Origin of the sequence: Nocardia sp. GTS18 (genome assembly GCF_013839555.1) — a bacterium.
Lineage (GTDB): Bacteria > Actinomycetota > Actinomycetes > Mycobacteriales > Mycobacteriaceae > Nocardia > Nocardia rosealba.
In genome coordinates this window covers 1-57671 of sequence record NZ_JACBIU010000027.1, presented here as the reverse complement: position 1 = coordinate 57671, position 57671 = coordinate 1, and the positions used below count along the sequence as shown (strand labels likewise).

Sequence of the window (57671 nt, the reverse complement as noted above, 5' to 3'; positions counted from 1 at the left end):
AGCCACGGCTTCCGCCGGTTGCAGCGTGCCCGTGGCGTGCCCGGTCCACGGCAGTTCTTGGGCCGATGTCGTTCGAGGACGAGAGGAAACGGTGAGCGTCCGATGCCCGGACTGCTCCGCCGGTCCGACCTGCACTTGCACGTCCACCGCCCCGGTATCGGGAATCACGAGCGGGGATTCGAGGGCGAGTTCACCGACCACCGGGCATTGCACCGATCGGCCCGCGTACCAGGCGAGTTCGATGAACGCGGTACCCGGAAGCAGCACCGATCCGGCGATCCGGTGCCCGGACAACCACGGGTGTGTGCGCAAGGACAGCTGGCCGGTGAGCAGCAGCCCGCCGTCGGCGGCGAGACCGACCTGCGCCCCGAGCAGCGGATGCTCGGCGTCGTCGAGCCCGGCGCCGCGGACATTCCCGCGCTCGCCCACCTCGAGCCAGAACCGGTCGCGTTGGAAGGCGTAGGTGGGCAGATCCACCGGGCGGGCGCCTGCGCCGTCGAACAGTGTGGTCAGGTCCAGTGCTTCGCCCTGGCAGTGCAGCGCGGCCAACCCCACCACGAACGCGAGATCACCGGCGATACCCGGGCGCTGCAACGCGACCGCCGTGAGCGCCGTGTCGTCGTCGGCGATCTCGTGCACCATCGCCGTCAGCGCGGCGACCGGTCCCATCTCGGCGAAACAACTCACGCCGCCCTGCTCCCGGGCCCACCGCACCGCGTCCAGATAGCGGACCGGTTCGCGGAGATGGCTCACCCAGTACTCGGGGGAGCACAACTGTGCCGCCTCGGCCACCTTGCCGGTGAGCGCCGAGATCACCGGGACAGTCGGTGGGTGATAGGTCAACCCTCGGCAGACCGCGGCGAATTCGGGGAGGACGGCATCCATGTGTGGCGAGTGGAATGCGTGGCTCACCCGCAGCCGGGTGGTGCGGATTCCGTCGGCGGCCAACTGTTCCGCGAGAGCGGACACCGTAGCCTCCGCGCCCGAAACCACTACGGATGCAGGCCCGTTTACCGCCGCAACACCGACATCGTCGTAGCGGCGAACCAGATCGGCGACGGTCTCCGGATCCGCGGCGACCGCCACCATCGCACCGCCCACGGGAGCGGACTGCATGAGCCTGCCCCGCGCGGCCACCAAGGCGCAGGCATCGGCCAGGGACCAGACCCCGGCGACATAGGCCGCAGTGATCTCGCCGATGGAGTGCCCCATGACGAAAGCCGTTCGTAGCCCCCATGATTCGGCCAGCCGGTACATCGCCACCTCGGTGGCGAACAGTGCCATCTGCGCGACCTCGGTGCTGTCGAGCGCCGCACCGGAGTCCTCGGTGAGCACCAGTTCGCGCACCGGAATCGCGCAATGGTTGCCGAATTCGACGCAAACGGCGTCGAACGCCGCGCGATAGGCCGCATAGCCCTCGTACAGCTCCCGCCCCATCCCCGTCCGCTGGGTGCCCTGCCCAGGGAACATCACCGCAGACACGGCCGCATGGGCACTGCCGCGCACCACATTCCGCGCGTCGCCGCCCCGCGCGACCGCCCGCAGCCCCTCGATCAATTCCTCATGGTTCCGCCCGGCGATGACGGCTCGGTGCTCGAACCGAGCGCGCGTATCGAGCAACGACAACCCGATATCGACGGGCTCGACCGCAGGGTCCGTCGCGAGCTGGTCGAGCAGGGCAGCGGCTTGGGCGGCAACGGCATCCGCGGACCGGGCGGTGACCACCCACGGAATTACCGGTGGCGGGACGACATCCCGTTCCGGCTGGACCGGGTACTCACCCCGTTCGATCACCACATGGGCGTTGGTGCCGCTGATGCCGAACGACGACACCGCGGCGCGCGGCGGACGACCCGTCGCAGGCCACGGCCGGACCTCGGTCACCAACCGGACTGCCCCCGACGACCAGTCCGCGTGTGGGGTCGGTTCGTCGACATTCAACGTCGGCGGCACCGTGCCGTGCCGCATCGCCATCACCATCTTGATCAACCCGCCTACTCCCGCGGCGGCCTGCGTGTGCCCCATATTCGACTTGAGCGACCCCAGCAGCAGCGCCTGCTCGTCGTCGCGTTCCGCCCCGTAGGTCGCGAGCAACGCCTCCGCCTCGATCGGATCACCGAGGCGCGTGCCGGTTCCGTGCGCCTCGACCACATCCACCTCGTCGGTGCGTAGACCCGCGTCCGCCAGCGCGGCGCGGATCACCCGCTGCTGCGATCGTCCGTTCGGTGCGGTGAGACCGTTGGACGCACCGTCGGAGTTCACCGCCGTACCGCGGACCAGCCCCAGGATCCGGTGTCCGTTCCTGCGGGCCTCGGATGCCCGCTCGAGCAGCAGCATCCCGACACCCTCGCCCCACGCTGTGCCGTCCGCCCCCGCCGCGAAGGATTTGCATCGACCGTCGGCCGCCAGCGCCCGCTGGGCGGAGAACGCGACGAACGCCGCGGGGGTGGTCATCACGGTGACACCGCCGGCCAGCGCCAGCGTCGTCTCACCGGCGCGCAGCGACCGCACGGCCTGATGGATCGCGACCAGCGACGACGAGCAGGCTGTATCGACCGTGACAGCGGGACCCTCCAAACCGAGGACATAGGCCACCCGCCCCGAGGCGATGCTCGAGGCCTGCCCGGTCATCAGGAAGTTCTCGATGCGCTCGCGCACCCGATCGTCGAGATCGCGCGAAGACGGGCCCTGCACATCCGGCATGAGGCCGACATACACACCGGTGTCGCTTCCGCGCACCGTGGTCGGGTCGATGCCCGCCCGTTCGAAGGTCTCCCACGCGGTCTCGAGTATCAATCGTTGCTGCGGGTCCATCGCCAGTGCTTCGCGCGGGCTGATACCGAAGAAGTTCGCGTCGAACGCGGTGGCGCCCGCGACGAAGCCACCCGTGCGCACATACGATCTGCCCGCGACCCCTGGTTCGGGATCGAACAGCCCTGCCACATCCCAGCCCCGATCGGTCGGCCATTCGGTCACCAGGTCACGCCCATCCAGCACCGCCTGCCACAGCTGCTCGGGCGAACTGATCCCACCCGGATACCGGCACGCCATTCCGACAATGGCAATCGGTTCACACGCCTGCGCTTCGAGCTCGTCGAGGCGCGTCCGGGTGGTCTGCAATTCCCGGATCGCCTTCTTCATGTATGTGCGCAGTTCGTCTTCGCGGGCCATTGAGCAGGACTCCTCGGTGGGCGGAATGTGACAGAAACGAGTAGTGCAGCGGGATCGGGCATTCTGCCGGCGATCTACTCGGCAACACTCACGGCCTCACGCTACGACAACTGGGCCCGAATCAGCCGCGCCGCGAACGGCTTTGGGAAACGACCAACGGTCCGGCCGTGGTCCCTGACATTTTCCAAACGTATTGCCACGGCTTTGTCGGGATTCGTAAGGTCATGCGCCATGGTCAGAACTCCCGAACCGGTACCGGATCAACACGGCAGGCGATTCGTTGTCACCGGCGCCAATGGTGGCCTCGGTGCGATCGTGACGCGCACCCTCGCCGACCGTGGTGCAACGGTGGTCATGGTGTGTCGCGACCCGGAAAGCGGGCGTGCGGTCGCCGACCGGATAGCGGGCGATGTCACCGTGGCCACCCTCGACCTGGCCGATCTGGCCGATGTGCGGCGGTTCGCACAGGAATGCGGCGAATTCGACGTTCTCGTCAACAATGCCGGGTTGATGAACGTACCGTTCGCCCGCACCGTCGATGGATTCGAAATGCAGTTCGGAGTCAACCACCTCGGACATTTCGCACTCACCGGCCTTCTGCTGGACAAGGTGCGGGACCGGATCGTGTCCTTGTCGAGTATTTCGCACGGCTGGACGAAATCACTCCCACTCGATGATCTGCGTTTCGAACGGCGCCGATACCATCGTTCGACTGCCTATGCCGAATCGAAACTGTCGACGCTGATATTCGGCCGTGAATTGCAGCGCAGACTTCGCGAAACCGGGTCGACGCTGCGCTCCTACGCCGTGCACCCCGGCGTGGCCCCGACCGGGCTCGTCGCCAGGACCCAGACTCCGCTCGACTACGTCGCCGAGCCCTTCATCCGGCTGGTCGGCCAATCCCGCACCGCCGCCGCGCAATCCACGCTCTACGCTGCCACCGCACCGGCGGCCGACCCCGACATCTACTGGGGTCCGACCAGGTTGTTCAACACCCGCGGACCGGTCGGTGCGTGCCCGTCGAGCGCGCTGTCGCGAGATCGCACCCTGTGGCAGCAGTTGTGGACGGCGTCCGAACAAGCGACCGGAGTTCGTTACCCCACAGCGGCGGTGACGCATGGGGATTAGCGTTCGCGCCCTTGCCTTTGCGGCGGTGATCGGTGTGTGCGCGGCGTCGGGAACACATTCCGCGGCCGGATTGCCGCCGGTGTATCCGATCCCGGACCCCGACCCGTTCTACGCCGCACCCGCCGACATCGCCGCCGCCGACCCTGGTGCGGTGCTCGCGGTCCGCGTGCAGGAACCGCTGCCGTATTTCCCCACGGCCACCGTCACATTGGTGAAGTTCCGTTCCGCCGACTCACACGGCCGCCCGATCGCGGCGACCACCACGATCCTCACACCCCGCGACCATCGCCCAGGCGCCCCGCTGCTGTCCTATCAGCACATCATCAACGGCCTCGGCACCCAGTGCGCGGTCTCGCGCGCGCTCTACGCCTACGATCCCAATCTGCTCTATCGTGCTGTGCCGCTGCTGAACACGATGCTGTTGCGTGGCTGGAGCATCGCTCTACCCGATCATCTCGGTCCGAATGCCGCCTACGGCGCGGCCAGGCTCGGCGGACAGCTCACCCTCGACGGCATCCGCGCCGCGACCAGGGTCCCCGAGCTCGGACTCGCGGACAGCCCGGCCGCCCTGCTCGGCTACTCCGGCGGTGGGATGGCCACCGGCTGGGCAGCCGCGCTCGCCCCGCGGTACGCACCCGAACTCCGCTTGGTCGGTGCCGCGCAGGGCGGTGTGCCGATGAACATCACCACCATGGCCCGCACGCTCGGCCTCGCACCGCATCCCATGTTCGGACTGGCGATGGCCGCTGCGCTCGGGCTCGAACGCGAATATCCCGACCGCCTCCCGATCAGCGCGCAACTCAACGACACCGGATTGGCTGTCCGCGACGCGATGGCCAACGGCTGCACCGTCGAACTGATCGCCGCCGGTGCCATGCACAGCGCCGCCGACCTCGCGTCCACTGTCTCGCTGATCGACGACCCGCGCGTCTGGGAAGTGAGCGACGCGAACAGCCTCGAATTGTTCGACGGCGTGCCGACGATGCCCGTGTTCGAATGGCACACCCCGATCGACCCGCTGATCCCCGTCGACGCCATCGATCGCACCACCCGGCGCTACTGCGCTGCCGGCACACCCGTGCGATCGGAGCTCTATCCGAGCCCCGACCACCTGGCCACCGCGGTGCTCGGCTTCCCGTCCGCGGTCGACTGGCTCGACGCTCGGTTCCGCGGTGAGCCCGCGCCGAGCAACTGCTGACCCAACTCTCCCAGAGATCGAGGATCGACCATGCGCCGCATCTGGCCGGCCGTACTGGCTGTGCTGTTCTATGCCGTCACCGCGAGCGTCTTCGCCCCGGTAGCGACCTCCGAGCCGCGATATCCCACCCCGGAAGCCGACCCGTTCTTCACAGCACCGCCCGATATCGGCGATTTCGCTCCCGGTGATGTGGTGCGGCAACGGAAATTCGACCTGGGCCCGTACCAGGGCACCGACATCTGGCACGTCGCCTTCCGCTCGACCAACTCCTCGGGCGACCCGATCATGGGCGTCACCACGGTACTGATCCCGACGGGCGTGCCGAATCCGCCGCTGGTCTCGTATCAGGCACTGATCAATTCGCTCGGCACCAAGTGCAATCCTTCTCACTCGCTCGTTAACGACGAAACTCCGGACGCGTTCGGCGCGGCGCTGCCGCTGGCACGCGGCTGGGCTGTCGCCCTGCCGGACTACCTCGGCCCGAATGTCGCCTATGGGGCCGCCAAACTCAGCGGCATGGTGACCCTCGACAGCGTGCGCGCACTCCAGCGCGCCCCTGAACTCGGCCTGGGCCAGTCCCCGATCGCCCTGGCCGGCTACTCGGGCGGAGGACTGGCGACGGCTTGGGCCGCCGCCATGCAGCCGACCTACGCACCCGAGCTCACCCTTGCCGGCGTCGCTGCGGGCGGTATTCCCGCCGACCTCGAACAGATGGCCCTGGGGATCGGTTTCGGGAACCATCCCGGCTTCGGCCTAGCCTGGGCAGCGGCGATGGGCTTGGAACGCGAATACCCGCAGCGGCTGCCCATTTCCGACCAGCTCAATGCCGAGGGCCGGTGGTTCCGCGACTTCACCGCCGACGAATGCCGCCGTTTCCTGCTGTTCCACGGTGTGCTCCGCAGTGCCGAACAACTCGCGGCGACGAGGTCCCTGATGGACGATCCCGAAGCGCGAGCGGTACTGCGGGAGAACAGTTTGCGGCACTATCCGGGCCTGCCCCAGACACCTACGATGCTCTGGCAAGGCGAATTCGACGCACTCACCCCCTTCGACGCCGTCGCCGACGTCGCCGGGCGCTACTGCGCGGCAGGGGTAGCGCTCACGTTCTCCCGGTACCAGATCGCCGAGCACATGACGACCGCGGTGGCGGGTCTGCCCGAAGCCTGGAACTTCATCGAGGCCCGATTCCGCGGCGAACCCGCACCGACCCGCTGTCGATCATGATCGGCTGCAAACAGCAGGCGTCTTAGGGAAGAGCAACACACACGCCTGGTGTCCAACCGTGACGTTCTCCAACCATCGCCGCGTAGACACACCGTGACCGTGCAGGTTTGGCTATACCTACAGATCTGATCTCCACCGCTTGGCCGAACGAATTCGTCGCCGTGCAACCGCAGAGAACCAGCGGGCTTGCTCTGGCTGCAGAGCCGCACAGTTGAGCCGAGCCCGGGCGAAGGGAACAACAGATGTCCGTCGAGAATCTCGCCAGAGAATCGCTGACCATCTCCGGCAAACCGGCATCGTCTCCACTCAAGGATGTCCGCAATCTTTCCCGGCAGATGGTCGGACATTTCGTCGCCAACGTCATCCCGTGCGGCACCCTGCCCGGCGAGGCGATCGCGGGTGATGTCACCACCATCACCCGCATTTGCCTGGAATTCGCCGTCGGAATGCTCGACGGCCGTGATATTCCGGGCCAATTGCAGCGGTTGCAGGACGCGGCAGGCGGCTGGGCCCGCGAAGGAGTCCCGATCGACACGATCCACCACTCGATCGCCGAAGGCTTCAAGATGGGCCTGGATCTCGTGGTGTCGAGCGCATCGGTGAAGGATTACGACAGCCTCATCGACGGGGCGAAAATGGTGGTCGAGATGCTCGACACGATCACCGCCCAGGTGTCCCTCGCCTACGTGCGTGAATTGCGCAGTGTCATCAGCGAACATCACACCGCCGTGCACACACTCACCTCGGCGTTGCTCGGCGGCCACAGCACCTCGACCATGGCCCGGGAATGCGGCATCGCCATCGCCGAGCAATACGCCGTGCTCGCCTTGTCATTCCCGCCGCACGCTCAAGAAAGCATTCCCGCTCTCGACCAGAAGGTCGTGGCCCGGCGCAAATTGCGTCGCGTGCAAGCCGAATTGGCGAAACGCTGCGGCGATTCGGCGCTGTCGCTGCTCAGCGTCGACGGCGGCACCGTGCTCATCCCGGCCGACACCTTCGACCGCGACGGCTGGGCCGCCCTCGTCGCCCAACTCTCCCATGCCGCGCAGGTCGGAATCACCGCCGCCCTCGTCGAAACCACCACCGTCGGCATCCCCGACGCCGCCGACCAAGCCCACGAACTCCTCGACATGGTCCAGCGCCTCGACGTCACCTCCGGGCTCTACCGCTTCGACGAACTCGCCCTCGAATACCAGCTCACCCGCCCCGGACCCGGCCGCGAATTCCTCGGCTCGTTGCTCGACCCCCTCGACCCGTTCCCCGAACTCCTCGAAACCCTGCAACGCCATATCGCCAACAACCTCAACCGCCAACGCACCGCCCGCCTCCTGCACGTGCACACCAACACCGTCGACTACCGGCTCAAGCGCATCGGCCAACTCACCGGCTTCGACCCCACCCAACCGGTCGGCCTGTGGTACATGCGTTCTGCCCTCGTCGCCCGCAGCTACCGCGCCACGACGTCGGGTCAACTGTGACCGGAAGGCTGGTCCGCCGGCCGCGTTCGGGTCCTCATCGGCGTGCGTTTCCTTTGTCGATCCGCGGGTGAGCCCGGCCGCGACGCACTGTCCTCGGGGCCGCTCCAGTCGCTCACGTCTTGTCCTGCCTGCGGCCGGGATGCAAGGAATACCTCGACAAAATCCCCGTTGCGGGAAGCCGACATCCGCGCCGTCGTAACGGCGACGATGCACCGTCTGCGCGGCGCCTATCCGGTCTCCGAACAAGCCGGGTAGCGTGCCGCGCGACGGCGCGGACGAGTCTTCGCTGTCACCCGGAACGGGTGAGCCGGACTCGCCGTCGCTCACCTACGGTTCACTCGTACCGAATTCGACAGCCCAGCCGGCGGGACGAGGAGCGATGGACGACCACGCGGTGCCCACGGCGATTCCCTTGCTGGTGCTGGGTACTGTGCTCATGTACTCCCTGGTGGCAACCCGGCTCGGTCGCGCGAATGTCACCGCGCCGATGGTGTTCGTAGCCGTGGGAGTGCTCGCCGGGGGCACCGGGCTCGGGCTGGTCCACGCCACACCGGATGCGGATTGGTTACTGAATGTCGCGGAGATCACTTTGGCGTTGTTGCTCTTCTCCGACGCCTCACATCTTCGGCTGCGAGATGTCAGCGGCGATCGCGGACCTGCGTTGCGCCTGTTGCTGATCGGATTGCCGCTGACACTGGTGGCGGGCACCGTGCTCGCCTACGTGGTGTTCCCCGAAGACGGCCTCGCGGCGGCCGCCCTGATCGCGGCCCTGATCGCACCTACCGACGCTGCTCTCGGCGCCGCCGTCGTCACCGATGCGCGGGTTCCGTCGCGAGTTCGTCGCCTCCTGACTGTGGAAAGCGGCCTCAACGACGGCCTGGTGACACCGGTGGTGGCTGTGCTGATGGTGGTTGTCGCCTCCGAATCAGGACAGCTGGGCCAACAGCGCTGGGTCGTCGACCTGGTCTGGTCCTTGGCGATCGCCGCCGTGGTGGCGGTGTGCGTCGGCGGTTCGGGCGGCGCGGTGTTGCGTCGGTGCCGCGCCCACGCGTGGACCTCACGGCTGTCGGAGCAGTCGGCGGTTCTGGCACTGGCGCTGTTGTGCTACTTCGTGGCGGTGGCCGTCGACGGAAACGGTTTCGTCGCCGCGTTCCTCGGTGGTGTGTGCTTCGGTCATCTCGTCGACGACGAGCTGCGCACGCAGACCGAGTTCACCGAAACGACCGGGCTGCTGGCGTCTTCGGTCGTGTGGATCGCCTTCGGTGCGGCACTGGTAGGACCGGCACTCGCCGACGCGACCATTCGCACGTATGTCGTCGCGATCGGCGCCCTGACCGTGGTGCGGATCGTCCCCGTGGTTGTGTCGATGGCCGGCTACGGCTGGGGGATGCCGACGATGCTGTTCGTCGGCTGGTTCGGACCGCGCGGGCTGGCCACCGTGATCTTCGCGCTGATCGCCCTCGAGGAACTGGGTACGGTCGCACTCGTCGACCAGGTGGTCGACATCGCCGCGGTGACGGTGGTGCTGTCGATCGTGGTCCACGGCCTCAGTGCAGCACCACTGGCCGCTCGTTACGGGCGATGGACGACCGGCCTTCCCGACGACGCACCCGAGAAGGTGTCGGTGGCGCCACCATCGACACGGCGAATCGCCCTGCATGCCCCCGCGAGCATCAACGACGTTCCCGGCGGCCACGACCCCGGCACGAAGGGCGACGAAAACCCTCCGCCATCCGGCGCGTAAACCCTCGGATCGCAGCCGTGGCACCCTTGCGTGCACGAATCGTTCTGGCAGGCTGGCGTGATGACCGGAGCGATTCTCGCGGTGTCGTCGGCGCTGCTGCTGTGGGCGATGCTGGCCGGTTGGCTCGAACGTCACCGCATTACCGCGCCGATGGTCGTGGTCGCCGCGGGGATCGCCGCCGGTGTGGCGGCCCACGGCCGAGTCGGCGACGTCCTGGACGCGCACGCGGCGCTCGAGGTCGCCGAGATCATCCTCGCGGTGCTGCTTTTCGTCGATTCCTCCGAGGCACGAGGACGGTTGCTCGGAGGCAGCCCCGGACTCGTCATCCGGATGATGGTCGTCGCGTTGCCGTTGAGCGTTCTCGCGGCCATGCTTGTCGGCTCCTGGCTGTTTCCCATGGCCGGGTGGGCGCTGCTGCTCGTCATCGCGTGCGTGGTGGTCCCCACCGATTTCTCGCCCGCCTCGACGATCTTGCGTGACCAGCGAGTGCCCCGCCGAGTTCGCGATGTGCTCAATATCGAAGCAGGCTACAAAGACGGCGTCCTGGCACCGGTCTTGTTCTTCGGTATCACTCTTGCCGCGGGTACCGACCGTTCGAGGTCCGTGCTCGGGGCGCTCGCCGACGTGGCATGGGCCGTTGCCCTGGCGATCATGGTCGGGGCGGCGCTCGGGCTTCTTTTCGGAGCAGGGGTCAACGCGGCGGAAGAGCGTGGGTGGATGACCGCGCAGTCTGAACGCATGGCCGTCGTGGCCGTCCCCCTGTTGGTGTTCGCGGTGGCACACGCCGTGGGCGCCAACGAGTTCGTCGCCCCGTTCGTGTGCGGCGTGCTGTTCCATCACCTGCGTCGCCGGTCCGAGAGTTTCGCCGAAGGTCGCCGGCTGATCGACGACGTGGGTTTTCTGCTGACCACCCAGATGTGGTTCGTCTTCGGGGCCGCCGCCGTCCTTGCTCTGGCCGGCGATGTCACCTGGCGATCGGTGGTGTTCTGCGCGGCCGCGCTCACTGTTGTCCGCATGGTCCCCGTCGCTGTTTCCCTTCTGGGGACCGATGTTTCGTGGCATGAAACGCTGCTTCTGGGCTGGATGGCGCCGCGTGGTACACCGTCCATCATCTTCGGATTGCTTGCCTTCAACCTGCTGCCCGAAGCGTACGGCGAGCACGTTTTGACGATCATGGTCATGACGGTGCTGGGAAGCATCGTCGTACACGGTGCCGGGTCGACTCTTGCCGCGCACCTGTCGAGTCGACACCAGGAACGAGTGGCTTCGTCTCGGTGATCGAGGTTCAGACTCGGTCAGGATTCCAGGTCGAGATCGCCCAGATGATGACGAGGTCGATGCCCACCATGATCATCGACCACCATGGGTAGTACGGAAGGGACAGGAAGTTGGCGATGATCGACAATGCGGCCAAGCAGTAGGCGAAGATTCGGGCCCAGGTCGCTGTGAGCATCATTCCGATGGCGACCGCTACGAAAAGCAATCCGAGCGCGAGGTGGATCCAGCCCCAGGTGCTGACGTCGAACTGGTAGGTGTATTCGCTCGGGATCAGGAACAGCTCGTCCTTGGTGATGCCGGCGATCCCGCGCAATATGCCGAGGGTGCCTGCCACCAGGAGCATGATCGCGGCGAGCATGGTGATACTCGCGGCCAAGCCTTGGCGGACCGGGTGTGAGGTGGTGGTCATGGTTTCGACGCTATGGCCACCGATGGAAACTCGGTTCCCCCGTTTCGGGTGAAGCGGGGGAGGTGCTGGGCCCATCGGCGCGGGAGAGCCTGTCGGCCGGTTGACGGTGTGAAGACGACGATCAGGGCCGAATCACGAGGCGGAAACCCAGGTGCGAGGTCGAGGTGTCGATGGTTTGAGCCATCCTGGCCGCGGGGCGGTACCGACGGCAATAGTTCGGTGCGCACAGGTGCGACCCGCCTTTGATGACGCGTCGACCAAGGCGCGATTGTGTGGGATCGCGACTGTCTTCCTCGGTGCCGCCTCGGGGATCCTTTGGGGCACAGCAGGAATGCGGTGGCCGTTGATGGCTCGCATACCAGTCCCCGGTCCATTCCCAGACGTTGCCGATCATGTCGACGAGGCCGTATCCGTTGGCTGGGAAGGCACCCACCGGCGAGGTTGTCTCGAAGCGATCTTCCCGTGTGTTGTGATGCGGGAATTCGCCGTGCCAGGTGTTGGCCATCCGCTTGTTCCCGGGCTCGAGTTCGTTGCCCCAGGCGAATTCGGCGCCGTCGAGCCCACCTCGGCAGGCGTACTCCCATTCGGCTTCGGTCGGTATGTCTTTGCCTGACCACTCGGCGTATGCCGTCACATCGGCCCAGGCGATATGGACCACGGGGTGGTCGGGGCGCTTCTTGATCGAGCTGCCCGGTCCCTGCGGGTGCCGCCAATTCGCGCCGGGAACCCAATGCCACCACTGGTAGGGGCGGTCGAGGCGTACCGGTCGGCCGGGTTTGACGAACACCGAGGATCCCGCGACCAGTTTGTCTGGATCAGCGTCGGGATAGTCGGCAGCACCGGGTGTGCGTTCGGCGACGGTGACGTAGCGGGTGCGAGAGACGAAACGGGCGAATTCGGCGTTCGTGACCGGGTGCGGGTCGATGAAGAACCCTGCCACCGAGACCCGGTGGGTCGGTGCCTCTTCGGGGTAGTGGTTGTCCGAGCCCATCGTGAAGGAACCACCGTCGATCCAGGTCATCTGCTTCTGCCCACCGGACGGGCCGGTTGTGACCTGGGCGTGGTGGGCGGGGGAGTGTTCGGGCATCGTGCTCGGATCAGGCTGTCGGTCACGATGTAGCTCGTTCGGTGCGCTCATGCGGTCCCGCTTTCCGCCTGTAGATGAATTCCGGTCGCAGCATCGATCTTCGTTTTCCACGGTGCGGTTCGTCCTCCTCCCATTCGGGCGAACTCGAGGGCGATCGAGGCCTTTCAGTGTCGCACTGAAACCGGTGCGCCGTTCGATGCGCAGGGCCGTTGTTTCGGGTGTGTGAGGGGTTCACCCGATATGGGTGATGTCAGCGACTCCCACGCTGGTTAGTTTCGGTCGGGGGCTATTTACCGGGGGTCTACTCGAGGAGAAACACCCATGGCAATCCCGTTCCGCGGAGTGGTCACCCTCGACATCCGCGATTCGGTACCGGACTGGGGCCCTTACGAGCAGCCCAAGGCAGCGCCCGGTTCGCCGAACATCGTTTACATCGTTCTCGATGACGTCGGTTTCGGTGCGATGAGCTGCTATGGAGGGCCGATCGAGACGCCGAACATCGATCGGATCGCCGCCCGGGGTCTGCGCTACAGCCAGTGGCACACCACCGCGTTGTGCTCGCCGACCCGTTCGTGTCTGCTGACCGGCCGTAACCACACCACCAACGGCATGGCCTGTATCAGCGAGGCCGCCGTCGGATTTCCTGGAGCCAACGGGCACATCCCCGCCGAGTGCGCCACCCTCGCCGAAGTTCTGGTCGACCAGGGTTTCAGCACGGCGATGGTCGGAAAATGGCATCTGTGCGCCGAGGACGAAATGAACCTGGCGTCCACCAAACGTAATTGGCCGGTCGGGCGCGGCTTCGAACGCTTCTACGGTTTCCTCGGCGCGGAGACCAACCAGTGGTATCCCGATCTGGTGCACGACAATCACCCCGTCGAGCAGCCCTCCACTCCGGAAGAGGGCTATCACTTCGGTGTCGATATCACCGATCACGCGATCGAGTACATCGACGACGTCAAGGCCATCGCACCCGATCGGCCCGTCTTCCTCTACTACGCTCCAGGATGCGCGCACGCTCCCCATCACGCACCACGCGAATGGATCGAACGCTACCGAGGCCGGTTCGACGCGGGCTACGAGGTGATGCGCGCCGAAATCCTCGAACGCCAAAAACAGCTGGGTCTGGTCCCGCCGGACACTGAACTGCCCCCACTCAACCCGATCGGCACCCCGGACACACGCAGCGGGCCCGACGGTGCGCCGTTCCCGCCGATGGACTACACCCGACCGTGGGACACCCTCGTCGAGGACGAGAAGCGGCTGTTCTGCCGAATGGCGGAGGTGTACGCGGGATTCCTTTCCCACTGCGACGACCAGATCGGCCGATTGCTCGATTACCTCGAGCGCATCGAGCAATTCGACAACACGATCATCGTCGTCGTTTCCGACAACGGTGCCAGCGGCGAAGGCGGATCCGACGGCTCGGTCAACGAGAACAAGATCACCAACGGCGTTTTGGACGACCTGGCCGAGAACATGGCCAAACTGGACGAACTCGGCAGCACCACGACTTACAACCATTACCCGAACGGATGGGCTGTCGCGTTCAACGCCCCCTTCAAGATGTGGAAGCGGTACTCGTTCAACGGCGGCACCTGCGATCCGTGCATCATCTCCTGGCCTGCGGGCACCAGCGCGCACGGCGAGATCCGCGACCAATACCACCACGCCGTCGACTTGGTGCCAACGCTGCTGGATTGCCTCGGCCTCGAGCTTCCCGACATGGTCAAAGGCCACGCCCAGATACCGGTACAGGGTGTGAGCATGCGCTACAGCTTCGACGCACCGACCATCCCGACCGCCAAACACACCCAGTTCTATTCCATGCTCGGTGGGCGCGGGATCTGGCACGACGGCTGGAAAGCGGTCACCACCCATCCCACCCTGAGCGGCTGGAGCCACTTCCCCGACGACACCTGGGAGCTCTACCACACCGAGGTGGACCGCTCGGAAATGCACGATCTCGCGGCCGAACAACCAGGCCGGCTGGCCGAACTGATCGGATTGTGGTTCTACGAGGCGGGAGTCAACCAGGCCTTCCCACTCGATGACCGCTCGGCGATCGAGATCCTCACCACCGAACGTCCTCAGCTCGCACCGCCGCGGCATCGCTACGTCTACCGTCCCGGTGGGGCGGAGGTGCCGGAATCGGTGGCGGTCAACATCCGCAACCGGTCCTATTCGATCGGAGCGCTCGTCGACGTGCCCGGCCACGATGCCGCGGGCGTGTTGTTCTCCCACGGTGGGCGCTTCGGCGGACACGCTCTCTACGTCAAGGACAATCGCCTGCACTACGTCTACAACTTCCTCGGCAGCGAAGAACAGCGCATCAGCGCGACCGAAGAGCTGCCGACCGGCGAGAACCTGATTCTGGCCGCGTCCTTCGACAAGGAGAGCGAAGATCCGCCCGGCACCGCCCGCGGGGTCCTGAGCCTCTACTACGGCGAGCGCAAAGTCGGCGAAGGTCGAATCCGCACTCAGCCGGGCAAATTCAGCCTTGCCGGGGAAGGGCTGCACGCGGGCCGCGATACCGCCGAAGCCGTCACCGACGACTATCCCGGTGCGCGCCCCTGGGCGTTCACCGGCGGGACGCTGCATCAAGTGGCCGTCGATGTGAGCGGTGAACCGTTCGTCGACCTCGAACGCGAAGCCGCTGCCATGCTCTCGCGAGAGTAGCCGCGGCCGATGCCATCAAATATTCGTCGGTCGACGCTGCATCGCCACTTCGCGCGGACCGGTACGCGGACGTCAGCGCGTACTCCCGGGCGGTAAGGCGATGACCACACAGAACCGCGCCGGATCCGAAGCGGACCCACTTCCGAGGTGGCGCGCGGGCGCTGCCAAAAAGGCGATAGTGGACTTCGTCGAGCGGGTGACCAGCGCAGGCGGCCGCGACGAAGTGCCACCGCACGACCGGATCGCGGTCTTCGACAACGACGGCACCCTGTGGTGTGAGAAACCGATGCCGATCCAACTCGACTTCATTCTGCGTCGCCTCGTCGTGATGGCCGAACAAGATCGAAGCTTACGTACCCGTCAGCCCTGGGAAGCCGCATACACCAAGGACTTTCAGTGGCTGAACGCGGTGATCACCAAGCACTACCACGGTGACGACAGCGAGCTCGGGGTGCTGGCAGCGGGCATCCTGGCGGCGTTCGCCGAGATCAGCGTGGAGGAATTCGAGGCTCGCGCCGATGCCTTCCTTCGCACAACCAAGCATCCCACCCTCGGCCGTGACTATCTGGCATGCAGTTACGCACCGATGATCGATCTGTTGAACTACTTGGCTGCGAACGGGTTTCGCAACTACATCGTCTCCGGTGGCGGCCGCGACTTCATGCGGCCGGTCAGCCGGGACACCTACGGCGTCCCACGGCAGCGTGTCATCGGCAGCGCCGTGTCGCTGGCATGGAACGACGACGGTGGCAGCGGAACGATCCTGCGCAAGCCCGAACTCGACGTCCTCGACGACGGGCCGGAGAAACCGGTCCGGATCTGGAATCACATCGGTCGACGTCCACTGCTCGCGGCGGGCAACAGCAACGGCGACATCCCGATGCTGAAGTTTTCCGAACAGCCGAACCGACCCGCTCTGCGGTTACTGCTGTTGCATGACGACGCTGATCGCGAGTTCGACTACCGGGCGGGCGCCGAGCAGGCCGTCGAGTCCGCTTATGCGAACGGATGGACGACGATCAGCATCAAGGACGACTGGGCGACGGTGTTCTGATTCCACAGGCCGGAAGTACTTCGAAACCTCGTGCGGGTGGGTGAGACATGCCAGCACCGGTCGGTCACGCCTTCCTCCGCCGCAGACGACGATTGCGCGCCGGGCTCACCCAGTTGGTGCTCGTTCTCGCCGGATTCGCACTCGGCTTGGTCACGCCGAGATTCACCCGTGGCCCGAATGTGCCCGCCCGCCAGGTGACCGAGATGTTGCTCGGCCTTGGACTAGGTCTGCTGGGCGCGGTCGCAGTCATCTTTTCGCTGCTGTTCCTGGTGGTGCAGTGGGCCGCCACCAACTTCACACCGCGCCTGACGCTGTTTCGCGACGACCCGATCGTCTGGCGCACGTTCGCCTTTGCTGCCGGGCTGGCCGTGTTCTCGCTGACCGCCGCGCTCGCGATCGGTAGTCGGGCCGAGGTTTCGTTGATCGTGCCCGTCATCGCCGTGCTGTTGGTATTCGTGATGCTGTACCTGCTGAGGACGCTGCAACTGCGAGCCTTCGCCGCCATCCAACTCGCCCCGGCCGTGAGCTCTATCGCGGCTCAGGGCCGCGCCGTCCTCGAAGCTGTCTATCCGGACAGGACCCCGGACGTCGACCCGTCTCCCGTTGCGCCACTTCCACCGTTGCACGCGACGCTGACCTGGCCGCACCCGCCGAAAGTGCTCCAGCGGATCCATGTGGACCGGCTGCTGAACGCTGCCCGAACCGCCGACGCCGTGGTGGTCCTGCACGAGGCCCCCGGCGCTACCCTGTCGCGCGGTGCACCCCTTGCGGACGTACACGGAGGAACTCTCCCGGTCGCCGCGATCATCGACGCAATAGTCGGAGGTAGCGAACGAACTTTCGAGCAGGACCCGCTACTCGCCGTCAGGCTGCTCGCCGACATCACGCTCCGATCCCTCGCGCCGGCGGTGAACGACCCCGCGACGGCCGTGCAGGTCTTGGACGAGATCGAGGACCTACTCGACTGTGCCACGGCTGCGAGCACAGAACCTCTGCGTCTTCACGACAGCGACGGTCAACTCCGCATCGTCATCCCGTTGCCGGTGTGGGAGGACTTCGTGCGGACCGGTATCGACGACGTCATACCGGCAGCGGCGAGCTCACCGATGACCCTGCAGCGTCTCCAGAAACTGCTGGCCCGATTGCGAAGCCGGGTGCAACCATTGCATCGACCCATGCTCGACGCCCGTCTGGCCCGGGTCGACGAGCTGGCCCAGCGCTTTTCATATGTGCCGGTTCCGCACGGCGCCGACAGACCGCCAGACTGATGACACAACAGAGGGACCACGAGCCGTGACCGGCACACAGGCGATCGCCGGACTCGACCTGTCGAAGTTCATGCAGCGCACCCGCCTCCCACCGGATGTCCGCATTGCGGCAGGAAGATCGGCGTTGTCGCCCGAGCGACCGGCTCGGTGGACTTGTACCTCGAGCTCTGTCTGCCCGGCACGGCGACGATGAACGATCTCCTCCCGGTCGCCACCGTCCTGGCTCACGACCTCAAAGCCGACGAACTCGGCTCCCGCACAGCCACATTGACCATCACCTGCGTCTGCGCCCACCTCCCGAGTCGAACCGAAGTACGCGACGAGGACTTCCCGGACCATCCATGGAACGGCACCCCGTCCCGCGAGGCCGAGTACCGGACCTGGACCACGTCCGACAGCTGAACCGCTAGTTGCGGAGCCGGAGTACGTGACCGTCGCATTCTGCGAGCAGGACACCAAGGCGCCTGCGCGTGACTGTCCGCAGGGCATCATCCGATTTCGTTGGGCGACCGCATGAACAGGTCGACTGCAACTTTGTATATTCGGACATTGCTATTCCGTCCTGGTTATTTACCTATGGAGAAACCTACAACGGTTCCGGTGAAAGCTTATGGATTCATATCGAAATATTTCAGGACGGCTCGTACTGTGAAAATTCGAGCACACGCCTCCGAGTTCAAGTGAGTTCCGGCTGAGAAATTAGCCTGTGACCGGCTTCTGGTCGAACGAGCTGCACATACCCGGCCTAGCAATGTGAATTATTTCCGTAAGCGTGACATTACTCGCGGGTCGTGATCTGATGTGACCGGTCCCGCTCATGGGACGCATCACAATCGCACTAATGAGGATGGCAGTATGAGTTCCAGAATCTTTCGGCCGCTAGCGGCGGTGGCGATCGCGATGTCGGCGACCGCGCTGGGTGCCGGCGTGGCCGCGGCCGAGGCTCCGACGGTGGCTCCGGTGTCCGGCTCGGTGGAAGTGTGCCTGCCCATCCATTTGGGCCCGCTCGAGGTCAGCTTCTGCCTGTGATTGTTCGCTGAACTCGTGATTCGGTGGCATAGGCGTGGGATCGCGCGGGTCCGGCGCTCCGGCACCTGTCACGAAGCCGGCGTCCAGACGGGTCCGGAGCCGATCGTCGTCTCCGGACCCGTCTTTCCAGTCGAGCTGGAGAAGAACGGCAGTCGTCCGGTCGAGGGTAAGCAATGACCGGCAAATGGAGTTTGGGCGCAATGATCGAAACAATTGCCGACGCAACCGGATTCAGTCGGATCGTGCAACGTCGAGCCCCGCTGCTCGCGGTGCTGTTTCACGGCGGTCGAGATCCGAATTCGCACAAGATTAAACCGGTATTCGAACAATTCGCCAGGACCCAGGGGCGGACAATTTCGTGCGCGACAATGGAGTACGACGACTGGTCGAGGGTTGTCGAGGAGCATCGGATCACCGCGCTACCCACCATTCTGATATTCGTGTACGGCGAGGTGCGCGACCGGATCGTTGGCGCCCGAACTCATCGGGAGCTGGTCGGCGACTTCGCCGAGTACATGTCCCTCCCGTTCAGCTCATCGGTTTCGACCGGATCACGCCTGGATATTTGAAACTGTTGCAACGCGGCGGCGAGACCAGCTCCGAGTGCCGGGCACCTTGGTCCGTCCCGCGAATCGAGTGCGCAGGATCATGACGAGAAATTCGAACCGCAACTGCCTTGTCGCGAGATTCGAGGCCAGGACCGACAATCTCGCTCATCTCGTGACGTGGAGCAACACGGACTGAGATCGCGAGCTCGCACAGCGGCCTGAACCGCCGGTGCGGGTGGATACCGCACCGGCGGCCCGGCTGCCTACTTGCGAGCTTGCGTTTTACGGGCGGTTTCGCTTGCGTTAGACAGCAGCACCAGCGCGAGAACCGTGCAGGCGACAGCGAGCGGTGGCAGTGCGCCCGAACCCCACCTGGCCAGGGTGAGACCGCCGAGCAGACCGCCGAGGGAGACACCCAGGTACGTGCCGGAGGTGTTGAGCGCCAGCGCCTGTGGGGCGAGGGCGCCGGACAGGGCGGCGAGCCGGGCTTGGATCGCGGGTGAGTTCCAGAAGGCGGCCGCACCCCACACGGCGAGCACCGGCACCACGGCTGTGATCGGGACCGGGCGCATGCCCCACAGCAGCCACAGGCCTGCCATCGACCCGGCGACGGCGCCCATACCGATCAGCAGGGCGCGGTCCGGGCCGCACCGGTCGGTCATCGCGCCGCCACCCCACATGCCGAGGGTTCCTGCGATACCAGCCAGCCCGAAGGAGAGGGCACGGGCATCGACGGCCGCCCCGGCGACATCGATGAGGAACGGCGCGAGATAGGTGAGCATCATCATCGAGCCGGTCATCAGCGACATGTTGGCCAACAGACCGAAGGTCACCGGCCGCCGTCCCAGGCTGCGTACCTGGGCCCGCCAGTCGGGCGCGGGATCGCCGAACATTCCGCGCGGCAACGTAATCAGCAGACCGGCGAGGGCGAGCAGGCCGCACACCGCCATGGTGGCGAATACCGCGCGCCAGCCGAATACGCCACCGATCCAGGTGCCGATCGGCACACCGACCGCGATCGACCCGGTGACGCCAAGCGCCACCACCGCGACATAGCGGCCGACCTTCGCAGCGGGGGCCTGCTGGACCGCGGTGGCGAACAGCGCCGGGGTCGCGACCGCGGCGGCCGCCGCCGCAGCGACGCGCAGGATCAACAGGACGGTGAACGACGGCGTACCCGCCGCGGCCGCGTTGGCGGCGACGAACGCGCACAGGCTGGCCACCAGCAGCACGCGTCGAGGGGCGCGGGCCAGGACGACGGCGGCGACTGGCGCCACCAGGGCGACTGTCACGGCGAACACGGTGATGAGCTGACCGGCGGCGGCCTGGCTCACGCCCAGATCGCGGGCGATCTCGGGCAGGACACCGGCGATCACATAGTCGTCGGTATAGAACACGAACGAGGCGGCGAACAGCGCCGCCAACCACTTGGGCATAGGGGTACTCCCACTGAGTGCGAAGCGGACGGCACATCCGAGGAAACGGGACGGCCGCGCGGACGACAGCGGGTCCAGCCGGTGGACTTCAGAGCAGCGCGAGTTTCCGCGCCGTCAGGGCGCGGTGTCGCCGACTCGGGGCAGCCACCGGGGGACCGGTGGCTAGGGTCTGTCCGCCTCTGTCACAGTGGTCACGAATCACACCCTACTGCGAGAACGGATATCGGACCGGGCGGAGGTGGTACCTCGTTGGCCGGCCACAGCTTCGGTAGTACGTGCGTGAACCCGGCACTCCATTGGCGCTGTGTGCCGCGCGCGGCGGTGCGCGGGTGGTTGCGGTACGTTCCGGTGGAAGTAGTCGAGCCATCGTCTTCGGCTTTCCTACGGCGCAAGATCCAATACTGCTGTCCCGGTACCGAAGTCGGTCGGGACCGAGGTGTGATCGTGCACGATGAGCCACCTGCCGCCGATCTTCTGGAAACAGGCCGTCCAGCGGAACCAGAAGTCGGTCTTCTGCCCGTCTGCCATGGTGCCCATCATCCGGTTCAGGCTCCGGCTGAAGGCCATGTCGTCGCCCACGGTGATCACCAGATCGCGTATCTCGAAATCGATCGGTCCGATAAAACCGTCGAACGTGTCCTCCCATGGCTTTCGATACGAGTCCCAGCCGATGTAGCGGAGTGGTGGAACGATGTCGAAGGAAACTGTGTCCGGAGAGTGGATCGCCTTCGCGGCCGACACATCTCGGTTACGGAACGCGGCGACCCAGCTGTGGATCACTTCCCGGATCTGCGCTTCATCGCTACTTCCAGTCGTATCAGTCATATCCACATCGAACCTCCCGGTGGGCTCCGCTGTTCCCAGTGTTGCTGCACATCCTCCGACGCTGGCTGGACGTTCATCGTGTGCCATGAGTGATCCGAAGCAGGTCGAATCGCGAAAGCGCCTTGTCGACAAAGTGATTCGCAGAGGATGCCTATACTGATCGAGCATCACGCGAGTCCCGAACGATGACTGTCCGACATCGCAGCAACAGGAGGGCCACCGCTTTGACGAACGACGATATCCTCGACCGTAAGTTGACTCGACGTTTCCAGACGTTCGATGTCGACAACAACGGTCGAATCGAACGCCGGGATTTCGAAAACTCGGCCATCCGCCTCGCCGACGTGTTCGGCCGTGCCCCAGGCACGCCAGAGCGGGAGCGACTGCTCGAATTGAGTCTCGGACTGTGGGACCGGTTGGTGTCGGCCGCCGACGCCGACGGTGACGGAACGATCGACCTCGGCGAATACAAGCGGGCGTTCACCGCAGGTCTGCTCGTCACCGAGGAGTCCTTCGAAGCGGGGTACCGACCGTTCCTGGAAGCGATCATGGCGGTGGCCGACACCGACGGCGACGGGCAGCTGAATCTCGACGAGTACATTCGCTGGACGGGTGCGTTGATGAACCTGCCCGAATCCGATGCCCGCGCAGTGCATCCGCGTCTGGATACCGACGGCGACGGTCTGGTCGGCACCGACGAGATCCTCCAGGCGATCCGCGGCTACTACTTCGACGAGTCACCCGACGGTCCCGGCGGTTGGCTGCTCGGTTCGCTGCCGAATTGACCTGATCCGTTCCGGCCATGCCACCAGCCGCTGTTCGGGTGACGGTTCCGAATGTCATTTCGATGGTGCAGCAGGCGAGTCGCGGGTGTGATTCTCGCCGGTTGTGCGGGCTTGGATCTCGTTGTCGGCGAATGCCGCTACAAGTCGGGCAGTCGTGGCGATCACTTCGTCGCGTATGTGCCTGTCTTCGAGTACGGCGGCGCGTAGGACTATGCCGAAACACGCACTGATGATGGTGATGGTCAGTACGTCGTATTCGTCGTCGGCGCCGGGTCCGAGGATCTGGATGATCTGCATTTTGACCAGCAGGCGCAGGCGTACTTCGAGCTCGGGCATGCCGCTGCTGTAGAAGTCCAACCCGGCTATCAGTGCGCGTACGAGTGGGACGTCGGTGACCATCTCGTCGACGATGGCCTCCAAGACGCCCGAAACCAGTTGCTGCACGGGGGTGTCCGAGAGGTCGTGGGCACGTTCGGTGAATCGTCGTTCGATGTTGTTCTGGATACGGGTGAGTAGTTCTTCGACGATCGTTGCTCGGTCGGGGAAGTATCGGTAGACGGTTCCGATGCTCACCCCGGCGGCAGCGGCGATGCGGTTGGTGGAGGTATCGGTGATGCCGCGTTCGCCGAACAGTGCCGCGGCGGCATCGAGTATGTCCTCGCGTGTTGCCTTGGCACGGTCCTGAGTGGGGCGCCGTCGGTTGGTCGATTTGGGCGGCACCCACACCCTCCTCGAGTCCAGCCGCGATCTCAGCGTCGGCAAGTCTAGTTACGGCGGCGATTGCCTGAAATGGGGCGAGGACCGAAATCCACGCGGCCGGACGGTGGCCGGTCACGACGCATGAACGGCGTTGTCGGTTCGGGCATTTGGGGCCCATCCGCCGCGGGTTACTGCTCGCGCAGCACCGAGCGTCTCGCCGCGCCTGGAACCGGTAGTCCCGCCCGATACCGTCGACCGGGTTACACGGCGACTCGATCTCGGCCCAACTCCTGACCGCTCATCCGCTGAGGGTGTCGGTGAGCGTGCCGATCGCGTAGGTCACCGCCATGGCAAGCGCACCGCCGACGACGACCCGTAGCACTGCTCTGCCTCGCGCGCTTCCGCCGAGTCGCGCGCTCAGCGACCCGGTGAGCGCGAGCGCTACGAGTACCGCCACGAAGGTCACCGGCACCCGCCACTGCGCCGGCGGCAACACGATCGCCAGCAGCGGGAGCAGCGCTCCGCAGGTGAACGCGATCGCCGAGGAGCCGGCGGCGGCCCACGGATTCGTGAGTTCGTCCGGGTCCAACTTGAGTTCGGCCTCGGCGTGGGCGGTGAAGGCGTCGTGGGCGGTCAGTTCCTCGGCCACCTGGCGCGCGGTCGCCGGGCTCAGGCCCTTGGCCTGGTAGATCTCGGTGAGCTCGGCCAGTTCGTAGTCGGGGAAGGCGGCCAGTTCCCGCCGTTCCTTGGCCAGCAGCGCCTTCTCCGAATCACGCTGAGTGCTCACCGATACGTACTCACCGGCCGCCATCGAGATCGCGCCCGCGACGAGTCCGGCCACGCCCGCCGCGAGGATCGTCGTGCTGTCGTTCGTCGTCGCCGCGACACCGACCACCAGACCGGCGGTGGAGACGATGCCGTCGTTGGCGCCGAGGACCCCGGCGCGCAGCCAGTTCAGCCGGGAGGCCAGGCCCTCGGTATGGGGTTCGTGCGGGTGGGTGTCGGTCGGCGATTCCTGCACCCGATCAGCCTAAACGAGCTCGTCGCGCCGCTGGTTCACGAAGACCTCGACGTAGCCGGCGTATCGGCGTGTCTAGGCTGTCGAGTATGACGAAGTCGGGGGTGGCGTCGGAGGCGGTCGAGATATCGCGAACATGGCAGTACGCCATGCGCGCGACAACTGTGGCGTCGTGCTTCGGGACTGCGGTGTTGCTGTTCGAGGTGGTCACCGACTACACCGTGACGGCTCTGCTGCTGGCAGGTGCCGTTCTGCTCGCAGCCGGGGTGGCGTGGATGGTTCTCGCGCCGATCGGTTGCGCGAAGTATCGCGAGTACCGGGCAGTCATGATCGCTCCGATCGTGGTGGGAATCGGTGTCGCGCTGGTGTTTTCGGGGGTACCGGACCGGCTCGCCTGGTGGCTGTCCGCAGACTCGTTCACGCGTGCCGCGCAGGTGTGCGCCAAGGGTGATGCGAACTGGTTCGGTGTGATGCACGTCGACGGCATCTATCCATACGACGGCGGGTGCCTTTTCGCGATCTACCCGACCGACGGCGGCGTCGCCTACTTCGCTCCCGGATCGACACCGCCGAGCGGACCGCCGCGCCCCTACGCACACGTGTACGAGCGCTTCGCCCCGAACTGGTACCACTTCAGCACCCCGATCGTGCACGACTGACTTCGTCCGCTGCCTGTCCGTGCGAATTCCGCCGGACCCCCGGCCATCTCGGCCGCGCGGTAAGGCAGGCGCCGACGACTACGACCTCGAATTGTCGGATGCACCCCCTGAGGTCAGGCGCACCGTCATCCGGGACGAGGCGAAACTCGTCGAGATCCTCTGGGCCTGGCTCGAAGGTGATCGCGCAGCGGTCGACGCCCTGGACTGGGGTCCGCTCGAACGACCATGACAGGCGGGCTGACGAGCAAGGGGTTCGCGAGATACGTGTGGCGGTCCGGTGGTCTCAGGAGGGGCATGTCACCGGGTACCGTTGGGCGGTGAATCCAGCCGACGCGCGACTCCTCAAAGACGGTGACCTCGAGACTCGCGAGGAAAACCTGCGGCAGCTGCTGCTGCGAACCGAGGAGGGCGACGCATCGGCGGCGGAAGCTCTGCGTGCGCTCGTGCGGGACTATCCCGACTACCACCGGACGCTGTACAGCCGGGCGCTGAATCGGGCTGGACTCTTCGGCGACGACACGCTGCGAGAGCCGCTGCTCGCCTCTCTTGCCGACACCCGCTACAACTGCCAGGCATGGGCGGCGATGGGCTGTGCCGCCCTCGGCTTCCGCGACGCGGTTCCGCGCCTGGTCGCGATGCTCGACCACCCGCAGGACATCGCCCGCGACCAGGCGATCGTCGCGCTGGGTGTCCTCGGCGACGAATCGGTGGTTCCGGCCCTCGTGCCCCTGCTGGGGGACTCGAACAGCGGTATGCGCGAGCGTGCCGCCGAAGCCCTCGGCATGATCGGTGGCGATGCGGCGCTTGCCGCCCTCTGGGACGAGTTCGAGAACCGCCGCTACTACCGCATCGGCTACATCGCCAGCGCACTGTCGGTATTCGCGCCGGACATCATTCCGCGACTGATCGAAGCGGCTTCGAGCGAGGATGCCGACCAGCGCTACTGGGCGGCCGTCGCCCTCGGCTCGACCGGCGACGACAGCGCGGTGCCGACACTGGAACGGCTGATGGCCACCGACCGCGGCTCGACGGTGTTCGACGGCATGGTGAGTGTCGCCGCGAAGAAGGGGCTGCGCACACTGCGCCGCATCCAGGCCGCGATCGCCGCCCGCGAATCCTGATCGACGGCACTGGCCCGGGTGGCGCACGCCCCGCGCTGTTCTCCTCCTCGCGAGCAGGTCAGTTCGGCGCCGACCGCGGCAGGTGCGGGTCCATCCAGCGCAGCATCCGATCCACTGAATCCGCGCAGTCACCGTGCGCCCCTGACTCCGCCCATTCGATCAGCGCGGCGAAGGTAGCGGACTGGTAGGCGGTCGCGATGGCCCGGCAGATCGCAGCGGGGGAGTTCGGCAGCCGATCGGCGAGGTAGGCCGAGAGCGTATCGATCCACGGTCGATAGATCCGTGGTGCGGTCGCGGCGAGTTCCGGCTCCGACGAGATCAGCCGCAGCCAATCCGGCGCCAGCTCCTGGACCCGTGGATCGCGCGACACCGACTCGACGATCGCGGTCCTGACCACCACCGCGGGCGACTCCTCGGCGGCGGCCCCGGCGAGTGTCGCGCGCAGCCGCTCCGTCGCCGGTGCGACACCGATCCAGGCGATATCGGAGCGGGACGAGAAGTGCCGCAACAGGGTTCGTGTGCTCACGCCCGTGGCCTCGGCGAGCTCGTTCCAGCCGGTGGCGGCGAACCCGCGCTCGGTCCACAACCGCAGCGCACCGGCGGACACGGCCGCGGTGTCCAGCACGGAGGGACGGCCGGGACGGCGGGCAGGCTGGGTCACGGCGAAAGCCAAACAGTTTTGGCGAAGTGTGTCAATATCGGTGGGCCGTCACCGAAACAGGAGAAAAGTATGGATTTCGTCAACTCGTCCGCGATCGTCACGGGCGGCGCGTCGGGCCTCGGCTTGGCGACCGTGCAGGAACTGCACGCCAAGGGCGCCAAGGTCGTCATCGTCGACCTGCCCTCGTCCAACGGCGCGGCCATCGCCAAGGAACTCGGCGAGGGCGCGGCTTTCGCGGCCGCGGATGTGACCGATGAATCGGCGGTGATCGCGGCGCTCGACATCGCTGAATCGCTGGCCCCGCTGCGGATCGCCGTGAACTGCGCCGGAATCGGCAACGCGATCAAGACGGTCGGCAAGAAGGGCGCCTTCCCGCTCGCCGACTTCACCAAGGTGATCAACGTGAACCTCGTCGGCACCTTCAATGTGATCCGGCTGGCCGCCGAACGCATGTCGGCCACCGAACCCGTCGGTGAGGAGCGCGGCGTCATCATCAACACCGCCTCGGTCGCCGCCTACGACGGCCAGATCGGCCAGGCCGCCTACTCGGCGTCCAAGGGCGGCATCGTCGGCCTGACCCTGCCGGTCGCACGCGACCTGGCGAGCTTCAAGATCCGCGTCGTCACCATCGCACCCGGCCTGTTCCGCACGCCGCTGTTCGAGACGCTGCCCGAGGAGGCCCTGCAGTCCCTCGGCGCCCAGGTCCCGCACCCCTCCCGCCTCGGTCAGCCGACCGAGTTCGCCGCACTGGCCCGCCACATCGTGGAGAACCCGATGCTCAACGGCGAAACCATCCGCCTCGACGGCGCCATCCGAATGGCCCCGCGCTGAGTCGCACTGTGCCACACGGCATCCGGTCGGCAACAAGGTCGACCGGATATCGGCGCGGTCGTCCTCGTCGAAAACACCGCCCTGGCAAGGTTTCCCGGTACCGTCGGAGTTCGTGACCGGTTCGACGGCGGTAGAGATCGCGGCTGCGGTGAGATCGGGCCAGGTTTCGCCGGTCGATGTGGTGGAAGCGGCGCTGGCGCGGATCGGTGCCGATGCCTCGTTGAACGCGTTTTGTGTGGTGCGCCGCGACGAGGTGCGCGCGGAAGCGGCGGCGCTTGCTCGACGGTCCGATCTGGCGCTGCTTCCGTTGGCCGGGGTGCCGGTGGGGATCAAGGACCACATCGATGTCGCGGGGTGCCCGACCAGGCACGGAACCTTCGCGACAGCTGCCGCGCCCGCCGATACAGATGACGAGCTCGTACGCAGACTGCGTGCCGCCGGGGCGCTGGTGGTCGGCAAGACCACCCTGCCGGAGCTGTGTCAGGGCCCGTTCACCGAGAGCGTGGCGTTCGGTGTCACCCGCAATCCATGGAATCCGGAGTACTCGTCCGGCGGTTCGAGCGGTGGCTCGGCGGCTGCTGTCGCGGCCGGAATGGTGCCTTTGGCGCTCGCGTCCGGTGGCGGTGGGTCGATCCGCATTCCGGCTTCGTGCTGCGGCGTCGTCGGTGTGAAGCCCGGACCCGGCCTTGTGCCGCGGACCGGACCCGGCTGGCGAGGGATGTCCGAACTCGGTCCGATCGCGACCACTGTCGCTGACGCCGCCCTGATGCTCGACGTGCTCGCCGGCACCGACCGCGTCCGGAATGCTGACGGCCACCCGGATATGGCGATACGCGTCGGTGTCACCGTCGATCCGCCCGTGCCCGGAGTGCGCGTCGACCCACAGGTCCGCGCGTCACTCGAGGCAACGGTGCAGGCTCTGCGCGGCGCCGGTCATGTCGTGGAAACGGCCCCCGCGCCCTGGCGTATTCGGGACCACCCGCGTTACATCGTTCGCTACTTTGCCGGCTCCGCCGACGACGCAGACGGGCTCGACACGCGAACATTGGAACGGCGTACCGGTGCGATCGTGCGGGCCGGGAAAATGCTGCGGCGCTTGCCCCTCGCCGCCGACGCGGTTCCCACCGGGACGGCCGCACGTTTCGCGGCGTGGTTCGCCGACTACGACGTGCTCTTGACCCCGACATTGGCCCAGCTGCCCCCTCGCGCGGGCGGCTGGGCCAATGCCGGGATGATCCGCACCCACCTCGCCGCCAGTCGGCTCCTGCCTTTCCTGCTGCCGCTCAACCTCGCCCGGCATCCGGTGCTGACGGTGCCCGCGGGACTTTCCGCCGAAGGCTTGCCGATCGGCGTTCAGCTTTGCTCCGCACCTGGCGGCGAAGGCTTGTTGATTTCCCTTGCGGCGCAACTCGAGCGGCTTCGTCCATGGCCGCGGCGAGCCTCGGAGGATGATCGGTCTGTGTGACCGACGGGCTGGACGAATCTCTGGGCATGCCGACTCGCCGTGGCAGAAGACAGGCCTGTCATCTGTCCGTTATCACAACGTTGTGCACTCGAAGCCGGTTGCTATGGTGAGGGCGCAAGAGTGTTCGTTCGGATGAAGGAAGACAATGGGAAGCACTGTCCTCGACGTCATCGCTTTGGTGACGAACCGCGCTGCGGAGTTCTGGAACTGGATGGCGACCGGATCGTCGGGGTTCCCGCCGCTGTGATCGGCTGACACCATATTTGTCCGCGAAACCTCCGAACGCCCTTGGGTTTTCGGGGGTTTTGTGGTTTCCGGGGCGGGGCCGGTGCCGGGTTCGTGTCGTACCCCGGCGCTACCGTTGGCGCACAACCCGAGTCGAGGAGGGTGACGATGACCGACAGTATCGAGGGTGCCAGGGAACGGGCGAGGCGCCCGGAGGATCTGAGCAGACTGGTGGTCGAACGGTTGAACGCCGGCGATGTGGACGGCCTGGTCGAGCTCTACGAGAGCGACGCGGTGCTCGCGTTGCCCGACGGTGTGGTCGCCACCGGGGTCGAGGAGATCAGGGCCGCCTACGCCCGGCTCGTCGCCGACCGCCCGGTGTTCCAGCCGGGCCCGCAGGCACCGGCATTACGCGCGGGCGATCTCGCGCTCACGTCCTCCCGCCTGCCCGGCGGTTCCGGGGCGACCGTCGAAGTGGCCCGTAGACAGCCCGACGGGACGTGGCGCTGGATCCTCGATCAACCCAACGTACTCGGATGAGCATGGTGCACAACGGTTTCCGATGCGTCAGTTCTGGTTCAGGCCGGTGGAGAGCACGACGACGACCTTCTCGTCGGTGACCTCGCTGACGCGCACGTCCATCCCCTGCGCGGGCTGTGATTCCCCGGCGGGCACGGTCACTTCCTGACCGCCGATGCGCAGGGTGACGATGTTGCCGTTCACGGCGACGAGTTCGGCGTCGATGCCGAGTACCGACGCCTTGGCGTTCACGCCTCGGTCGAAGGTCACGGTGCAACCGCTGACGGTGCATTCGGAGGTGGTTCCTGGCCCGGTGACGGTACAGGCGGTGGCGGAGAGGGGGAGCAGCAGGGCGAACGCGAGGAGCGTGATCCGCCGTCGAACAGACATGCGATGAGTGTAATCGGGATTCGAACCGGCAACGGATCGGTCTCGTCGGGTTGGTCCGTGATCTCGGCGGGGTAGTTCTTGACCGAGAGGTAGCCAGGCATCGCAGGCGGAGGTGCGACACATGGACATGAGCGCGATGACGACGGCGAGTCGCTGGTGGTGGCGGCCGGGGTGGACCCCGGGCCGTTCCTTCTACGACTGGCAGGTGATGCCGACGCAGCCCGTCGCCGACAAGCTCGTGGAGATCTTCGCCCCTACTGTGGCGCGGGTGCCCGGCCTCGAACAAGTCGACGCGCCGCGTCTGCGGGTGGAAGTGCAGGGTGTGGGCTTCGTCGACGGGGTGAAGGGCGTCGATCTGGCCCGTCTGGTCGAGGGTTCGCGCAGCCTGCTCGCCGACCACGCGCCGTTCCCCATCACCTTCGGCCCGCCGGTGGTCGCCGCCGACGGGGTGCGATTACCCATCGCGTTACCCGAGGAGTTGCTGCGCGTCCGCGAGGATCTCACCCGCGCATTGACCGATGTCTGGATCCGCGAGCGCGTGCCCGAATTCGGTGAGCCGTTGCTCCCGTACCTGGCGCTGGCCTACACGAAGACACCGGTGCCGGTGGGCGAGATCGAGAACGCGCTAGCCGCCGACGGATTCGCCGACTTCACCCTCGACGACACGGTGTCGTCGCTGTCGCTGGTCGAGTTGGTGTGTGAGAACGGTCGATACGACTGGTCGGAAGTGGTGTCCGCCGAGTTGCTGCGCGACCCGCATCCGCTGCTCGAACGCCTCGGTGCGGGAACCGCGCTGGCCGGTTCGCCGCGCTAGTCCTCGGTCGGCTTGGCGTCGGGTGGCGTCAGACGGACGACACCGGCGTCGAGGTCGAGATCGAGGTGAGGTTCGCGTGCCTGGCCGTCGCTGTCACCGCTGCCTTCGTGCTGCAGCTTCTTGCCAGGAAACATTTCACCCATGATGCCCACGCCCCCACGATAGTCGCGGCAACCACCAGTTCGCCGGTCCCATGAGCTGGACAAGGGCAGGAACCAGCAGCATGCGCACCAGGGTGGCATCGAGGATCAGGGCGATGATCATGCCGATGCCGAGCAGCCGCATGGGCGTGAGCGGTGACAGCGCGAACGCGCCGGTGACCAGAACCAGCAGCACGGCGGCGGCGGTGATGACCCGGGCCGTCCGCACGGTCCCGACGCGCACCGCCGTCGCCGTGTCCGCGCCCGCACGGTGGGCCTCGGCCATCCGCGACAGCAGGAACACCTCGTAATCGGTGGACAACCCGAAAACCACCGCGATGATGAGCACCGTCATGCCCGCCGGGAGCGGTCCGTGGCTGATGCCGAGCAGGCTCGCACCGTGACCGCCGACGAAGATCCAGGTGAGCACCCCGAAGGTGGCGGCCAGGCTGAGAAACGCCATGGCCACGGCTTTGAGCGGCAGGACCACCGAGCGGAACGCCACGGTGAGCAGCACCATCGTGACCAGCACCATCACGGCGATCATCAGCGGCAGCCGGTCCAGCGTCGCGTCCACGCTGTCGAGGGTGGCCGCGGTGTCACCGCCCACCTCGACGGTGGTGGCACCCGGTGCGGGTAGTGCGCGGATGGCGCGGACGGCGGCGGTGGCCTGCTCGCTTCGGTCGGCGTGGGTGAGGAAGACGTGCAGGACGACGAAGTCGTCGTCGCGTCCCACCTGGACGACATCGTCGACACCCGCAAGGTCACCGATCGCGTCGAGCGCGCCCGACACGGCCGCTGATTGCGGTGGGCCGTCGAGACCGCGCAGCAGCACCGTCGCCCCGCTCGCCGCCGCGGGGAACTGAGCGGTGAGCTCCTCGACCGTGTGGCGCATCGGACTGTCGGCGGGCAACGCGCGGTGGTCGATCTCGCCGAGACGGATACCGGCCAGCGGTGCGGCGAGGACGAGCAGGACCGCGCCGACTGCGATCGTCACCGTTCCCGGCCTGCGCAGCACCGCATCGACCACCCGACCCCAGAAGTGTTCGGTGCGTGTGGTCGGTTTCGCGCGCCCGATGCGGGCGCCGAAAAGCACGAGCAATGCCGGCAGCACGGTGAGCGACAGGACCGCCGCCAACGCGACGGCCGCCACCGCGCCGATACCGAGTGAGCGGAGCACGGCCTGCGGGAAGACGAAGGTGCCCGCGAACGCGCAGATCAGCAGCGCCGCCGACACGGCGACGGTGCGCCCAGCACTGGCCATCGTCCGGCCGACCGCGGTGCCGATATCCGCGCCCGCACCGTATTCCTCCCGGAACCGGTTCACCAGGAACAGCCCGTAGTCGATGGCCATGCCGAGCCCCAGCAGGGACGCGATATTGACCGCGAAGGTGGTGACCTCGGTGACCTCGGTCAGCAACCGGATGGCGCCGAGCGCACCACCGACGGCGAGCATGCCGACCACCACCGGCAACGCGCCCGCCGCGATGCCCCCGAACACCAGGACGAGAACCAGCAGTGTCAACGGCAGCGAAATCGACTCGGCCACAACGAGATCACGCTGTGACCGGTCGATGATCTCGGCATTGAGGGCGCTGTAGCCCGACAGCCGGGTTTCGACACCGGGCACGTGCAGCACCTCGGCGACGGCGGGATACGCGGCGATGCGGGCTGTGTCGTCACCGGCGGTGTACACCACGGCCACCGCGTGCCTGCGGTCCTCGGACACCAGGAAGTTCTTGCGCGGCACCACCGCCGACCAGTAACTCTCCACGGGCCGGGCGAGCAGCGCCGGGTCGACGCGGTCGAGGGCGGCGCGCACCTGCGGGCCGATCTCGTCGATCGTGCGTCCCTCGGGTGCGGTGTAGAGCGCGACCACGTCGGGGCTCTGCGGGCCGAGTTGTTCGGTGACGAAGCGGTCGACCAGGGCGGATTCACTGCCGCCGTCGACGAACCCGCCCGCGCTGAGGCGTTCGGTCACCGTCGCACCGTATGCGGCGCACAACCCGATGAACACCACGACCACGGCGAGGACGGTGCGCGGCCGGGCTGTGACGAACCGGGCGAGTGTGGTCACCGCGCCGAATCCACCACGGGCAGTTCGGCTTCCAACATCGTGACGATCCGGTCGAGCAGGGCTTCGAGTCGTGCTTCGATTCCTGCGCCGTTGCGGGCCGACACGGTGAGCTCGGTGTGGCCGTCGAATTCGGTGAGGCCGAACAGCAACGGCATGGCGACGCTGTGCTGGGGGAGCACGAACAACCCGGTGGGCCGGAAACCGGGGACCGCGAGGTCGTCGGAGGTGAATCGGCCCATGTGGGAGACGGTCGCCGAGGCCAGGTTGCGGCCCAGCCGCGCGCCGAGCCAGTTCGTCGTCCGCAGCACACCCCGATTGACCGGGTCAGGGACCAGGGTGATGCGGGTGTTGGCCAGCTGATTCAGTTCCCGCCGCTGCGCGAGCCCGGCTTTGATGTCGTCTTTGATCTGCGTCCAGTCCTGGCCCGGTGCGATGTCGAGGAACAGCGGCAGCGCGAGGTTGGCGGTCGAGCGCAGCGCCGGATCGTGACGGCGCAGGTCGACGGGCATCATGATCCGCGAAGTTCCCGGGGTTTCGGCAGCCAGCAAGGCGCAGACGCGTGCCAGCGCACCGGGTCCGGCGGCCTGCACGCGCCGGTGCCGCAACAGGTGCCGGGCGGTGCCGCGCCGCTGCCTGCCGCGCCCCACCGCGCTGCGGTAGCGCGGAATCATCGGGGTCGGCTTGCCCGGCGCACCGACCCGATCGACGAGTTGCTGATCGGCCACCGGGTCCGGCTGAGGTACAGGGTCGTCGCCACGCAGCGCGCGCATCACATTGGTCGCCCACAGCACCATGCCCATACCGTCCATCACGCCGTGGAAGACGCGGAATACCAGGGTCGGTGAATTTGCGGTGAGTAGCAGGACCTCGACGGTGGCATCCGCGGTCGGCCCGATATCGCCGGTGAGGACCGGATCGGATTCCAACGCGGGATAACCGAATTCGTGGTCATCCACCACCCGGACGGCGGGGACGATGCCGCTGTCCACCCAGATGTCGCCCTGCCTGCGCAGCCGCGCGCCCGGTGTGACTTCGGCCGCCGCGGCAACCGCAGTGCGCAACCGCTGCGGGTCGATCGCGCCCTCACCCGGCACGACGAGCTGCATGAGGAAGGGCGGGGCGAGGGTGCGCATGGGGAAGTACATGCGTTCGGTGGTCGTCACGGGCCGACGGAAGACGGTGTCGCCGTTCATGATTGCCTCTCGGAGTGTTACCGCAGGTGCCCGGCGAGCGACTCGATGCTGCCCTGGGCCTCGAGCCAGACCAAGAAGGTGGACAGGCCTGTGTCGCGGTCGACGACGGGGTGGTAGCCCAGGTCGGCGCGGGCCGCGCCGGTGTCGTAGGTGGCGGTGCGGGTCATCAGGGCGACGGCGTAGCGCGACAACGGCGGCGACCAGCGCCGTGCCACGGCCGGAATCCGCCACACCGCCTCGATGGCCGCGACAACGGCGGCGAGGACACGCGGATTCGGCCTGCGCGTCGGCCGCTGGAAGCCGAGCCCCTCGGCGACCTCGCCGAGAAACCCCCACACATCGGTCTTCTCGGCATCGGCGATGAAATACGCCTTGCCACCGATGTTCTTGGCACTCAGCGCGAGCAGGCAGGCGTGGACGATGTTGTCCACGTGGCACAGCGACGCCTCGATATTCCGGCCGTACGACAGGTCGGGCAGGGCGCCGTCGGCAGTGCGGGCGAGCAACCGCACGATCGGGCCCGACCGGTCACCGGCACCCCAGATCGCGCGCGGACGCAACGCCACGGTGCTGAATTCGGCGGTGTTCGCGGCGAGCACGGCCTGTTCGGCCGTCGCCTTCGTCTCGGAATAGTGATTGAGGTAGCGGCGCGGATAGGGCAGCGATTCGTCGACATCGATCTGGTCGCCGCCGTCACGGTCCATCAGGGCACTGGGGCTGGAGATGAATACGAATCGGTGTGCACCGCCGCGGCGGGCGGCGTCGAGGAGCAGTTCGGTGGCGCGCACGTTCTCCACCCAGAACTGGGCCCGGGTGCCGCGTTCGTCGACGCGGGCCGCGCTGTGGATCACCGCGTCCACCCCGTCGGCGGCGCGGCGCAGCGAGTCGGCGTCGGATAGGTCGCCTTCGACGATCGTGACGGCCGCGCGTGCGGTGCCGAGGTCGTCGAGCACGCTGGTGCGCCGCACCAGGATCGACACGTCGTGCGTGCCGTCGGCCACCAGGGCGCGCACGATGGCGCCGCCGAGGAATCCGGACGCGCCGGTGACGAGGATCTTCATGAGTTCAGCTTCTTCGTTGCCCAACGGGCGAGTTCTTCGCGGCCGATCTTGGCGTTGTGCCGGATGTCGACCGGGAAACCGGGGTGGATGAGGAAATCGGTGATCGGTACGGCGGTGTCGAACGCGGCGGCACGGTCGCGCAGGCGCAGGTCCACGGCCACCGCATCGGCACCCGGCTCCAGTTCTACACACAGCACCGGCCGATGCGCACCGGGTCGGCCGACACCGACCAGCGCCGTGCGCGAAACGCCACGTACCGCGTTGAAGACCTGCTCGACCTGCACGGTGAACATCGGTCCCGCGGCGGTGCTCAACCGCTGACTCTTGCGACCGCAGAACCACACGCGGCCCTGCTCGTCGATCCAGCCCAGGTCACCGGTGCGGTGCCAGACGCGGTCCCCGTCGGCGATCTTGCCCAGCGCATTGGCCTCGGCGGGCCAGTAGTAGCGGGTGCTCACATTGGGTCCGGCGACGACGATCTCGCCGATCCGGTCGGTGGGTTCGGCGTCGGCGAGATTCGCGATCGGGGCGTCGGTCACGGCGACGAGCCGCACCTCGACATCGTCGGTGGGACGTCCGATGCAGGTGCCCTCACCGTGTGCCGCCCGTTCGACCAGGCCGTCGAGCAATTCCCGCGATTCGATCGTCGTCATCGGCAGCGCCTCGGTGGAACCGTAGCCCGCGAAGATCTCGACATCGGGACGCAAGACCTCGCGCAGTCCGGCGATGCACCACGCGGGCACCGGCGCACCTCCGGAGAAGATGCTGCCAAGGGTGTCGAGTTCGACGGGGTGCGACCGCAGGTGGGCGAGCAGCGGGATCAGCACAGCCGGGGACGCGAACATCGTGCGCACCCCGAACTTGGTGATCGCGTCGACCACATGCGCCGGATCGGTGGAACCGACCTTGCTGGGAATCAGCGGCGGCAGCACGCACCGGGAGCCGAGCAGCAAGTCGAGCACGCCGACCAGCGGCAGGGTGACCAGCGAGGACTCCGGCGGCGTGTGGCCGCGGGCGGCGTGCACCTGCTCGACCATGGCGGCGAGATTGCCGTGGGTGAGTTCGACCGCCTTGGCCGGGCCGGTGCTTCCGGTGGTGAAACCGATGATGAGCAGGTCGTCCTCGGCGGCGGGCGCACGGTCGGGCAGCAGACCCGCCGGAGTGCGGTCCCACGATTGCAGGGTGGGGCCGCCCCAGAACCAGCGGCGGCCGACCGTCAGGGTGGTGCGCACCCGGCGGAAGCTGCGCGGGAACAGCACTCGCAGCGCGTGTGCCTGCGGGATCCCGATGAACGCCTCGGCCTCGACCGCGCGCAGGCAGTGCACCATGCGCCGCACACCCATGCCCGGGTCGATCACCACCGGCACCGCACCGATCTTCAACAGCGCGAACAGGATCGCGTACAGCTCCGGGCTCGGCAACACCAGCACGATGGTGCGGGTGCCGCTGCCGACGCCTGAACTCGTCAGGTGTTCGGCGATGGCGTCGGACCACCGGTCGAGATCGTGGTAGGTGATCCGCCGGTAGTCCGGCATACCGTCGGCGGTGGTGCCGTCGGGGTAGATCACCGCCGGGCGATCGGGTTCGGTGCGGGCGAATTCCCGGAAGCGGTCGATCGTGGCCCAGTAGGTCGCGGTGGTCACGCGAGGTGCTCCTCGGGCAGCCGGTAGAGGGTCGCCGCGGCCGACGGACCGGCACCGGCACCGACGAACAGGATGTGGGTGAACCCACCGAGCGAGGCATCCTCGGTGGCGCGCGCGTAGGCCAGGGGCAGCGCGGCGGTGTGTGGGTCGCCGTCGGTGAGATCCGGTGTGCGCACGGCATTCTGGTCCAGGCCGAGGGCGTCGGCCAGGCGCTTGGGGAAGTGCGCGCTCGGGGTGGAGGCGATGAGTGCGACGCGAGCGTCCGGCGCCTCGGCCAGCGCCGCGCGACCCGCCTCGGCCGCCACCGCCAGCACCCGGTCCTCGAAATCGGGCTCGCGTTCCACCGTCATGAGGCCGCGGCCGACGGTGCCCATCGTCGCGGTGTCGACGTAGGCCTGTCCGGCCGGTGTGCCGGGTGCGGTGACGGTGTGCACGGGTCCGAAGCCCTCCGCGCCCTCGACGTGCTCGAGCAGCAACGCGGCACCGGCTGTGGCATAGGGGAATTCGATATCCGCGCGCGAGCGGGTGAGCGAGGGATGGGTGTCGCCTGCGACGATCAGCACGTGCTCGGTGCCCGTCGCCAGGATCGCGCCGGCGACCTGCACCGCGTTGACCACCCCGGTCGCACCGTTCATCAGGTCGAAGGAGAAGGTGCGCGGGTCGTTCTTGCCGTAGTCCAGGCCGATACCCGCGGCCTTCTGGATCATCGCGGCGACGGCGGGTTCCACGGTGTTGGAATCGCGGAAGACGCCGGTGTTGATGAGCACACCGACCTGATCGGGCCGGATTCCGGCCTGTTCCAGGCAGTGACGGGCCGCGCGCCCGCTGTGCTCGACGATGCTGTGGGTGTCGGTCGACCGACTGGTACCGGTGGCTCGGATACGCACGCCCATGACGAACCTCAGACCTTCAGGGAGGAGATGGTGGTGGACAGGAAACCCGCGACAACGCCCGAGGCGGCCGGGACCATGAGGACCTTCGCGCCTGCCTCGATGCCGTCCTGTTCGAGCTGATCGTGCAGCACGATGAAATGCGAAGTGGTCGAAGTGTTTCCGTACTTCTCGATCACATTGAGGTCCGGCGGGATGGGGGCGCCGAACTCGCGGGCGGCCACCGCGTTGATGAAAGGCACGGCCGCGGCGCCGAACTGGTGGTGGATGATGTAGTCGAATTCCTCGTCGGCGAAGGTGCGGCCCTGGGCGGCGAGGAACTCGCCCTGGGCGTCGGGCCACAGCTGGAACCTGGCCTCGTTGTGCATCTTGCGGTTGTCGGTGTAGAGCGCCACACCCGAGGTCTTGTCGCTCGGCATGCCGAGGCACAGATGGGAATGCTCTGCGGCCGTGAGCAATTCGATGTAGTGGATCTTGTCGGCGTCGTCGACGGCCTGGTCGAGCACGACCGCGCATCCGGAGTCGCCCACCGAGAGCGACGCGAACTGCAGGTCGTACTTCTCGGAGATTTCGTTGACCGCGGTCTCGGCGATCGGGGTGATGGACTCACCGCTGACCACCATTCCGTTGCGCACCACGCCCGCCCGGATCATCCGGTCGAGCAGGTAGGTGCCGGTGAGCATGCCGGCGCAGGCATTGGACACGTCGAAAGTGATGGCCCGCTCGGCGCCGAGTTCCTTGGCGATGGTCGAGGCGAAGGAGGGCTCCATGTACATGCGGGTGCCCTCGTTGCTGCGGGTGATCGAGCAGGAGATGATCACCTCGAGCTCGCCCGCACCGTAGCGTGAGCGCTCGAGGCAGTCGCGGGCCGCGTTCACGGCGAGCGTGAAGGAGTCCTCGAGGCTGTCCGGCCGGGTGTCGCGGAACCGGCGCTCTTTGATGCCGGTGATCTTTTCGAGGTCGAAAGCGGGCGGCGTGGCGAGCCGGGAAAGTAATTCCTCGGTCGAGACGATATTCGACGGAAGATACGCACCGATGGATTCGAAACGCGAATGCGACACGAAAACTCCTGACAGTCGAAAAGGGTCGCCGGTGACCGTGGTGGGGGCCGATGCGAGCGGACACTACCGGAAAGTAACCGGGTTTCGCGGGGCGGCGTCGGCGGTCGCGGAGGGTTGGCTCGCGGCGCGAGCCGGGCTGGATCCCATCCAGACATCTGCCGGTGGCAATGGTGAAGTTACACAGCAAATGCGCCGAGTCTGCCGATATTCCTCAATCTTTCGACATCAGCGGCCCGGCGCAGGTGCTTGTCGGCAAGTTGTCAGCTATCGATCGGGCGGTGTGGAAGCCGACGATTCGGGGCACCCGGGCTGTCAGGTGTGGCGTGAGGGACCTCACGTCGGTGCGGGTGACGGAATGGCCGCTGCTGTTTCGGAATTTGTTTCCCGCGCCGAAAACACCGGAGGTGATTTGGTTTCGCGAACATCGCCCGAATTCCGCTTCGCGGAATGGTCGCGGAAGAATGGCCGTCACTGATGGACTCGGCGAAATCGCGGTTGGGTGGCCGGCGGTGAGGGCACTCGTTCGGCAAGGTTCGGGGCGTACCAACGTTGGACCAACCTTGCGCACCGATAGTGTGCACCGAACACCGTCGAGACATGCAAGGAGCGCACCATGGGTAACCGTGCCGGGTCCGTACACCGCGACCGAGATCTCCACGCCCACTGGGGAAGTCACCGTCATCGCGCGATCGAGGCCACCGGCGAAGCCGGTGATGTGCTCGCGCTGCTCACCGCGATGCACGGCCCCGTGGTGCTCTACCTGGCCCCCGGCACCGACGGCTGCAGCCCGATCTGCTTGCGCCGCACCGAATTCTGCCCCGGCGCCGACGATGTCCTCGCCGGTCGCACCGCCGCGCACACCGAGTTCTGGATGGCGGGCGACTTCTACGCCGGCTTCGAGGACCTCGATGTCGGCATCGAGGTACGCAGCGCGGTGCGAACCGGACGACAATCCGGCTCACTCGAATCGGACTGCGGTTTCCGCTTCACGCTGCGCATCAGCAAGCCCGAAGCCGTGGAACTGGTCGACGAGGCCTCCTGAACCCTTCTCGCTCACCAGAAGCGGGGTGTCAACGACCAATCGGCGAATTCGGCGGCGAGCAGGTCGCGCAGGGCGGCCCGGTTCGGGAAGCGGTCCGGGTCGGCGCCGGTGACCACCAGGGTGACGGTGTCGTCGTCGCAGGAGAAGGCCAGGTTCACGCCGACCTCCACCTGTCGGAACAAGTCCACCGGGCCGGGATTCACCACCGGACGCATGATCACGTCGCGGGCGCGATGACCGTCGAGCACCGCGATGTTCTGTGCGGTGCGACCCATGTTGGTGCACAGGCATTCCGGTGCCTTGGCGGTGCGGGCGAACTTGTGCAGCACCACCTTCGGCAACAGCATCTGCACCGGCTGCAGGTGCTGGATCGGGGGAATCGTCGCCGGATCGCGGTAGGCGAGGGCGGCCGCCTTGAGCGACGCACGAACCTCGGGCAGGTCGGTGCGGGCGCCGGCGCGGTAGGCGACGCTGATCGGCAGACCGGTGGTCGCGTTGGCACGGGGGTCGTCGGCCTCGCGCATCGAGTGCGGAATGTCCACGCGCACTTGCGCTCCGTCGGCGATGCGGCCGCTGCGGCCGAGCAGACCGACGGCGACGCCGATCAGCAGACCGTTGGTGGTGCCGCCGTGTGCCGTGGCGACGGCGTCCCACTCGGCCAGGTCGAGCTGGACGATCGCATCGGCGGCCTGCCAGGTGTCGGCATGCGGCAGCCGAGGCTGGGCCGGACGCGGATTGCGGCCCGGTTCGCTCACGCCGCGCGCCCGTCGCGCCGCTCGTACACCTCGTGCCACGGCACGTAACTGGGCGCGCGCGTCGGCGAGGTCGGCGGCCAACCGGCCGGGCCCGGCGACCGGCCCGACCAGCCTGCCCGCGCTCGCGTCGCGGTCGGGCCGCTCACCGCGCCCGAGGCGGTCGAGCGAGTCGACGATCGCGTGCATCATGCCGCCGCCGTCACAGGCGACATGGGAGGCGACGAGGGTGACCACCGTGCCACCGGATTCGGTCGGGGCACCGGCCAGTTGCCACACCAGTCCCCGGGCCGGGTCGAATTCCACCGCGGCCTGCTCGAGGAACCAGTCGAGTACGGCGTCGTCGGGGATCGGGGTGTCCGACCATCGCAGCGGCAGCGACTCGGTGGTGGGCTCCCAGTGGGCGCGCGCGATCGGGAAACGGGTGGTACGCACGCGGCGGGCGATGAAACCCGTGGCCAGATGAGCGTGCCAGCGCTGCAACGACTCCCGGCCGACGGCGGTGTCGAACCGGTAGGCCAGCTGGTTGACCAGGGCGTTGGGGTAGAGGCTGTGAAGTTTGAAGAACAGGTCGTCGTCGGCGGTGATCCGGTTGAGGCCGGTGGTGGCCACCGGAACTACGGGCGAGGTGACGGTCATCGGGGAATCTCCTGATCAGCGGGAACGCAGGGTGCGCACGGTGAGCGGCGCGAAAACGGTGACCACGACCACCGAGGCCACCAGTGACCACCAGGCGTCGGCGCCGATCGTGCCCTCGGCGGCGAGTGTCCGCACCGCCGACACCAGGTAGGACACCGGGTTCAGGTCCGAGACGTGGCGCATCCAGCTGGGCATCGCCTCCTCGGGCACCAGCGCGTTGGACGCGAAACCGAGGAAGGTGAGCACGAGCATGCACATGCCCTGCACGGCGGCCGGGCGGGCGATGGTCGCGCCGATGAAGGCGAACAGCCAGCTGATGGCGGTGGTGGCGAAGACGACGAGCACCGCGCCCGCGAGGAAACCGGCCGTGTGCTCGGGCCGGTAGCCCATGGCGAAGCCGACGACCACGACCGTCGTCGCGGCCAGTAGATAGCGCACCGTGCCCGCCAGCAATGCGCCCGCAACCGGTGCCGAGCGGGCGATCGGCATGGCGACGAACCGGTCGAACACACCCGAATGGATGTCCTCGGACAGCTGCACGCCCGTGGCCACCGAGGAGGTGAGCACGATCTGCACCAGCACACCCGGAATCATGATCGGCAGATACGCCGCCATGCTGCCCGCGATGGCGGTGCCGAAGATGTTGCCGAACAGCACCGGCCCCACGATCGGCAACAGCAGTGCGTCGTAGAGCAATTGGGGGCTGTGCCGGAAGGTGAGCAACCCACGCCAGGCCATCATCAGCGAATGCTGCAGCGCGGCGAACGGGCTCACCCTGGTGACGCGCGGTGCGCGCACGACCTGGGTGGTCGTCTTCTCGGTGGTGAGAGTCATTGCGGTGCTTTCACGAAGGGCGGTCATGCCGCGTCGGCGGAGGTCGCGTGGCCGGTCAGCGACAGGAACACCTCGTTGAGGTCGGGCCGGTCGACGGCGAATCCGCGTAGCTCGATGCCCGCGGCGCGGCAGGCGGCGACGATGTCGGCGCCCGTTCCCACCTCCGGCAGGGCGACGGTGAGCGTCCCGGTGGAGGACCCCTCGGGCACCTCGCCGGTGAGCTCGCAGATCAGCGCCTCGGCCCGGCGCAGGTCGGCGGTGTCGGGGATGTCGAGGCGGAGTACCTGCTCGCCGATGGACGACTTCAGTTCGGCCGCAGTGCCTTCCGCGACGAGGCTGCCGCGATCGATCACCGCGATCCGGTCGGCCAGCGCGTCGGCCTCCTCCAGGTACTGGGTGGTCAGCAGCACCGTCGCGCCGCGCTCGACGAGCCCGCGAACGATGCCCCACATGCGGTCACGGGTGTGTGGGTCCAGGCCGGTGGTCGGTTCGTCGAGGAAGATCAGCGGGGGCACGGTGATGAGCGTGGCCGCCAGATCCAGGCGTCTGCGCATGCCACCGGAGAACGCGCTGACGCTGCGCCGCGCCACCGCCGACAACTCGAACTCCTCGAGCAGTTCGTCGCAGCGAGCGGCGGCGGCCCGCCGCGACAGCCCGAGCAGCCGGCCGAACAGGCGCAGATTCTCGGCGGCGGTGAGGGTTTCGTCGACGGAGGCGTACTGGCCGGTGAGCCCGATCATCGACCGGACGGCCGTGGCATCGCGCACCACGTCGTAGCCGAACACTTCGGCGCTGCCGCGATCGGGACGCAGCAGGGTGGCCAGCATGCGCACCGTGGTGGTCTTGCCCGCCCCGTTGGGGCCGAGCATGGCGAACACCGAGCCGGCCGCGATGCTGAGATCGATGGCGCCCACGGCGGTGAAGTCACCGTAGGACTTGCCGAGACCGCTGGTGCGGACGGCGATGTCGGTGCTCACTGCGGCCTCCCGGCGTGGTCGAACTGTGGTGTCGGAACAGTCAGGGGGACAAGGGCTTCCACCTCGTCGGCGGCGCGGGCCAGGCCGTCGTCGCGGAAGCCGACGGCGTAGGCGGCGGCCCGGGCCACCACCTGTGGGTCGGCGACTGCGTCGAGCAGCGCGTCGAGTCGATCGGCGTCCAGCGCGGCGGCGCGGGTCGTCGCGGCCAGACCGAGCCGCGACAGCGCCGCCCCCCAATACGGCTGATCGGCTTGGATCGCGCAGATGACCTGCGGCACACCGGCTCTCAGAGCCGCAGCGGTCGTCCCGGCGCCACCGTGGTGCACGGCTGCCAGACAGCGCGGGAACACCGTCGCGTGGTCGACCTGCTCGACGACGGCCACCTCGGGCGAGAGTTCCGGCTCGATCCCGGCCCAGCCCGCCGCGAGCAGCAGTCGCCGCCCGCGCCGCGCGCACACGGTGCGCAGCATATGGACCAGAGCGGGGGGATCATCGACGGTCATCGACCCGAATCCGACATAGATCGGGGCTGGTCCCGCCACCAGCCAGGCCGACAGCGCGGGATCGGCCGGGGCGCCGAGGAATCCGTCGCTGTCCACGATGAACCCGGTGACCGGGTGCCGTTCGGGCAGCTCGGCCGCCAGCCCGGGAAACAGGTCGGTGTCGTAGGCCTGGATCGACACCCGACCGGGCAGCGGATGTTCGACGATCCCGGACTCGGACAGCGGCTCGGCCAGAGCGGCGTCACGCGCCCACCGCAGACCCGACCAGATCCGGCGGTTGAGCGCACCGGGCACCCGCCGCCCCCAGCCGGTCGGCACCACCGGTACCGACCGGCTGGGGTGGATCGGGAAGAAATGCACTGCCGCCAACGGCAATCCGACGTGCCGCGCCGCCTTCTCCGCCGCCTCCTCGCCCGCCATGCCGGTGACGAGCACGTCGTGCCCCGGGGCGAGCGCGAGCAGGTCACGCACCGCCTCGGCGACACCGCGTCGCTGCAGGTCCAGCACCGCGCGCATCCGCTGACGCGGACTGGCGCTACGGAAGCGCCGGTCGGCGTGCTGGGTGCGCAGCAGTTCGGCGCTGTCGCACCCGAACCCGACCGCGGCGATGCCGTGACCGGTGGCGAACTCGACGAGATTGGGCGACAGCGCGAGCGTCACCGCGTGCCCGCGAGCGATGAGCTCGCGGGCGAGCAGGATGCCGGGCTGGGCATCGCCCCTGCTTCCGGTGAAGGCCAGCAGCGCACGCATGGTCAGCTCGCGCTCAATGCCGCCGGCACGTCGGCGACCGGGGTGGCCGCGGCAGGCGCGGCGATCGTGGTCACCGCGTACATGGCCCGGGCGAATTCGGTGAGGTAGCGGTCCATCACCTCGGCGGGCAGGCCGGCCGGATACCGGGTGGAGACATAGAGGCCCTCGGGGCCGCGCACCACCCAGAAGTACACCTCCTCGGTCGAGTACGACACCGCGCGCAGGGTCCGTCCGCGCAGGTCGGCGACGAGTTCGTAGTCGGGCAGCATCCGGATGTCGAGGAACGACGCGCCGAAGGTCGGGCCTTCCATCGCACCGACCATGGCCAGCGAGCGACCCCACGAGGCGTCGTTGCAGATGTGGGCGCGTTTGAGCGAGGCCCGGGTGGCGGTGAGCGCGGCGGCCATGTCGGCGCCCGAGGGCAGGGTGATGTCGACGGGTACGACATTGACGAACCAGCCCATCGACTCGAGCCAGGTCAGGTCGGGCCGGGTGGCGATCGGCATCACGGTGCGGAACCGGTCCTGGCCGAACACCTCTCGCCAGGCCACGGCGAGCGCGGCGAACACCGTGACCGACAGCCGGTGCTTGAGCTGATCAAGCCGGGCCTCCACCTCCTCGAGTTCGGCGATGGTCAGCAAGGTGCGCGACACGCTCGGCTGGGCGTGCTCACCGTCGAGCTCGGCCACCATGCCCGCGCCGAAACGCGGCATCGGGGAGCCGGGGGCGCCGAGAAAATCCCGCCACACCGCCACGGCGGGGGAGTCGGGGGTGAGTTCCTCGGCGGCGGCGCGCTCGACGGCCGCGAAGTCGGCGGGACTGCCGAATGTCGAGGAGTCGCGGATCTCGCCGCCGGTGGTGACGGCGGTGTAGAGGGTGCGTAATTCCAGGATCAGCACGGCCTGGGAGTAGGCGTCGAGTACGGAGTGGTCGGCACCGACCAGCACGGTGAAGTCGTCGGTGTCGTGGGCGACCGTCGCGACCAGCAGGTGTGGCCACACCAGTGCCGAGAGCCGCAATTCCAGGACATCGCAGAGGAATTCGTTGATCTGTTCACCGTCGGTGAGATCGGCGACCCGGGCGGAAGTGACGCGCACGGTACCCGGCTCGGTGGTGATGCGGTGGTAGTCGCCGTCGCTGGTGGGTGCGACGGTGGTGCGGAAACCCTCGTGGCGGTCGTGCCACAGCTCGAGGGTCCGTGCCCAGGCGCGCGCGTCGAGCGGGGCGTCCATCTCGAAGATGGTGCCGATCCAGCGGCCACGGCCGGGCTGCGGGTCGTCGGGATCGAGGAAACCGAGGTATTGGGCGTGGACGCTGGCCAGCGGCCGTTCGTCGTCGTGCCAGGAGTCGGGCGAGATCAGCTCAGGGGTCCAGATCGACAGATCGCCGGATCGGATGCGGAAATCGGAGAGATGGGTGTATTCCATGCCGGGTCACCTCATGGTGGAAGAACGTGCCGAGAACGGCGGTGAATGGAAGCGGTGAAGACGGGACGCGACACCGGGTGTTGCTCTGGATCCCGCACCGGATGTAGCTGGCGAACCCTGGGCTATCCGGAGTCTATAACTCTGTGAGAATTCTGAAAGACGGCTTAGTCACAACTTCCAGATGTGAAGAAGATCACTTTCTCAATTGTGATCGATCACCGGCGCGACACCATGCCCCTGGAGTAGGGGGCATCGGTTTCCGGGGCGACGACCGGCATCCGTGCGTCGACGATCAGGCCGAGCAACCCCAAGGCGAGACACACCAGCGACACCGCGATCGCGGCCGGATGCGTGCCGCCGGTCAGTGCGTCGGCCAGCACGACCGTCGCGATGGTCCCCGGCGCCGAGCCGACCACCGTCGCGAGCAGGTACGGGGTGAAGCGCACCGACGACAGTCCGCAGCAGTAGTTCACGACCGAGAACGGCGCGAACGCGATGAGCCGCAGCGCTGCCACCGCGAGCCAGCCGCGCTGCGCCAGCCGCAGGTCGACCGCCCGCACCGCCGGATGGGTGAGGTGCTCGGCGACCCGCGCGCGGCCGATCGCCCGCACCCCGAGCAGCGCGAGACCGGCACTCACGCCCGTGGCCCCGAGCGCGATCACCGACCCGAGCAGCGGACCGAACAGCACCCCACTGGTGACTGTCAGTACGGTGCGGGGCACCGGCGCGACCGCGACGAGGGAATAGAAGAGGAAGAACAGCAGGGGAAGCAGCGGTCCCACGCCGCCTGCCCAGTCCCTGACCTGCTGTGGGCCGGGCAACGGAACCAGCATCGCCACCACGAACAGGGCCGCCAACCCGGCCAGGGTCAGCAGCAGTCGGGGGGAGCGGATCAGCTGGAGCACCGCGACAGCGTACCGGTCGGTAGGGGATGGCCCCAGTGGGTGGACACGATGTCACAGATAGCATCGGAGGCGAACCGGACACATCCCGGTTCGCCGTGACGGAGGAGAGAACAGCAGCTATGCCGATTGGTTCAGAGGCAGGGGCAGGTCTCGCACCGGATCCGGTGCCCGAGTACGCCGCCTGGCGCAAGGGTGTGGCAGGCGTGCTGGCCAAGGCGCGACGGGTCGATGTCGCCGAGCTGCCCACCGAGCCCGAGCATCTGCTCGACGAGGCCACCTATGACGGGCTCACCATCGCCCCGCTCTACACCCGCCGCGACGAGCTGCCCGAGCAGCCGCTGCCCGGCAACTTCCCGTTCGTGCGCGGCGGCGACGCCACTCGCGACCCGCAGCGCGGCTGGTTCGTCGGTGCCTTCGCCGGTTCGGCCGACGCCGCGAGTACCAACCGCGCCATCCTCACCGGGCTCGAGAACGGCGTCAGCGCGGTCTCGCTCGGGGTCGGCGCCCACGGCGTGCCGGTCACCCAGATCGCGACCGCACTGTCCGGGGTGCTGTTCGAACTCGCCCCGCTGTCGCTGGTCGCAGGTGCCGAGGTGAGCGCGGCCGCCGAGCAGGTGTTCGAGGTGCTCGACGGCTACCAGCTCGAGGACCGCACCCAGATCCGAGTCGGCTTGGGCGCCGCGCCGCTCACCGACGCCTTCGCCGGCCACGCCGACCTCGATGTCGAGCAGGCCGTCGCATTGGCTCGCCGCGCGATCGCCCGTCCCGAAGCGGTGCGCGCGATCACCGTCGACGGCACCGCCTTCCACAACGCCGGTGCCGCAGACGCCCAGGAGCTCGGCGCCTCGATCGCCGCCGGTCTGGCCTACCTGCGCGCGTTGACGGGTGCGGGCGTCGATATCGCCGACGCGTTCGGTCAGCTCGAGTTCCGCTACGCGGCCACCGACGACCAGTTCGCCACCATCGTGAAGTTCCGCGCCGCCCGCCGTCTCTGGGCGCGCGTCGCCCAGGTGTGCGGTGCGCCCGCTTTCGGCGCCGCACCACAGCACGCGGTCACCTCCTCGGCCATGATGACCCAGCGCGATCCGTGGGTGAACCTGCTCCGCACCACGCTCGCCGCGTTCGGTGCCGGTGTCGGCGGGGCCGATTCGGTCACCGTGCAGCCGTTCGACTCCGCCCTTCCCGCGGGCGAACTCGGTGTGTCACAGTCGTTCTCGGAGCGCATGGCCCGCAATATCCAGCTGCTGCTGCTCGAGGAATCCCACCTGGGGCATGTGCAGGATCCCGGTGCCGGTTCGTGGTACGTCGAGTCCCTCACCGACGAACTCGCCGCCAAGGCCTGGGAATTCATGCAGGAGATCGAGGCCGCCGGTGGTTACCCGGCCGCGCTCGACACCGGACTGATCGCCGCGCGCGTCGCCGAGACCGCCGCCGCGCGCGCCGCCGACATCGCGCACCGCAAGACCGCCGTCACCGGTGTCAACGAGTTCCCCAACCTCGCCGAGGCGCCGCTGTCGGAGCAGGCACGCGACCAGGCTTCGCTGGTGCGCTACGGTGCCGCGTTCGAGGCGCTGCGCAACCGCTCGGACGCCTACCTCGCGGTGAACGGTGAGCGGCCCAAGGCGCTGATCGTGGCACTCGGCCCGGTGGCCGAACACAACGCGCGCACCATCTTCACCGCGAACGTGCTTGCCTCCGGCGGCATCGAGTCGGTGAACCCCGGACCGCTCGCTGTCGACGGAATCGCCGCTGCCGCAACCGGATCCGGTGCTCGCATCGCCGTGCTGTGCGGTGCGGACAAGCGTTACGGCGAGGAGGCGGGCGCGGCGGTCGAGGCGCTACGTGGCGCCGGGATCGAGACGGTGTTGCTGGCCGGGCCGGAGAAGGCCGTCGAGCAGTACAGCGGGACGCAGCGTCCCGACGGATTCCTGAGTCTGCGTATCGACGCGGTCGCGGTCCTGTCGCAGCTGCTGGAGAAGGTGGGAGCCTGATGACCACATCCGATATCGAGCACCGCATCGGCAGTTTCGCCGAGGTGCCGCTCACCGAGCGGGCGCCCGAGCCCGCCGCCGTGGACGCGGATCAGGTGCGGGAGTTCGTGGCCGAGGCGGCCGCGGCCAACCACACCACCGCCGACCAGCTCACCTGGGCGACCCCGGAGGGCATCGACGTGCCGCCGGTGTTCACCAAGGCCGACCGTGATGCCGTTGTCGCACAGGGCTATCCGCTCGACACGGTGCCCGGCGTCGCGCCGTTCCTTCGTGGTCCCTACCCGACCATGTACGTGAACCAGCCGTGGACGATCCGCCAGTACGCGGGCTTCTCCACCGCCGCGGATTCCAACGCCTTCTACCGCCGCAATCTGCAGGCGGGCCAGAAGGGTCTGTCGGTCGCGTTCGACCTCGCCACCCACCGTGGCTACGACTCCGACCATCCGCGCGTCCAAGGTGACGTCGGCATGGCCGGTGTGGCGATCGACTCGATCCTGGACATGCGTCAGCTCTTCGACCAGATCCCACTGGATCAGGTGTCGGTGTCGATGACCATGAACGGCGCGGTGCTGCCGATCCTCGCGCTCTACGTCGTCGCCGCCGAAGAACAAGGCGTCACGCCCGAACAGCTGGCCGGAACCATTCAGAACGACATTCTGAAAGAGTTCATGGTCCGCAACACCTACATCTACCCGCCCAAGCCCTCGATGCGGATCATCTCCGACATCTTCGCCTTCACCAGCGCGAAGATGCCGAAGTTCAACTCGATCTCCATCTCGGGTTACCACATCCAAGAGGCCGGTGCGACCGCCGATCTCGAGCTGGCCTACACCCTGGCCGACGGTGTGGAGTACATCCGGGCGGGCATCGCGGCGGGCATGGACGTCGACAAGTTCGCCCCGCGCCTGTCGTTCTTCTGGGCCATCGGCATGAACTTCTTCATGGAGGTCGCCAAGCTGCGCGCCGGGCGCCTGCTGTGGAGCGAACTGGTGTCGAAGTTCGAGCCCAAGAGCGCGAAATCGCTGTCACTGCGCACCCATTCGCAGACATCCGGCTGGTCGCTCACCGCGCAGGACGCCTACAACAATGTGGCGCGCACCTGCATCGAGGCGATGGCCGCGACCCAGGGTCACACCCAGTCGCTGCACACCAACGCGCTCGACGAGGCACTGGCGCTGCCGACGGACTTCTCCGCCCGCATCGCCCGCAACACCCAGCTGCTGATTCAGCAGGAGTCCAACACCACCCGCCCGATCGACCCGTGGGGCGGTTCGTACTACGTCGAGTGGCTCACCCACCAGCTCGCCGAGCGGGCGCGCGCCCACATCGCCGAGGTGGAGGCGCACGGCGGTATGGCGCAGGCGATTTCGGAAGGCATTCCGAAGCTGCGCATCGAAGAGGCCGCCGCCCGCACCCAGGCGCGCATCGACACCGGGCAGCAGCCGGTGATCGGCGTCAACAAGTACCAGGTCGAGGAGGACCACGAGGTCGAGGTTCTCAAGGTCGAGAACTCGCGGGTGCGTGCCGAGCAGATCGAGAAGCTGGAACGCCTTCGCGCCGAACGCGATTCGGTGGCGGTCGAACGCGCGCTGGCCGAATTGACCCGTGCGGCAGCCTCTTCCGAGGGTGGCATGGAGAACAACCTCCTGGCGCTGGCCATCGACGCGGCCCGCGCCAAGGCCACCGTCGGTGAGATCTCCGACGCGCTGGAGAAGGTGTACGGCCGCCATCAGGCCGAGATCCGTACCCTGTCCGGTGTGTACCGTGACGAAGCAGGCAAGGCATCCAACATCGGTGCCGCCATCGCGCTGGTCGAGGAATTCGCCGAGGCCGAGGGCCGTCGCCCCCGCATCCTGGTCGCCAAGATGGGTCAGGACGGGCACGACCGCGGCCAGAAGGTGATCGCGACCGCGTTCGCCGACCTCGGCATGGACGTCGACGTGGGCCCGCTGTTCCAGACCCCCGAAGAGGTGGCGCGCCAGGCGGCCGACAACGACGTCCACATCGTCGGTGTCTCCTCGCTGGCCGCGGGTCACCTCACGCTGGTGCCCGCCCTGCGGCAGGCGCTGGCTTCGGTCGGGCGCCCCGACATCATGGTCATCGTCGGCGGCGTCATCCCGCCCGGCGACTTCGACGAGCTCTACGAAGCGGGCGCCGCCGCGATCTTCCCGCCCGGCACCGTGATCGCCGACGCGGCGATCGACCTGCTGCGCAAGCTCGGTGCCTCGCTCGGCCACGAGATCGGCGGCGGCAGCCCGGCATGATGTGGCCGGCCCGCTGCGTCATGGACGAATGTGCCTGCGGCGCAGCGGGTTCGGGCCTGCCCGTGTGGGCGGGTCACGGGCACACGGTGGAGGCACCGGGTCGGCGGCAGCGCGGGCCGGTGCCGGTCGGAGGGACACGGACATGAACGAGGCCGCACAGGGCGGGCATCCACGCCTGGGCACTACGGCGGGTGTCGGGGCACCCCGCAACGGCGAACGAGCCGTGGCGCGGACACCGCGCACCATCGACGTCGATGCGCTCGCCGACGGTATCCGCGCCGGTCAGCGTGCCGCGCTGGCCCGGGCGATCACGCTGGTCGAGTCGACCAGGTCCGATCACCGCGAACTCGCCCAGCAGTTGTTGCTGCGGGTGAGCGGGGAACCCGGCGCCGTGGTCTCGAACCGGGTCGGCATCACTGGTGTGCCCGGGGTCGGCAAGTCGACGTTCATCGACGCGCTCGGCATGTACCTGCTCGGCAAGGGGCATCGGGTCGCGGTGCTGGCCGTCGACCCGTCCTCGACCCGTACCGGTGGGTCGATCCTCGGCGACAAGACCCGGATGGCACGGCTGTCCCTGGAAGCCGACGCGTTCATCCGGCCCTCGCCGACGGCGGGCACGCTCGGCGGCGTCGCCAAGGCCACCCGCGAAACGATTGTGCTGCTCGAAGCGGCCGGCTACGACGTGATCCTGGTGGAGACAGTCGGCGTCGGCCAGTCCGAGGTGACCGTCGCCAACATGGTCGACGTGTTCTGCTTCCTCACCCTGGCCCGCACCGGCGATCAGTTGCAGGGCATCAAGAAGGGTGTGCTCGAGCTGGCCGAGGTGGTCGCGGTCAACAAGGCCGACGGCAAGCACGAGATGGAAGCCAAGAGCGCCGCCCGGGAACTTTCGGGCGCGCTGCGGCTGATCCACCCGCACGACGCCCTGTGGAAACCGCCGGTGCTCACCATGAGCGGGCTGGAAGGTCTTGGCCTGGACAAGTTCTGGGACACCGTGCTCGAACATCGTCGGGTGCTCACCGAGGCGGGGGAGTTCGCCGAGAAGCGGCGCCGTCAGCAGGTCGACTGGACCTGGACCATGGTGCGCGACCAGATCCTGCGCCGCCTGACCGACAATCCGCGCGTGAAAGAGGTTCGCGCGCAGGTGGAATCGGCCGTCCGCGCCGGGGAGCTCACCCCTGCTCTCGCCGCCGAGGAAATTCTCACGGCATTCGACCGGAGTTGACGATCGCCCTGCAATAGCTGGACGTGGTAAGGCTTGCCTATCGCGTCCGCGTCCGCTGGGATTCATGGTTTTTCACCTCGAAGTTCGCGGATGATATTCCGTTGCCACTTCATTCGCCAGCTGTTGTCTGCGTCGATTTCCGTGGATGCTGGAAGTAGACGCCGCAAGCGACTGCCGAGGAGGTAGTGATGGCGATCTACCGCACGAATCGGATCATGGGTAGCGACAAGACCCCCGAGCAGGCGGTTCTCGGGGGAGATGGCCGGTGGCGGCTCACCTGGTTGCCGGAATTCGGCCTCACGACTGATCAGGCGGTATCGGGACTGCGCCTTGATGAGATTCTCAGCGACCCGGATCTGGTCTACGACCGGATGGCGCTGGCCGAGGCCACTACTTGTGCCGATCGCATCGGCATCATCCTCGAGCTCGCGATGGTGCGCTTGTGGAAGCGGCTGAACAGCGCCATCGCACTCTGTGGGCTCTTCATGGCCCGACTCGCCTGACCTGGCTCGACAAGGATCTTTCAAAACCCACCGCGCGGACCGCGGTGGGTTTTTCTTGTCCGGGGGTTGCGCGAGGGGGCGTCTATGTGAATACTTAGGTATGTGCCTAAGTATTCGAGCGGTGAAGCGGACGGGAGACTCGACGATGTCTTCCGGGCGCTCATGGATCCGACTCGGCGGGCGATCGTCGAACGGCTGACGCGGGGACCCGCGTCGGTGTCCGAACTCGCGGCGCCTTTCGACGTCGCGATGCCGACGATCGTGCAGCACCTCAAAGCCCTGGAAGCGGGGCGGATCGTCGCCTCGGCCAAGGTCGGGCGCGTGCGCACCTACCAGTTGGTTCCCGGCGCCTTCGGGGCCGCGATCGACTGGCTGGGGCGCCAGCGTCCACCCGCCGAAAGACAGCTCGACAGGCTGACCGCATTGCTCACCGAAACAGCGAAATCCTCAGAAGGAGAACAACAATGAACACCGTGACCCGTTCCGTCAAGCACGCCCAGTTCACCATCGAGCGGGAGGTGCCCGTCGCGCCGTCCGTCGCCTTCCAGGCCTTCGCCGACCCCGCGATCAAGAGCCGCTGGTTCGGTGGCGAGGAAGGCTGGGAGCAGGGTGAGGTCTCCATGGACTTCCGTGTCGGCGGCCAGGAGGTCAACGAGGGCACCTTCGAGGGGAAGATGACCTCCCGCTTCGTCGCCACCTACACCGACATCATCGACGACGAGCGCCTCGTCTACACCTACGACATGTGGATCAACGGCGACCACATCTCCACCTCGGTCGCCACCTGGGAATTCGAACCGACCGCGGCGGGCACCAAGCTCACCCTCGTCGAATTCGGTGCTCACCTGGACGGTTTCGACACCGGCGCACAGCGGGAAGGGGGTACTCGCGAACTGGTCGAAAACCTCGTCCGCTACCTTGCCACCGCCGCCTAGGTTCAGTGATGGCCCTTCGCGCCCATGTCCGTGGCCATCGGCGCGGGCCGCTGTCCCGGGGCGAGGACCAGGAACTGACCCATCATCCCCTGATCCTCGTGGTGGAGCAGGTGGCAGTGGAACATGTAGGGGTAGGTGGGGTCGGTGTGGTCGGCGAAGCGCATGGCCAGGGTGTAGGTCGAGCCGGAGCTGGTGTAGACGGTGTCTTTCCACCCGGTTAGTGCTGGGGGAGGGGTCTTTCCGTCGACGGTGAGGACCTGGAACTGCACATCGTGGACATGGAAGTTGTGCGGCCAGTTGTCCTTGTTGCGCACCGACCAGACCTCGGTGGTGTCCACGGGGATGGTCATGTCGATGCGGTTCATGTCCATGCGCTGGTTGTTGATCATGAACCACTGCAGGTCGAAGGACCGTGTCGCCGGGGTCGTCGCGGCGGCGAGCGCGGTCATCGGGATCAAAGACGCGGGTAGGGGCGCGCTGGGGCGGAGAGACTCGGCGGCCCGGAGGGCAAGGATGTCGAAAGTGTCGTCGAAGCCGAACTCGGCGGCACGGTCGATGCCCGCGCGGTCGGTGATCGGCAGCGACCGCAGCATGGTGTTCTCGCCGGGACGCAGTGCGATCACGATCTCGGCGCGCTCGCCGGGGCTGAGCTGGAGCTGTTCCAGCGCAACGGGTTTCGGTAGTAGGCCGCCGTCCGTGCCGATCAGGTGGAAAGCCCGGCCGTCGGCGAGGGCGAGGTTGTAGAGGCGGCCCGAGGAGCCGTTGAGGACGCGCAAACGCACCCGTTCGGTGGTGACCCGCAGGTGCGCGCCCGCGATGCCGTTGGTCACGATGGTGTCGCCCAGCAGGCCCACATCGGTGGGATCGGACTCGTCCACGGCGCCGTCGGCGGTGAACCGGCGGTCCTGGATCACCAGCGGAATATCGTCCACCCCATACTCTTTCGGTAGGGGCAGGGCATCGGCGGCATCGTCATCGATGAGGAACAAGCCGGACAGACCACGGTGCACATGCTTTTCCGTCGCACCGTGCGGATGCGGGTGATACCAGAGGGTCGCGGCCTGCTGCTGCACCGTCCAGCTCGGCGTCCACACCGCGCCCGGCGCGATCATCTGGTGCGGCCCACCGTCGAACTTCGCGGGCAGGTGCATGCCGTGCCAATGCACCGACGTCGCCTCGGACAGGGCATTGCTGATCGCGAACTCGACCCGCTCACCACGCCGCGCCCGCACCGTCGGGCCGAGCACCGACCCGCTGTAACCCCAGCTAGCGGTCGTGACCCCGCGCAACATCTCGGTCGTGCCCGCCTGGGCGCGCAGGGTGAACCGCCGGACACCGTCAGCACCGACGGTCGACGGCGCGAGCGGCGGGATCGGCAGCGGACGGGTGCCGTTCGCGGCCGAAACGGACGGCCGAACCGAACACCCGGCCGCGTACACCACCGGGGCCAGCGCCAAGCCGGCGAGGAAACCTCGTCGCGAAACCACAGGTAACTCCATCTCTGAGTGGGGACCCCCAGCTTCGCCTGGTTCCTGCGCGCTCGGCTCAGCCCACCGGCCCGAACACCGCCCGAAAATTCCGCCCGCCCGACCCTTGCGCACCTTCCTATGAGCTGCTAATAGGTATCGCGGTCGCGAGCTCCGCAGGGCCCGGGATTCGGAAAGGACGAACGAACTTCGCAGCGTCACTCCCGCTACCCGGCATCGGCGGCCCGCGTCGCAGGCACGCGGCGGCGGATGGTCCGGTGTGTCGGGGTTGCGGGCGGTCGGGCCTTCCCCGGTCGACGCATACGGTGGGAACGTGATCGATGTGCGTGCTCGCCCTGACCCGCGCCGCCTGCTGCGGTGGCTGCCGCTGGCTGTGGTCCCGGTGCTGCTGGCGGCCAGCACATACCCGGGTCAGTTCCGAGTGCCTGTGCACTATTGGGTGCTCGCGATGAGCGCCGCGGTGGTGTTCGCGGTGGGGCGGCGGTGGCCGTTGGCGGTGTCGCTCATACTGTCGGCTCTGGCGGTTCCCATGTTTCGTACCGAGGCGTGGGGTGTGGCCGGTCTGGTGCCGTACCTCGGGGCCGTGGCGCTGGTCGATGTCGTCGCCCGGACCCACCGGCGCCTGACCGTCGTACTCGCGACCGTCGGGTGGGCGGCAGCGGTTGTCCTCGGGTGGATCGGGCTGCACGACACATCCATCGGTCGCGCTTCCACCCTCGTCGAGGGCGTCGCCTACGTCGGGTTGCCGCTGCTGCTGGGGTTGTACCTGCGGGGGCAACGCGAGCTGGCCGACAATCTGCGCCTGCGCGCCGCCGATGCCGAGGCACGCACCCGCCTCGACGAGCGAGCGGCGATGGCCAGGGAACTGCACGACGTCGTCGCCCACCACATGGCCTCGATCATCCTGCGGATCTCGGTGGCCGGTCACGTTGTCCGGCGAGCGGATCCGCGGATCACGGCGGTCCTCGACGATGTCCGAGCCACAGCGACCGACGCGCTGGGCGACATCCGGAGATTGCTCGCGGTCCTCCGCGATCCCGCGCTGGGGGAGGTGGCGCTGGTCGAGCCCGATGCCGTCGGTGCTGAGATCGACGCCGCCGTCGCACGCGTACGAGCCGCCGGATTCACTGTCGAGTCGACAGTCGGTGACCTGAGTGGGCTCGATGCCATTCGAAGGCTCACCCTGCTCCGGCTGGTGCAGGAATCGCTCACCAATGTGATGAAGCACGCGAATCACGCTGTGCCGGTGCGATTCACGATCGACCGGGACGACAACGGCATCACCCTGACCGTCGTCAGCGGCGCCGACAATGCCGCGACAACACCCGGCCACGGCATCGTCGGCATGCGCGAGCGCACCGAACTCGCCGGCGGCACACTGACCGCCACCGCCGAGGACCAGCGCTGGATCGTGCGCGCCCACCTTCCGGACCAGACCCGAGGAGAACAACAGTGATCCGCGTACTACTCGCCGACGACCAACGCCTGATCCGGGCCGGACTGCGGATGCTCATCGAAGACACCGACGACATCGCCGTCGCCGGAGAGGCCGCCGACGGCGTCGAAGCGGTCCGCCTGTACACCGAACTACGTCCCGACCTGGTGATCATGGACCTGCGCATGCCAGGCCTCGACGGTATAGGCGCCACCCGGCAGATTCTCGCCACCGACCCCCGGGCGAAGGTCCTGGTGCTGACCACCTTCGACGACGACGACCACCTGCTGCCCGCCCTGTCCGCCGGTGCCACAGGCTATTTCGTGAAAGACACCGACCCCACCGTCCTCCTCGACGCGATCCGCCGCACCGTCGAAGGCGATCTCCTCTTCTCACCCACCCTGCTCCGCAGACTCATCACCCGAGCACTGACAACCCCGCCCGAAACCCTTTCACCCCCACCCGATCTCACCGCCCGCGAACGCGACGTCCTGCACCTGGTAGCCGAAGGCCACGGCAACCAGGAAATCGCCGACCGCCTCCACCTCGGAGTGAGCACCGTCAAAACCCACATCACCAACCTGCTCGACAAAACCGGCACCGACAACCGCGTCCGCCTCGCGGTCTACGCCTCCAAAATGGGCTGACTCGCGCCACCACAATGCTCAGAACGGAGATCGGGACCTCCAGTATCGACGGGTCGGCGACAGCAACCTGACCGGTGCGAAGAACTGTGATCGCCCCAACCGCTCGCCGACGAAACCTTCCTGCACCTGTGGTGAGGCGCCGCCGGAGCGGGTAGTCGGCGGTCAACAGGCGGGAGACAATCCTTAAGGCGCGTCGAGGTCGAACAGGTGGACGGCGTTGTCGTGGCACACCTTTCGGAGCCAGTCGGGGCCGAGGTCGAGGCGTTCGAGAGCGGCGACTGCCTCGGCGTAAGGGTAGGGGATGTTGGGGAAGTCGCTGCCGAAAAGGATGCGGGGGCCGAAGGCGAGGAGACGGTCGCGTTGGTCGGCGGGGAAGGGGGCGCCTGCTTCGCTGAAGTCGGTCCAGACCATGGTGGTGTCGAGGTAGAGCTGGGGGTATTGCTCGGCGAGATCGAGGAACTCGCGGTATTCGGGGGTGCCCATGTGGGCGATGATCAAGCGCAGGGTGGGGAAGCGGCGCAGGAGTTCGGCGATGGGGGCATTGTGG

53 protein-coding genes (1 of these 53 running past the window's edge) are annotated in these 57671 nt (G+C 67.5%); 29 read left to right on the top strand and 24 right to left on the bottom strand.

The genetic code is table 11. From position 1 onward, the window contains the following. Positions 1 to 3171 carry the 5' end (the start) of a type I polyketide synthase gene (locus HYG95_RS19420; protein WP_181699722.1) on the bottom strand. It extends 3273 nt beyond the left edge of the window, so only the first 3171 of its 6444 coding nucleotides appear in the window; it begins with the start codon at positions 3169 to 3171; its stop codon lies off the left edge, out of view. A gap of 231 nt (positions 3172 to 3402) precedes the next feature. On the opposite strand from HYG95_RS19420, the gene HYG95_RS19415 reads away from it, so the two are divergent. The 6 genes from HYG95_RS19415 to HYG95_RS19390 all read left to right on the top strand — a co-directional run bounded on the left by HYG95_RS19415 (position 3403) and on the right by HYG95_RS19390 (position 11221). After that, positions 3403 to 4299 (top strand): oxidoreductase, encoded by an 897-nt coding sequence (locus HYG95_RS19415; RefSeq protein WP_181699720.1) that lies wholly within the window; start codon positions 3403 to 3405, stop codon positions 4297 to 4299. Next, a complete protein-coding gene (locus HYG95_RS19410; protein WP_181699717.1) occupies positions 4289 to 5497 on the top strand; it encodes a lipase family protein in 1209 nt (402 codons plus the stop codon). Before HYG95_RS19415 ends, HYG95_RS19410 begins: the two co-directional genes overlap by 11 nt. Before the next feature lie 30 nt (positions 5498 to 5527). Continuing rightward, a complete protein-coding gene (locus tag HYG95_RS19405) occupies positions 5528 to 6721 on the top strand; it encodes a lipase family protein (protein ID WP_181699715.1) in 1194 nt (397 codons plus the stop codon). A 242-nt stretch (positions 6722 to 6963) separates the two neighbouring features. Beyond that, positions 6964 to 8199: a CdaR family transcriptional regulator gene (locus HYG95_RS19400; RefSeq protein ID WP_181699712.1), complete on the top strand. Its 1236-nt coding sequence runs from the start codon at positions 6964 to 6966 to the stop codon at positions 8197 to 8199. 379 nt (positions 8200 to 8578) lie between these two features. Beyond that, complete coding sequence (locus HYG95_RS19395; protein WP_181699710.1) at positions 8579 to 9943, top strand: cation:proton antiporter; 1365 nt, start codon at positions 8579 to 8581, stop codon at positions 9941 to 9943. A gap of 60 nt (positions 9944 to 10003) precedes the next feature. After that, entirely contained in the window at positions 10004 to 11221 is a 1218-nt protein-coding gene (locus HYG95_RS19390) for a sodium:proton antiporter (protein WP_181699708.1), read from the top strand. A gap of 7 nt (positions 11222 to 11228) precedes the next feature. Here HYG95_RS19390 and HYG95_RS19385 read toward each other — a convergent pair whose 3' ends face one another. Both HYG95_RS19385 and HYG95_RS19380 read right to left on the bottom strand, forming a co-directional pair. Then, on the bottom strand, positions 11229 to 11630 hold the full coding sequence (locus HYG95_RS19385) for a hypothetical protein (RefSeq protein ID WP_181699707.1): 402 nt from the start codon (positions 11628 to 11630) through the stop codon (positions 11229 to 11231). A 121-nt stretch (positions 11631 to 11751) separates the two neighbouring features. Continuing rightward, on the bottom strand, positions 11752 to 12717 hold the full coding sequence (locus tag HYG95_RS19380) for a formylglycine-generating enzyme family protein (protein ID WP_255495543.1): 966 nt from the start codon (positions 12715 to 12717) through the stop codon (positions 11752 to 11754). Between the two features lie 321 nt (positions 12718 to 13038). On the opposite strand from HYG95_RS19380, the gene HYG95_RS19375 reads away from it, so the two are divergent. The 6 genes from HYG95_RS19375 to HYG95_RS19350 all read left to right on the top strand — a co-directional run bounded on the left by HYG95_RS19375 (position 13039) and on the right by HYG95_RS19350 (position 19316). Continuing rightward, the gene (locus HYG95_RS19375; RefSeq protein WP_181699706.1) at positions 13039 to 15396 is read left to right on the top strand and encodes an arylsulfatase; all 2358 of its coding nucleotides are present in this window, start codon (positions 13039 to 13041) and stop codon (positions 15394 to 15396) included. A gap of 100 nt (positions 15397 to 15496) precedes the next feature. Beyond that, positions 15497 to 16450: an HAD family phosphatase gene (locus HYG95_RS19370; RefSeq protein WP_181699705.1), complete on the top strand. Its 954-nt coding sequence runs from the start codon at positions 15497 to 15499 to the stop codon at positions 16448 to 16450. A gap of 47 nt (positions 16451 to 16497) precedes the next feature. After that, on the top strand, positions 16498 to 17718 hold the full coding sequence (locus HYG95_RS19365; RefSeq protein WP_181699704.1) for a DUF2254 family protein: 1221 nt from the start codon (positions 16498 to 16500) through the stop codon (positions 17716 to 17718). Between the two features lie 189 nt (positions 17719 to 17907). Further along, entirely contained in the window at positions 17908 to 18120 is a 213-nt protein-coding gene (locus HYG95_RS19360; RefSeq protein ID WP_181699702.1) for a hypothetical protein, read from the top strand. A gap of 453 nt (positions 18121 to 18573) precedes the next feature. Beyond that, on the top strand, positions 18574 to 18747 hold the full coding sequence (locus HYG95_RS19355; RefSeq protein WP_181699701.1) for a hypothetical protein: 174 nt from the start codon (positions 18574 to 18576) through the stop codon (positions 18745 to 18747). Positions 18748 to 18920: 173 nt separating this feature from the next. Beyond that, entirely contained in the window at positions 18921 to 19316 is a 396-nt protein-coding gene (locus HYG95_RS19350; RefSeq protein ID WP_181699699.1) for a thioredoxin family protein, read from the top strand. Positions 19317 to 19558: 242 nt separating this feature from the next. On the opposite strand, the gene HYG95_RS19345 is transcribed toward HYG95_RS19350, so the two are convergent. Then, a complete protein-coding gene (locus tag HYG95_RS19345) occupies positions 19559 to 20731 on the bottom strand; it encodes an MFS transporter (RefSeq protein WP_181699698.1) in 1173 nt (390 codons plus the stop codon). Positions 20732 to 21112: 381 nt separating this feature from the next. Continuing rightward, on the bottom strand, positions 21113 to 21556 hold the full coding sequence (locus tag HYG95_RS19340; RefSeq protein WP_181699740.1) for a nuclear transport factor 2 family protein: 444 nt from the start codon (positions 21554 to 21556) through the stop codon (positions 21113 to 21115). A gap of 224 nt (positions 21557 to 21780) precedes the next feature. On the opposite strand from HYG95_RS19340, the gene HYG95_RS19335 reads away from it, so the two are divergent. Beyond that, complete coding sequence (locus HYG95_RS19335; protein ID WP_220139603.1) at positions 21781 to 22341, top strand: EF-hand domain-containing protein; 561 nt, start codon at positions 21781 to 21783, stop codon at positions 22339 to 22341. A gap of 54 nt (positions 22342 to 22395) precedes the next feature. Here HYG95_RS19335 and HYG95_RS19330 read toward each other — a convergent pair whose 3' ends face one another. Both HYG95_RS19330 and HYG95_RS19325 read right to left on the bottom strand, forming a co-directional pair. Then, the gene (locus HYG95_RS19330; RefSeq protein WP_181699695.1) at positions 22396 to 23061 is read right to left on the bottom strand and encodes a TetR/AcrR family transcriptional regulator; all 666 of its coding nucleotides are present in this window, start codon (positions 23059 to 23061) and stop codon (positions 22396 to 22398) included. A gap of 277 nt (positions 23062 to 23338) precedes the next feature. Beyond that, positions 23339 to 24061 (bottom strand): VIT family protein, encoded by a 723-nt coding sequence (locus HYG95_RS19325; protein WP_181699693.1) that lies wholly within the window; start codon positions 24059 to 24061, stop codon positions 23339 to 23341. Between the two features lie 86 nt (positions 24062 to 24147). Here HYG95_RS19325 and HYG95_RS19320 point away from each other — a divergent pair, with 86 nt between their 5' ends. From HYG95_RS19320 to HYG95_RS19310, 3 genes are all read left to right on the top strand, one after another. Beyond that, complete coding sequence (locus tag HYG95_RS19320; RefSeq protein ID WP_181699691.1) at positions 24148 to 24717, top strand: hypothetical protein; 570 nt, start codon at positions 24148 to 24150, stop codon at positions 24715 to 24717. Positions 24718 to 24736: 19 nt separating this feature from the next. After that, positions 24737 to 24946, top strand: a complete 210-nt coding sequence (locus HYG95_RS19315; RefSeq protein WP_181699690.1) for a hypothetical protein — start codon at positions 24737 to 24739, stop codon at positions 24944 to 24946. A gap of 88 nt (positions 24947 to 25034) precedes the next feature. After that, entirely contained in the window at positions 25035 to 25838 is an 804-nt protein-coding gene (locus tag HYG95_RS19310; RefSeq protein ID WP_181699688.1) for a HEAT repeat domain-containing protein, read from the top strand. Between the two features lie 58 nt (positions 25839 to 25896). On the opposite strand, the gene HYG95_RS19305 is transcribed toward HYG95_RS19310, so the two are convergent. Next, positions 25897 to 26499, bottom strand: a complete 603-nt coding sequence (locus HYG95_RS19305; protein WP_370465844.1) for a TetR/AcrR family transcriptional regulator — start codon at positions 26497 to 26499, stop codon at positions 25897 to 25899. A gap of 69 nt (positions 26500 to 26568) precedes the next feature. Between HYG95_RS19305 and HYG95_RS19300 the strand changes: the two genes are divergently transcribed. The 3 genes from HYG95_RS19300 to HYG95_RS19290 all read left to right on the top strand — a co-directional run bounded on the left by HYG95_RS19300 (position 26569) and on the right by HYG95_RS19290 (position 29560). After that, positions 26569 to 27330 carry a 3-hydroxyacyl-CoA dehydrogenase gene (locus HYG95_RS19300; protein ID WP_181699686.1) on the top strand — a complete coding sequence of 254 codons (762 nt, stop codon included), beginning with the start codon at positions 26569 to 26571 and terminating at the stop codon, positions 27328 to 27330. A 112-nt stretch (positions 27331 to 27442) separates the two neighbouring features. Continuing rightward, positions 27443 to 28795 (top strand): amidase, encoded by a 1353-nt coding sequence (locus HYG95_RS19295; RefSeq protein WP_181699683.1) that lies wholly within the window; start codon positions 27443 to 27445, stop codon positions 28793 to 28795. Between the two features lie 393 nt (positions 28796 to 29188). After that, positions 29189 to 29560: a nuclear transport factor 2 family protein gene (locus HYG95_RS19290; protein WP_181699681.1), complete on the top strand. Its 372-nt coding sequence runs from the start codon at positions 29189 to 29191 to the stop codon at positions 29558 to 29560. A gap of 27 nt (positions 29561 to 29587) precedes the next feature. On the opposite strand, the gene HYG95_RS19285 is transcribed toward HYG95_RS19290, so the two are convergent. Next, a complete protein-coding gene (locus tag HYG95_RS19285; protein ID WP_067489284.1) occupies positions 29588 to 29929 on the bottom strand; it encodes a hypothetical protein in 342 nt (113 codons plus the stop codon). A gap of 121 nt (positions 29930 to 30050) precedes the next feature. On the opposite strand from HYG95_RS19285, the gene HYG95_RS19280 reads away from it, so the two are divergent. Beyond that, positions 30051 to 30743 carry a hypothetical protein gene (locus HYG95_RS19280; RefSeq protein WP_181699679.1) on the top strand — a complete coding sequence of 231 codons (693 nt, stop codon included), beginning with the start codon at positions 30051 to 30053 and terminating at the stop codon, positions 30741 to 30743. Here the strand turns inward: HYG95_RS19280 and HYG95_RS19275 are convergent. The 7 genes from HYG95_RS19275 to HYG95_RS19245 are packed head-to-tail and all read right to left on the bottom strand — an operon-like array spanning position 30740 to position 38808. After that, on the bottom strand, positions 30740 to 30895 hold the full coding sequence (locus HYG95_RS19275) for a hypothetical protein (protein ID WP_181699745.1): 156 nt from the start codon (positions 30893 to 30895) through the stop codon (positions 30740 to 30742). The two genes, HYG95_RS19280 and HYG95_RS19275, sit on opposite strands and share 4 nt — an antisense overlap. After that, positions 30879 to 32960: an MMPL family transporter gene (locus HYG95_RS19270; RefSeq protein WP_181699677.1), complete on the bottom strand. Its 2082-nt coding sequence runs from the start codon at positions 32958 to 32960 to the stop codon at positions 30879 to 30881. Before HYG95_RS19270 ends, HYG95_RS19275 begins: the two co-directional genes overlap by 17 nt. After that, positions 32957 to 34153, bottom strand: coding sequence for a peptide synthetase (locus HYG95_RS19265; protein ID WP_181699675.1), 1197 nt, complete (start codon positions 34151 to 34153; stop codon positions 32957 to 32959). Before HYG95_RS19265 ends, HYG95_RS19270 begins: the two co-directional genes overlap by 4 nt. 17 nt (positions 34154 to 34170) lie before the next feature. Next, entirely contained in the window at positions 34171 to 35214 is a 1044-nt protein-coding gene (locus HYG95_RS19260) for an NAD-dependent epimerase/dehydratase family protein (protein WP_181699668.1), read from the bottom strand. Continuing rightward, positions 35211 to 36857, bottom strand: coding sequence for a fatty acid CoA ligase family protein (locus HYG95_RS19255; protein WP_181699666.1), 1647 nt, complete (start codon positions 36855 to 36857; stop codon positions 35211 to 35213). The genes HYG95_RS19260 and HYG95_RS19255 overlap by 4 nt, the downstream gene beginning before the upstream one ends. Next, complete coding sequence (locus tag HYG95_RS19250; protein WP_181699664.1) at positions 36854 to 37750, bottom strand: hypothetical protein; 897 nt, start codon at positions 37748 to 37750, stop codon at positions 36854 to 36856. The genes HYG95_RS19255 and HYG95_RS19250 overlap by 4 nt, the downstream gene beginning before the upstream one ends. Before the next feature lie 8 nt (positions 37751 to 37758). After that, positions 37759 to 38808, bottom strand: a complete 1050-nt coding sequence (locus tag HYG95_RS19245) for a 3-oxoacyl-[acyl-carrier-protein] synthase III C-terminal domain-containing protein (RefSeq protein ID WP_181699662.1) — start codon at positions 38806 to 38808, stop codon at positions 37759 to 37761. A 613-nt stretch (positions 38809 to 39421) separates the two neighbouring features. Between HYG95_RS19245 and HYG95_RS19240 the strand changes: the two genes are divergently transcribed. After that, positions 39422 to 39850, top strand: coding sequence for a DUF779 domain-containing protein (locus HYG95_RS19240; protein ID WP_181699660.1), 429 nt, complete (start codon positions 39422 to 39424; stop codon positions 39848 to 39850). Between the two features lie 11 nt (positions 39851 to 39861). On the opposite strand, the gene HYG95_RS19235 is transcribed toward HYG95_RS19240, so the two are convergent. The 6 genes from HYG95_RS19235 to HYG95_RS19210 form a co-directional block, all read right to left on the bottom strand. Beyond that, positions 39862 to 41241 carry a hypothetical protein gene (locus HYG95_RS19235; RefSeq protein WP_181699658.1) on the bottom strand — a complete coding sequence of 460 codons (1380 nt, stop codon included), beginning with the start codon at positions 41239 to 41241 and terminating at the stop codon, positions 39862 to 39864. A 15-nt stretch (positions 41242 to 41256) separates the two neighbouring features. Next, positions 41257 to 42075: an ABC transporter permease gene (locus HYG95_RS19230; RefSeq protein ID WP_181699656.1), complete on the bottom strand. Its 819-nt coding sequence runs from the start codon at positions 42073 to 42075 to the stop codon at positions 41257 to 41259. A 23-nt stretch (positions 42076 to 42098) separates the two neighbouring features. After that, positions 42099 to 43052, bottom strand: coding sequence for an ATP-binding cassette domain-containing protein (locus tag HYG95_RS19225; protein ID WP_181699654.1), 954 nt, complete (start codon positions 43050 to 43052; stop codon positions 42099 to 42101). Further along, positions 43049 to 44305 (bottom strand): glycosyltransferase, encoded by a 1257-nt coding sequence (locus HYG95_RS19220; RefSeq protein WP_181699652.1) that lies wholly within the window; start codon positions 44303 to 44305, stop codon positions 43049 to 43051. The genes HYG95_RS19225 and HYG95_RS19220 overlap by 4 nt, the downstream gene beginning before the upstream one ends. A gap of 2 nt (positions 44306 to 44307) precedes the next feature. Then, entirely contained in the window at positions 44308 to 45732 is a 1425-nt protein-coding gene (locus HYG95_RS19215; RefSeq protein ID WP_181699650.1) for a condensation domain-containing protein, read from the bottom strand. A gap of 215 nt (positions 45733 to 45947) precedes the next feature. Then, entirely contained in the window at positions 45948 to 46637 is a 690-nt protein-coding gene (locus HYG95_RS19210) for a TVP38/TMEM64 family protein (protein WP_181699648.1), read from the bottom strand. A 119-nt stretch (positions 46638 to 46756) separates the two neighbouring features. On the opposite strand from HYG95_RS19210, the gene HYG95_RS19205 reads away from it, so the two are divergent. From HYG95_RS19205 to HYG95_RS19180, 6 genes are all read left to right on the top strand, one after another. Next, positions 46757 to 48628: a methylmalonyl-CoA mutase family protein gene (locus HYG95_RS19205; RefSeq protein WP_181699646.1), complete on the top strand. Its 1872-nt coding sequence runs from the start codon at positions 46757 to 46759 to the stop codon at positions 48626 to 48628. Next, positions 48628 to 50892 (top strand): methylmalonyl-CoA mutase, encoded by a 2265-nt coding sequence (scpA, locus tag HYG95_RS19200; protein WP_181699644.1) that lies wholly within the window; start codon positions 48628 to 48630, stop codon positions 50890 to 50892. Before HYG95_RS19205 ends, scpA begins: the two co-directional genes overlap by 1 nt. 175 nt (positions 50893 to 51067) lie before the next feature. Beyond that, positions 51068 to 52117 carry a methylmalonyl Co-A mutase-associated GTPase MeaB gene (gene meaB / locus HYG95_RS19195; protein WP_220139608.1) on the top strand — a complete coding sequence of 350 codons (1050 nt, stop codon included), beginning with the start codon at positions 51068 to 51070 and terminating at the stop codon, positions 52115 to 52117. Positions 52118 to 52305: 188 nt separating this feature from the next. Next, on the top strand, positions 52306 to 52620 hold the full coding sequence (locus HYG95_RS19190; RefSeq protein WP_181699642.1) for a hypothetical protein: 315 nt from the start codon (positions 52306 to 52308) through the stop codon (positions 52618 to 52620). Between the two features lie 102 nt (positions 52621 to 52722). Beyond that, entirely contained in the window at positions 52723 to 53088 is a 366-nt protein-coding gene (locus tag HYG95_RS19185; protein WP_181699640.1) for a helix-turn-helix transcriptional regulator, read from the top strand. Continuing rightward, entirely contained in the window at positions 53085 to 53555 is a 471-nt protein-coding gene (locus HYG95_RS19180; RefSeq protein WP_181699638.1) for an SRPBCC domain-containing protein, read from the top strand. Before HYG95_RS19185 ends, HYG95_RS19180 begins: the two co-directional genes overlap by 4 nt. 2 nt (positions 53556 to 53557) lie before the next feature. Here HYG95_RS19180 and HYG95_RS19175 read toward each other — a convergent pair whose 3' ends face one another. Further along, positions 53558 to 55054 (bottom strand): multicopper oxidase family protein, encoded by a 1497-nt coding sequence (locus tag HYG95_RS19175; protein WP_181699636.1) that lies wholly within the window; start codon positions 55052 to 55054, stop codon positions 53558 to 53560. Positions 55055 to 55358: 304 nt separating this feature from the next. Between HYG95_RS19175 and HYG95_RS19170 the strand changes: the two genes are divergently transcribed. Together HYG95_RS19170 and HYG95_RS19165 are read left to right on the top strand one after the other, a co-directional pair. Next, the gene (locus HYG95_RS19170) at positions 55359 to 56498 is read left to right on the top strand and encodes a sensor histidine kinase (RefSeq protein ID WP_370465846.1); all 1140 of its coding nucleotides are present in this window, start codon (positions 55359 to 55361) and stop codon (positions 56496 to 56498) included. Further along, positions 56495 to 57124, top strand: coding sequence for a response regulator transcription factor (locus tag HYG95_RS19165; RefSeq protein WP_181699632.1), 630 nt, complete (start codon positions 56495 to 56497; stop codon positions 57122 to 57124). Before HYG95_RS19170 ends, HYG95_RS19165 begins: the two co-directional genes overlap by 4 nt. Before the next feature lie 183 nt (positions 57125 to 57307). Here the strand turns inward: HYG95_RS19165 and HYG95_RS19160 are convergent. Continuing rightward, the coding region (locus HYG95_RS19160; protein WP_181699630.1) for an amidohydrolase family protein at positions 57308 to 57671 on the bottom strand (364 nt) is incomplete at its 5' end.

Coding starts and splice junctions, on each gene's coding strand:
- HYG95_RS19415 (WP_181699720.1), top strand. CDS start 3,403: ATGGTCAGAACTCCCGAACCGGTACCGGATCAACACGGCAGGCGATTC.
- HYG95_RS19410 (WP_181699717.1), top strand. CDS start 4,289: ATGGGGATTAGCGTTCGCGCCCTTGCCTTTGCGGCGGTGATCGGTGTG.
- HYG95_RS19405 (WP_181699715.1), top strand. CDS start 5,528: ATGCGCCGCATCTGGCCGGCCGTACTGGCTGTGCTGTTCTATGCCGTC.
- HYG95_RS19400 (WP_181699712.1), top strand. CDS start 6,964: ATGTCCGTCGAGAATCTCGCCAGAGAATCGCTGACCATCTCCGGCAAA.
- HYG95_RS19395 (WP_181699710.1), top strand. CDS start 8,579: ATGGACGACCACGCGGTGCCCACGGCGATTCCCTTGCTGGTGCTGGGT.
- HYG95_RS19390 (WP_181699708.1), top strand. CDS start 10,004: ATGACCGGAGCGATTCTCGCGGTGTCGTCGGCGCTGCTGCTGTGGGCG.
- HYG95_RS19385 (WP_181699707.1), bottom strand. CDS start 11,630: ATGACCACCACCTCACACCCGGTCCGCCAAGGCTTGGCCGCGAGTATC.
- HYG95_RS19380 (WP_255495543.1), bottom strand. CDS start 12,717: ATGCCCGAACACTCCCCCGCCCACCACGCCCAGGTCACAACCGGCCCG.
- HYG95_RS19375 (WP_181699706.1), top strand. CDS start 13,039: ATGGCAATCCCGTTCCGCGGAGTGGTCACCCTCGACATCCGCGATTCG.
- HYG95_RS19370 (WP_181699705.1), top strand. CDS start 15,497: ATGACCACACAGAACCGCGCCGGATCCGAAGCGGACCCACTTCCGAGG.
- HYG95_RS19365 (WP_181699704.1), top strand. CDS start 16,498: ATGCCAGCACCGGTCGGTCACGCCTTCCTCCGCCGCAGACGACGATTG.
- HYG95_RS19360 (WP_181699702.1), top strand. CDS start 17,908: ATGAACGATCTCCTCCCGGTCGCCACCGTCCTGGCTCACGACCTCAAA.
- HYG95_RS19355 (WP_181699701.1), top strand. CDS start 18,574: ATGAGTTCCAGAATCTTTCGGCCGCTAGCGGCGGTGGCGATCGCGATG.
- HYG95_RS19350 (WP_181699699.1), top strand. CDS start 18,921: ATGACCGGCAAATGGAGTTTGGGCGCAATGATCGAAACAATTGCCGAC.
- HYG95_RS19345 (WP_181699698.1), bottom strand. CDS start 20,731: ATGCCCAAGTGGTTGGCGGCGCTGTTCGCCGCCTCGTTCGTGTTCTAT.
- HYG95_RS19340 (WP_181699740.1), bottom strand. CDS start 21,556: ATGACTGATACGACTGGAAGTAGCGATGAAGCGCAGATCCGGGAAGTG.
- HYG95_RS19320 (WP_181699691.1), top strand. CDS start 24,148: ATGACGAAGTCGGGGGTGGCGTCGGAGGCGGTCGAGATATCGCGAACA.
- HYG95_RS19300 (WP_181699686.1), top strand. CDS start 26,569: ATGGATTTCGTCAACTCGTCCGCGATCGTCACGGGCGGCGCGTCGGGC.
- HYG95_RS19290 (WP_181699681.1), top strand. CDS start 29,189: ATGACCGACAGTATCGAGGGTGCCAGGGAACGGGCGAGGCGCCCGGAG.
- HYG95_RS19285 (WP_067489284.1), bottom strand. CDS start 29,929: ATGTCTGTTCGACGGCGGATCACGCTCCTCGCGTTCGCCCTGCTGCTC.
- HYG95_RS19280 (WP_181699679.1), top strand. CDS start 30,051: ATGGACATGAGCGCGATGACGACGGCGAGTCGCTGGTGGTGGCGGCCG.
- HYG95_RS19265 (WP_181699675.1), bottom strand. CDS start 34,153: ATGAACGGCGACACCGTCTTCCGTCGGCCCGTGACGACCACCGAACGC.
- HYG95_RS19260 (WP_181699668.1), bottom strand. CDS start 35,214: ATGAAGATCCTCGTCACCGGCGCGTCCGGATTCCTCGGCGGCGCCATC.
- HYG95_RS19250 (WP_181699664.1), bottom strand. CDS start 37,750: ATGGGCGTGCGTATCCGAGCCACCGGTACCAGTCGGTCGACCGACACC.
- HYG95_RS19240 (WP_181699660.1), top strand. CDS start 39,422: ATGGGTAACCGTGCCGGGTCCGTACACCGCGACCGAGATCTCCACGCC.
- HYG95_RS19235 (WP_181699658.1), bottom strand. CDS start 41,241: ATGACCGTCACCTCGCCCGTAGTTCCGGTGGCCACCACCGGCCTCAAC.
- HYG95_RS19230 (WP_181699656.1), bottom strand. CDS start 42,075: ATGACTCTCACCACCGAGAAGACGACCACCCAGGTCGTGCGCGCACCG.
- HYG95_RS19220 (WP_181699652.1), bottom strand. CDS start 44,305: ATGCGTGCGCTGCTGGCCTTCACCGGAAGCAGGGGCGATGCCCAGCCC.
- HYG95_RS19215 (WP_181699650.1), bottom strand. CDS start 45,732: ATGGAATACACCCATCTCTCCGATTTCCGCATCCGATCCGGCGATCTG.
- HYG95_RS19205 (WP_181699646.1), top strand. CDS start 46,757: ATGCCGATTGGTTCAGAGGCAGGGGCAGGTCTCGCACCGGATCCGGTG.
- scpA (WP_181699644.1), top strand. CDS start 48,628: ATGACCACATCCGATATCGAGCACCGCATCGGCAGTTTCGCCGAGGTG.
- HYG95_RS19190 (WP_181699642.1), top strand. CDS start 52,306: ATGGCGATCTACCGCACGAATCGGATCATGGGTAGCGACAAGACCCCC.
- HYG95_RS19180 (WP_181699638.1), top strand. CDS start 53,085: ATGAACACCGTGACCCGTTCCGTCAAGCACGCCCAGTTCACCATCGAG.
- HYG95_RS19175 (WP_181699636.1), bottom strand. CDS start 55,054: ATGGAGTTACCTGTGGTTTCGCGACGAGGTTTCCTCGCCGGCTTGGCG.